We start from the raw sequence: 57,390 nt of genomic DNA on the forward strand, positions 1-57,390 counted from the left end.
GCGGGAGAGTGCGGTCGGGTGTCTGGTGGTTGGGTGCGGTTAGTCACGGGCTACCTCCAAGCTCTCATTTGTGAATAAATATTCACCTATGAATACTGACTCGTCAACTAAGTGAGGATTTCCTCACACCTAAAGAAATGTGCCGGCACGTGCGACTCGGGAAGACATAGCCCGGCCCAAACGCGGCTCGCGGGGGCTACCACATGCCCGCGGAGTGCGGCGCAGACGAAGTGGCCACTTGGTTCAGTCGCACAGCCGGCCTTCAGTGCTTCGCATGCCTGGGCAGGTCGAGGCCAAAGCGGGCCCCGCCTACGTATGGATCTTCATAGCTCCATGTGCGCAACGCCATCCACAATCAGTTGTGAAGAAAACATCACAGAAGAGGGATCTGGCTTGGTAGCGTGCTGAAGAATTATTCAGCGGTCCGTCTGCCGGCCGGTTCACCGGTGGCACGTGTCAGGAGGTCAACCATGGCGAATTTTGCGGCGCTGCCGCCGGAAATCAACTCATCGCTGCTGTTCAGCGGCGCGGGTTCGGCGCCGCTGTTGGAAGCGGCCACTGCCTGGGAAGGGTTGGGGCGCGAGTTGGGTGCGGCCACGTCGTCGTTCTCGTCAGTGACAAAGGCGTTAGTCGCCGAGTCATGGCAGGGCGCGGCGGCGGAGGCGATGACAGGCGCGGCCATTCCCTACGCGAGATTCTTGAGCGCCGCCGCCGCTCATGCGGAGAAAGCGGCTATCCAACTCAGCACGATGGTCCGGGTGTTTGAGTCCGCCAAGGCTGCCACTGTGCATCCGCTGGCAGTGGCGGCTAACCGCGCCGCCTTTGGCCAACTGGTGCGGTCAAACTGGTTGGGTCTGAACGCGCCCGCGATCATGGCCGCCGAAAGCGGCTATGAGCAGATGTGGGCACAAGATGTGTCGGCGATGTTCAGTTATCACGCGGCGGCGACCGCGGCAGCGGCTCCGTTAGCGGCAGGGGATCTGCTTGACAGCGTCTCAGGTCTGCCGGGCATCGGCAATTTTCTGACTCAGAATCCTACAAATTCGGGAATCGCCAACTTGGGCTGCGGGAACATAGGTAACGTCAATATCGGTGACGGCAACTTCGGCAACGTCAATTTCGGCAGCGGCAACATCGGAAATCTGAACTTGGGTAGCGGAAACTCGGGTTTGGCCACGGTGCTCAGTCATCTGAATCTTGGCAGTGGCAATCTTGGCGACGGGAATATCGGTTCTGGAAATGGAGGAGCCTTCAACATTGGGGGCGGTAATCTCGGCGACCAAAATATAGGTAGCGGTAACAAGGGAACCGACGGAATTAGCGGTTCGCAAAATGTCGGTAGCGGAAACATTGGGTATGCGAATCAGGGCAGCGGCAACATCGGCGATACCAACTGGGGCAATGGTAACCATGGTGAATCAAATTACGGCAACGGAAATCTTGGGAGCTTCAATCTTGGTAGCGGGAATATCGGCGATGCGAACATAGGATTCGGTAACGGCGGGAGTGTCGAAGGCTCCCTCGGCCGTAATCTGGGCGCCGGAAATCTTGGCAGCAATAATTTCGGTGGCGGCAACCGTGGCAACGGTAATATAGGATGGGGAAACTTCGGCTTCAACAATATCGGTATCGGAAATCACGGCAATAACAATGTTGGATTCGGCCTGACCGGCGATAATCAGGTCGGTATCGGCACGCTGAATTCCGGAGGCGGCAACATCGGCCTCGGTAACTCGGGCGATAACAACGTTGGGTTCTTTAATTCCGGTAACGGCAACGTGGGCGTACTCAACTCTGGCAACCAGAATACAGGCCTATCTAATTCGGGAGATATTAACACCGGATTATGGAACTCTGGCACGGTAAATACCGGTTTAACAATTTCTGGCTCGACGAACGCTGGTTGGGGCAGTGCGGGTGATCACAACGTCGGCCTTTACAACGTCGGCAGTAACAATGTGGGTGGGTTCAACGCGGGTAACGCAAATGTCGGGTTCTTTGATTCGGGGGACTTTAACATGGGCAGCTTCAATTCGGGGGACAGTAACTTTGCCAGCTTCAATTCCGGCCGCGCGAATCTCGGTTATTTCAACGCGGGAAGTTCCAATGTAGGTGCTTTCAATTCGGGCGATTTAAACACTGGTATTTTTAACTCAGGCGATGTCAACACGGGCTTGTTCAACTCCGGAAGTATCAATACCGGTCTCTTCAACTCCGGCGATGTCAATACGGGTCTTTTTTACGTGAATAATTCCGCTGCAGCCAGCTCGGGATTTGGCAACTCCGGCACCGGAAGCTCGGGATTCTTCAACTCCGGGAATGGTAGCTCCGGCTACCGGAACGCGGGCGCTTTGAGTGCTGGCTTCAGCAATGCTCAGCAGGCCAGTGTGGGCTTCTCTAATTCCGGCCTTTTGGCCACTGGAATTGGAAATACCGGTGACGCCGACGTGGGATTATTCAACAGGGGTTTCGATAGCGTTGGCGTCGGAAACTCGGGCGGTGGGTTCAACGTGGGATTTTTTAATAGTGGAGTATTCAACACCGGCATCGTGAACTCGGTTTCTAACAACGCCGGCATTTTCAACGCCGGCAGCGGGCTTACGGCGGGAGGCAATTCCGGCTTCGGGAATACGGGCGGCGGCAATTCGGGTGGCTGGAACTCGGGCAATGGAATCTCTGGCTTCTTCGGTGGATAGTCTCCGGCATCGCAGATTGGATTCGACTGGTCGGCGCAACTCCACCAAAGTGTCGAAGTTCTTTGCCTATGGTGCCAGTCGGTTTAGACGCATGGCGGCGGTAAAAAGGCCGAGTATGTTCCGGGTGGCCCTGGCGGCGATCGCGATGGTGTTGCCGGTGACGTCTACACACCTCGCCTTCGCAACACCTGATCGCGGAATAGCGGCGGCCGTTTTGTCGCAGACCACAGTTAGCGGTCAAGAACTCGACTACATTCTGCGTGAGATCACTATCTCCCCGGGCGGTAGCACAGGCTGGCACTGGCACCAGGGCAACTTGTTCGGCGTCATCAGGCAGGGCACACTTACCCACAATCTCGCTGACTGCAGCACTGACGGGATCTACGGCGCCGGCGATGCCATCACCGAGTTCAGCGGCTCCGACCACGCTCATATCGGTCGCAACCTAGGGTTAACGCCGGTCGTGATGCAGGTCGTTTACATCGACCCACACGGCAGCCCGTTATCCAACGACGCCCCCGATCCTGGGTGTGGATATGCGTGACGCATCACATCTCATCGCCATTGAGGATTGGAGGGGCACCCGAGTCTTTCGGTAGAGACGGAGTCAAGACCAACGGTGATGCTCGAACGGAGCCAACGGACTGACCGTCGACAACGTTGAACAGGGCTGGGCCAGCTGCCTGTCCGAAGCTGTGACACGCTGCGCGAGGAGGTCAGTCGGAGCCTGCTCCCGCGGGGCCTGTAATCGCGGCACACGATCCCTGGAAGGATGTCAGGGTGTCGCAAGGACTATGGATCGCCATCGCGGTCGCCGCCGCCCTGGTCATCGTCGCCGCGCTCGTCTTCGGCCTGGCGCGCTACCGCAAGCGCCAGATCAGGCTGGCGCCCAAGGCCACCCCCGACGCCGTCGACCGCTCCGGTGGCTATACCGCGTCGTCGGGGATCACGTTCAGCCAGACACCGACGCTGCAACCACGAGAACGGATCGACGCGACCGGGCTGCCCGCAGTCGGCGACGACGCCACCATCCCGCGCGACGCTCCCAAGCGTCCCATCGCCGAGGTTCACCTCCCTGAACCGGAGGTCGAACCGGAGCCGATACCTGAATCAGCCGAGCCAGAAACGGCGCCCGAGCCCGAGGCGCCGCAGATCGAGGCCATCGAGCCGCCGGAAGGGCGGTTGGAGCGACTGCGCGGGCGGCTGGCCCGGTCACAGAACGCGCTCGGCCGCAGCATGCTGGGCCTGCTCGGTGGCGGCGACCTGGACGAGGACTCGTGGCAGGACGTCGAGGACACCCTGCTGATCGCGGATCTGGGCCCGGTGGTCACCGAAGCGGTGGTGTCGCAGCTGCGGACGCGGCTGGCGACCAGCACCGTCCGTACCGAAGCCGACGCCCGGGTGGTACTGCGCGACGTGCTGATCAAGGAGTTGCATCCGGAGATGGACCGTTCGATCCGGGCGCTGCCGCACGCCGACCATCCATCGGTGCTGCTCGTCGTCGGTGTCAACGGCACCGGCAAGACCACCACGGTCGGCAAGCTGGCGCGGGTGCTGGTGGCCGACGGACGTCGGGTCGTGCTCGGCGCGGCCGATACCTTCCGGGCGGCAGCGGCCGACCAACTGGAGACCTGGGCGTCGCGGGTGGGCGCGGAGGTGGTGCGCGGCGCCGAGGGCGCCGATCCGGCGTCGGTGGCGTTCGACGCCGTGGACAAGGGGATCCAAGCCGGTGCCGACGTCGTCCTCATCGACACGGCCGGCCGGTTGCACACCAAGGTGGGCCTGATGGACGAACTGGGCAAGGTCAAACGAGTGGTCGGCCGACGTGCCGCTGTTGATGAGGTGCTGCTGGTTCTGGATGCCACCATCGGGCAGAACGGCCTGGCTCAGGCCAAGGTGTTTGCGGAGGTCGTCGAGATCACCGGCGCGGTGCTGACCAAACTGGACGGAACGGCCAAGGGCGGCATCGTTTTCCGCGTCCAGCAGGAACTGGGCGTGCCGGTGAAGCTGGTCGGGCTGGGCGAGGGGGCCGACGACCTCGCGCCGTTCGAGCCGGCGGCCTTTGTCGACGCGCTGCTGGGCTGAAAGCACTTACACAGCAACTTTTACGTTAATCCTGACGAAACACGGCGGCTCCATTGCTGCAACAACTTATGCGCATGGTTCTCGTCAGGTCACCAGTCATCATTCTGGGGCCCTCCCAACGCTGACTGGAGGTGATAGCGAGTGAGCGATTTCCCGACCATGGGTGTGCCGAATACCGGCGATACGGCCTGGATGTTGGCTAGTTCCGCGCTCGTGCTGTTGATGACGCCGGGCCTGGCGTTCTTCTACGGCGGCATGGTTCGTGCCAAGAGCGTGCTCAACATGATCATGATGAGCATCAGCGCGATGGGCGTCGTGACGGTGCTCTGGGTGCTCTATGGCTACTCGATGGCATTCGGTAACGACACCGCGAACGTCGTGGGCAGCCCGACCGAATTCCTGGGATTGAAGGGACTGATCGGCGGCAACGGTGTCGCGGCGGACGCGAGCACCGGGGTAGCGGCGACCAACATCCCGCTGGTGGGCACCCTGCCGGCCACCGTGTTCGTGGCGTTCCAGCTGATGTTCGCGATCATCACCGTCGCGCTGGTCTCGGGCGCGGTGGCGGACCGGATGAAGTTCAGCGCCTGGCTGGTGTTCTCCGGTCTGTGGGCGACGCTGGTGTACTTCCCGGTCGCGCACTGGGTGTTCTCCTTCGACAAGATCGCTGCCGAGAAGGGCGGCTGGATCGCCAACAAGCTGCACGCGATCGACTTCGCAGGTGGAACCGCCGTGCACATCAACGCCGGTGTGGCCGGCCTGGTGCTGGCGCTCGTGCTGGGCAAGCGCAAGGGCTGGCCGACGACCCTGTTCCGTCCGCACAACCTGCCGTTCGTGATGCTCGGCGCCGGATTGCTGTGGTTCGGGTGGTATGGGTTCAACGCCGGTTCGGCTACCAGTTCGAACGGCGCCGCGGGGTCGACGTTCATCACCACCACTATCGCCACAGCCGCGGCGATGCTGGCCTGGCTGCTCACCGAGCGCATCCGCGACGGCCACGCCACCACCCTGGGTGCGGCCTCGGGCATTGTCGCCGGGCTGGTCGCGATCACGCCGTCCTGCTCGTCGGTGAACGTGCTGGGCGCGCTGGTCATCGGTGCGGTCGCCGGCGTGCTGTGCGCGCTGGCCGTCGGACTGAAGTTCAAGCTCGGCTTCGACGACTCGCTGGACGTGGTCGGCGTGCACCTGGTCGGCGGGCTGGCCGGCACCCTGATGGTCGGCCTGGTGGCCGCGCCCGAGAGTGTCGCGATCAACGGCGTGGCCGGTGTGTCCAAGGGGCTGTTCTACGGCGGCGGCATCGACCAGCTGGAACGCCAGGCGGTCGGCGCGTTCGCCGTACTGGCCTACTCCGGCGTCGTCACGCTGATCCTGGCGCTTATCCTGAAGTACACCATTGGGCTGCGGCTGGGAGCAGAGCAGGAAGCGGCGGGCATCGATGAGTCGGAGCACGCCGAGAGCGGCTACGATTTCGCGGTGGCCAGCGGTTCGGTTCTTCCCCGCGCCAGCCTGCCGGACACACCGAACGGCCTGCAGGCGCGAGTGGCCGAGAAAGTTGAGGCGGAATAGAAATGAAGCTGATCACCGCGATCGTCAAGCCGTTCACCCTCGACGACGTCAAGACCAGCCTGGAGGACGCCGGCGTCCTGGGCATGACGGTCAGCGAGATCCAGGGCTATGGACGGCAGAAGGGCCACACCGAGGTCTACCGCGGCGCTGAGTACTCCGTCGACTTCGTGCCCAAGGTCCGGATCGAGGTCGTTGTCGACGACTCCATCGTCGACAAGGTCGTGGACAGCATCGTCCGGGCGGCACGCACTGGCAAGATCGGCGACGGCAAGGTGTGGGTCAGCCCCGTGGACACCATCGTGCGGGTGCGCACCGGTGAGCGCGGTTCTGACGCCCTCTAGCACGTTGCCCCACCAGGGCAGATGGGCCGGCCGGGTGTGACACAAGACCCACTGGACCCCTCTGAATCGCCGGAATCGGAACGAAGGCAAACAGGAAGCGCCGTTGCGGCAGTCGATTTGGCTGCCGCGCGGCGCGAACTGTTGTCTGACGGACTTCGCGGCCTCGAACCTGCCGAGATGCGGCAGGTGGTGCTGGACTTGCACGAATCCTGGCTGAGGGCCAAGGCTTCCGAGATCGGCATCACCGACGCCAGCGGCTTCGCGATCGTTGCCGTCGGCGGCCTTGGCCGGCGTGAGTTGCTGCCGTACTCGGACCTCGACCTGGTGCTGCTGCATGACGGAAAGCCGCCCGAGATCCTGGCGCCGATCGCCGACAAACTGTGGTACCCGTTGTGGGACGCCAACATCCGGCTCGACCACAGCGTCCGCACGGTCAGCGAGGCGCTGGGCACCGCCGGTGCCGATCTGACCGCTGCCCTGGGCATGCTGGAAGCCCGGCACATCGCCGGCACCGAGGCCCTGTCGGCCGAACTGATCGACGGGATACGGCGGCAGTGGCGCACCGGAATCCGTTCGCGCATGGACGAACTCGTCGAGATGACGCACGCCCGGTGGCTGCGGCTGGGGCGCATCGCCCACCGTGCGGAGCCCGACCTCAAGTCCGGGCGCGGCGGCCTGCGCGATGTCCAGCTACTCAATGCCCTGGCTTTGGCACAACTCATCGACCGGCACGGCATGGCCCGTGCGGATACCGCCGTCGGCTCGCTGGACGATGCGTATCTGACGTTGCTCGATGTGCGCACCGAATTGCACGTGGTCTCCCGCCGCGGGCGTGACCAGTTGCTGGCCCAATTCGCCGATGAGATCAGCGAGGCGCTGGGGGTCGGTGACCGGTTCGATCTGGCGCGCATGCTGTCCAGCGCCGGCCGGACCATCAGCTTCCACGCCGTGACGGGGTTGCGTACCGCCGCCAACGCGCTGCCCAAACGCGGCATCACCGCCTTGATGCGACGGCCGAAGCGGCGGCCGCTGGACGAGGGCGTCGTCGAATACGCCGGGGAGATCGTGCTCGCCCGCGAGGCCCACCCGGAAACCGACCCCGGTCTGGTGCTGCGGGTGGCCGCCGCGTCGGCCGACACCGGCATCCCCATCGGCGCCGCCACCCTGAGCCGGTTGGACAGCGCACCTCCGCTACCGACGCCTTGGCCCCGCGAGGCCCTGGACGACCTGTTGGTGGTGCTGCTGGCCGGGCCCACCGCGGTACCGACCATCGAGGCGCTGGACCGCACCGGCTTGTGGGGTCAGTTGCTGCCCGAGTGGGACGCGATCCGTGACCTGCCGCCGCGCGATGTCTCGCACAAGTGGACCGTGGACCGTCATTCCGTCGAGTGCGCCGTGCACGCGGCGCCGCTGACCACCAACGTGGCCCGACCGGACCTGCTGGCCCTGGGCGCGCTGCTGCACGACATCGGCAAGGGCCGCGGCACCGACCACTGCGTGTTCGGGGCCGATCTGGTGACCCCGATCGCCCAGCGGCTGGGGCTGGCGCCCGCCGACGTCGACACCGTGTCGAAAATGGTCCGTCACCACCTGCTGCTACCCATCACGGCTACCCGAAGCGACCTGAACGACCACAAGACCATCGAGGCCGTGTCCGAGGCCCTGGGCGGCGACCCCCAGCTGCTGGAACTCATGCATGCCCTGTCGCAGGCGGACTCCAAGGCGACCGGACCGGGCGTGTGGAGCGACTGGAAGGCGTCTCTGGTCGAGGACCTGGTACGTCGCTGCCGGCTTGCGATGGCCGGGGAGGCGCTGCCGCAAGCGGAACCGACTGCGCCGCATTATCTTTCGTTGGCGGCGCGACGAGGCGTGCATGTCGAGGTCAACGCCGGCGCCGGCGAGCGGTTGTCTGCGGTGATGGTGGCCCCCGACCAGCGGGGCTTGGTATCGAAGGCCGCCGCGGTGCTGGCGCTGAATTCGCTGCGGGTGCATTCGGCTTCGGTGAACATCCACGAGGGCGTGGTGATCACCGAATTCGTGGTGTCGCCGCTGTTCGGTTCGCCGCCCGCCGCGGAGTTGCTGCGTCAGCAATTCGTCGGTGCGCTGCACGGCGACATCGACGTGTGCGGCACGCTGGAAAAGCGGGACATCGAGGCCACCAGTTCGGCCACCGCCCGGGCCGGCGAGGTGCAGGTCGGAGTTCCGGTTACCCGGTCGACCGCACCGCCCCGCATCCTTTGGCTCGAGACCGACACCCCGGGCCAGTTGCTACTGGAGGTCCGAGCGATGGACCGGGTGGGTCTGCTCGCCTTGCTGGCACGGGCGCTGGAGCGGGCCGAAACCGACATCGTGTGGGCGAAAGTCAACACATTCGGGTCGACGGCGGCCGATGTGTTCTGCGTGGCGGTGCCGCCGGAACACGATGCGCGTGCCGCGGTGGAAAAGCACCTGCTCGCCGTGCTGGGTGCGCCCGCCGTCGTTCTCGAGGACGAGCCGGTCGGCGATTAAGACTGCTCGGCGTTGAGCTGCCGCACCGCGTCGATGCGGGCCTTGAGCTGGTCGCGGGTGGCTGCGGCGATCGGCGGCCCGCCGCAGCGGCGCCTGAGCTCGTTGTGGATCCAGCCGTGTGGCTTGCCGGTGCGGTGGTGGGCGACCGATACCAGGGCGTTGAGTTCGCGGCGCAGTTCGCGCAGTTGCCCGTGGGTGGTCGCCGGCGCCGCCGGTGTTCCGGCCTGCGCCCGTTTCTGCAGCTGTTCGTCCTGGCGCCGGTGCAGCAGTGCGCGCATCTGCTCGGCGTCGAGGAGACCGGGGATGCCGAGGTAGTCGGCCTCCTCGTCGCTGCCGGCGGGGGTGGCGGTGCCGAACGAGGAGCCGTCGAAGATGACCTGATCCAATTCGGCGTCGGCGCCCAGGGCGGTGAAGCTCTTGTCCTCGCCTGGTTCGTTCTGCGTCCTGGTGGCCGGGTCGCCGTCGAGCGGATCGCCCTCGGATTCCCGGTGCGGCTTGCCCAGGACGTGGTTGCGCTGTGCCTCCAGCTCGCTGGCCAGCTGCAGCAGGTTGGGCACCGACGGCAGGAAGATGCTGGCTGTCTCGCCCGGACGGCGGGACCGCACGAACCGCCCGATGGCCTGCGCGAAAAACAGCGGTGTCGAGGCGCTGGTGGCGTAGATCCCGACCGACAGCCGCGGCACGTCGACACCCTCGGAAACCATCCGCACCGCCACCAGCCACCTGGTGGTGCTCGCCGCGAACTCGGAGATGCGGGCCGACGATCCGGGGTCGTCGGACAGCACGACGGTGGGCGCCTCGCCCGTCGACCTGGTTAGCAGGCTCGCGTAGGCACGGGCCGCGGTTCGGTCGGAGGCGATGATCATGCCGCCGGCATCGGGGACGTGCTCGCGCAGCTGGCGCAGCCGCTGGTCGGCCGCGGCGATCACCGCGGGCATCCACTCGCCGGCCGGGTCCAGCGCGGTGCGCCAGGCCCGCGCGGTCTGCTCGGCCGACAACGGCTCGCCCAGGCGCGCCTCATGCTCCTCGCCGGCGCTGTCCCGCCAGCGTGCCTGCCCGGAATACGCCATGAACACCACCGGTCGGACCACGCCGTCGGCCAGGGCCTCGGCATACCCGTAGGTGTGGTCGGCCCTGGACCGCATCAAGCCGTCCGGGTCCGGTTCGTAGGTGACGAACGGGATGGGGCTGTCGTCGCTGCGGAACGGCGTGCCGGTCAGCGCGAGCCGGCGGGTGGCGTCGCCGAAGGCTTCCCGGATGGCGTCACCCCAGGTCTTGGCGTCCCCGCCGTGGTGAATCTCGTCGAAGACCACCAATGTCTTGCGTTGCTCGGTGCGTACCCGGTGCAGCGTCGGATGTGCGGCCACCTGGGCGTAGGTGACCACCACGCCGTGATACTCAGGCGAGGTCTGCGGGTTGGAGTTGGAGAACTTCGGGTCCAGGGAGAGTCCCTGGCGTCCGGCGGCCTGCGCCCACTGGATCTTGAGGTGCTCGGTGGGCACCACCACGGTCAGCTGCTCGACGGCCCGGTGGGCGATCAGCTCGCCCGCGATCCGCAGGGCGAACGCGGTCTTGCCGCTGCCGGGTGTGGCGACGGCCAGGAAGTCGCGGGGCTCGCTGCCCAGGTACTTCACCAAGGCGCGGCGCTGCCAGCCGCGCAACGTCCGGGTGGTGTCGGCGGGGAAGTGGCTGACTGGCTGCAGCGACACGATCCCCCCGTAGCAACTCGGCCGCGTGACGCGGTCTCTGCGCCGATCAGCCCGACGACGTAGTGGCTGTGAAATCTAGCACGCCAACGCTTTTGGGTGCAGTTGCGACATGATTCGCCCTGTTCACCCGTTGTCATCCGCTGCGGCGAGCCGCACGCCGCGACCGGCCCAGTGTTTACCAGTTCGTCAAGACGAGGTGATTGAGCACCAGAGCGCCGACGACGTTTACTGCCAGCCACCAGCGATGTGATCGACACGGCAACAGCGCCGCCGCGGCCGGCAGCCACATCGTGAAAGGCAACCAGATGCGCTCCACCTCGGCCTTGCTCAGCTGGCTCGCGTCGGCCAGCACTATCGCCACCGACATGGCCACGATGACGAGGTGCAGGCCTGAGCGCTGCCGGAGCGCAGACATGTCGAGCGCCCGGCTGATGCCGGCCACGCTGCCCAGCCCGATCGCACACACCACTGACGCCAAGTTGCCCCACCACCAGTACTGGAACGGCCGGTCGTTGGCAATTCCCTGCCAGTACCGTTGCTGCACCAGCTCGTAGCCGTCGAACCACCAGAATCCGGCAAGCGCGAAGATCAGCACGACCGACACAGCGGCAAGCACCGCCGGTACCAGCGTCTGAAATGCGGCACGCCGGTCGATCGCGGCGACCACGACCGCGATTGCGGGCAGCGCCAGCAGCGCCAGGCCGTAGCTGAGGAAGATGCCCCAGCCCAGCAACAGACCCGCACCGGTGGCGGCCAGCACCGGCATCCGCACTGTCCGGCGCGCGGCCAGTGCCAACAACGCGATGCCCCAGGCCGCCACACCGGCGAAGTAGCCGTCCGCCGCTACCGCGACCCAGATCGCCGTCGGTGACACGGCGACGAATGGGGCCGCCAGCCGGGCCGTTCGCTCGTCGGTCAACGCCCGCATCGTGACGATGATCGCGACTGCGGCACTCGATCCCGCCAGTAGGCAAAGTAACCCGGCCCAGGCGCCGCCGGTCAGACCGATTCGATCCAGCCACACGAAGGTCAGGAGCGCACCGGGCGGATGCCCGGACACGTGAGTGATCCAGGAATCAGGACGAAAGTCGAGGATCCTGTCGGCGAAGTGCTGCACCGCCTCGGGGATATCGGTGACGGTGGGCACCTGTTGTAGGTATTCGTGGCGTGCCGTGAGCCGGCCGGCGAAGCCCAGCTGCCAGCCGTCGATCATCGCGAGCGAGAAGGCCCATGCGCTTGCCGTCGCCCATGTCGTCATGATCAACGCGCGCCACGACAAGCGCACAGCGACCGCCGGCGCCCACAGCACGGCGGCAACGCCGATGACGATGGCCGGTCCGGTGCCCCACCCGATGTGCGGCAGCCACCAGCCGAAGATGGGCGCCATTCCCGCAAACGCGGCGAATCGCTCGGGAGGGGCATTGATCAGCGGCGTCACACTCAGCTTCAGGTGCGGCACCACGAAAGCGACAGCCAATAGCACGACCCCGGCCGCGACCGCGAACGTCTCTGGCAGCGGGAGTGTGAGCATCCAACGAGCCGACGAGTTGGCGTCGTGCTCGGACCCATTCTGGTCGGAGCTTCGGTCCCGTTTCAGACGCATCGTGCGCGACTACCGGGTCGGATCCAGTACTGGGTCAAGCACTCCACCGATGCCATGCCCGCTACGAACATACTCAGCGGTCTGCTTTTACCGGGGGCTCGCCGGTCAGAATTGCGATCACCCTGCCGTGGATGTCGACAACGCTTCGGATCAGCAAGCCGGCGGCGTCGGCGATCTCACCGAGTGCGACTGCGCCAACCCGTGCCCACGGAAACCATTGTGAGACATGATCGCCGGTTTCCCAGCGCACCATCTCGCGACTCAGCGGCGTCGGTGGGGCGTCAATTTCGGCGATCACAATTCCTTGCGGGGCCAGCAATTTCGCGACGCGCCGCAACATCGTGGCCGGAGCACCGCCGACGCCGATGTTGCCGTCGATCAGCAACACCTGCTGCCAGCATCTCTCGGCGGGCAGCGGCGCGAAAACGTCGCGTCGGATCGCGGCTCCACCCCGTGACCGCGTCAACTCCACGGCGGTGGCGCAACTATCCACTCCCAGCGCGGGCAAACTGCGGTTTTGCAGCGCCGCGGTGAAACGACCTGGCCCGCACCCCACATCCAGGGTTGGCCCACTCGTACAGTGAGCCAGCACGTATTGGTCGGCCAGACGGTCATGCGGGGTGATGTCGGGGCCGCCGATCCAGCGCGTCATCGGCAGTTCTCGTCGCTGTCCCCGATGGTTACGCACCCAACACGGCGCGCCGATAGCCCCGGCGCGGTAGATGTGATCGATCGTCGCGCACGCGGGCGTGGCGCGGCTGCCGAGCGGCGTTGCGGTTGTCATGCGATCAAGCGGCCTGCGACTACCGTGCGGTCTTCGACGTTGAAGTGCCGATCTGTGCGCTCGAAGTGCCGAGCGTCTGCCGTTCAGGAGCGGTCATCGTGGCACCTTTCGTCGTATTGACCCTATGTCGATAGAGCGCATTAGCCATCCAGCTACCCGCGGTCACCCCGAACAAACTTCGTGTGGTGGATTTTCGGGGCGGACACTTCGCGTCGTGTTCCGACGAAGAAGGCTCTGAAGGCCACAGATGCTGGTGTAACGGGCCGCACGGGCGAGTGAGTGGTTGCATCCGGATCGCTTCGCGCTGCGCCCGAGTACGTCGAGCCGGTACTCACCACTAGGCTGGCGGTCGTGTTTGAATCGCTGTCCGATCGCTTGACCGGTGCCCTTCAGGGGCTGCGCGGCAAGGGCCGTCTGACCGACGCCGATATCGAGGCCACCACCCGCGAAATCCGGCTCGCGCTGCTGGAAGCCGACGTGTCGCTGCCCGTCGTCCGGGCATTCGTCCACCGGATCAAGGAACGGGCCCGCGGCCACGAGGTCTCCGGCGCCCTGAACCCGGCGCAGCAGGTCGTCAAGATCGTCAACGAGGAACTGGTCGGCATCCTCGGCGGCGAGACCCGTGAGATCGCCTACGCCAAGAACCCCCCCACGGTGATCATGCTCGCCGGCCTGCAGGGTTCGGGTAAGACGACGCTGGCCGGCAAGTTGGCGTTCCGGCTGAAGAACCAGGGGCACACGCCGCTGCTGGTGGCGTGCGACCTGCAGCGCCCGGCGGCGGTCAACCAGCTTCAAGTCGTCGGCCAGCGCGCCGGCGTCCCGGTGTTCGCGCCGCACCCCGGCGCCTCACCGGAGTCGGGCCCGGGTGACCCCGTCGCCGTCGCTGCGGCCGGTATCGCCGAGGCCAAGGCCAAGCACTTCGACTTCGTCATCGTCGACACGGCCGGCCGGCTCGGCATCGACGAGGAACTGATGGCCCAGGCCGCGGCCATCCGCGACGCCGTCGAGCCCGACGAGGTGCTGTTCGTCCTGGACGCGATGATCGGCCAGGACGCTGTGGCCACCGCCCAGGCCTTCGGCGAGGGCGTCGGATTCACCGGCGTGGTGCTGACCAAGCTGGACGGCGACGCCCGCGGTGGCGCGGCCCTGTCGGTCCGCGAAGTGACCGGCGTGCCAATCCTCTTCGCCTCCACCGGTGAGAAGTTCGAGGACTTCGAGGTCTTCCACCCGGACCGGATGGCCGGCCGCATCCTGGGGATGGGCGATGTGCTGAGCCTGATCGAGCAGGCCGAGCAGGTGTTCGACGCCCAGCAGGCCGAGGATGCCGCCGCCAAGATCGGCGCCGGTGAGCTGACGCTGGAAGACTTCCTCGAGCAGATGCTGGCGGTGCGAAAGATGGGCCCGATCGGCAACCTGCTGGGCATGCTGCCCGGCGGGGCGCAGATGAAGGACGCACTGGCCGAGGTCGACGACAAGAGCCTCGACCGGATCCAGGCGATCATCCGCGGCATGACGCCGCAGGAGCGGGCCGATCCGAAGATCATCAACGCCTCCCGCCGGCTGCGGATCGCCAACGGCTCCGGCGTCACCGTCTCCGAGGTCAACCAGCTGGTGGACCGGTTCTTCGAAGCCCGCAAGATGATGTCGTCGATGCTCGGCGGCATGGGCATACCAGGGCTGGGCCGTAAGTCGGCGACGCGCAAGTCCAAGAGCGCCAAGGGCAAGAAGGGCAAGAAGGGCGCGCGCGGCCCGACTCCGCCGAAGACGCGCAGCCCGTTCGGCGCTGGGATGCCCGGCATGCCGGCGGGCTTTCCCGACCTTTCGCAGATGCCGGAGGGACTCAACGAGTTGCCGCCGGGCCTGGCCGACTTCGACCTGTCCAAGCTGAAGTTCCCCGGCCAGAAGTAGCCGCGCGGTGCGCCTGCACGTGCGAGGGCTGGGCCTGCCCGGCGGTATCGCGACCGAACTCTGGATCGTGGACGGCCACATCAGCTCCGAACCGGTGTCCGACGCGGACACCGTCTTCGACGGTGGCTGGATCCTGCCGGGCCTGGTAGACGCCCATTGTCACGTCGGGCTGGGCGACCACGGCGAAGTGGAACTCGATGAGGCCATCGCCCAGGCCGAAGCGGAACGGGACGTGGGCGCGCTGCTGTTGCGCGACTGTGGGTCACCGACCGACACGCGCAGCCTCGACGACCACGACGACCTGCCGCGCATCATCCGGGCCGGACGTCACCTGGCCAGACCCAAGCGCTACATCCCCGGATTCGCCGTCGAAATGGAAGACGAATCCCAGCTGCCGGAGGCGGTGGCGGAGCAGGCCCGGCGCGGCGACGGCTGGATCAAACTGGTCGGTGACTGGATCGACCGGCGGATCGGCGATCTCGCGCCGCTGTGGTCCGACGACGTCCTGCGGGCCGCGATCGACACCGCACACGCGCACGGGGCCCGCGTCACCGCCCACGTCTTCGGCGAGGATGCCCTACCCGGCCTGATCACGGCCGGAATCGATTGCATCGAGCACGGCACGGGCCTCACCGACGACACGATCGGGCTGATGGTCGAACGCGGCACTGCGCTGGTGCCCACCCTGATCAACCTGGAGAACTTCCCAGGCATCGCCGACGCCGCCGTGCGCTATCCGACCTACGCCGCGCACATGCGTGACCTGTACGAACGCGGGTACCAGCGGGTGGCCGCCGCGCGCGACGCCGGCGTGCCGGTCTATGCCGGCAGCGACGCCGGCAGCACCATCAAACACGGGCGCATTGCCGACGAGGTGGACGCGCTGCGCCGGATCGGTATGACGGCCGAGGAGGCGCTGGGCGCCGCCTGCTGGGATGCCCGGCGCTGGCTGGGCCGGCCCGTGCTGGACCACGGCGCGCCGGCGGACCTGCTGTGCTACGCCGAGGATCCCCGCCGGGGACCCGGGGTGCTGAACCGGCCCGACCTGGTGATTCTGCGCGGCGCGGTCGTCGCGCCGGGCTGACGCGACCCGATGTTCGCCCGGTGTCGGCCGGGCGCTGCCGCGTCGGGCGGCGCCGACGCGGATACGATCGCTGAATGGCGTTGGCCAGCGGCACGGACTTCGCCGGCTACACCGTCGTGCGGATGCTCAGGGCGTCGGCGACGGGCGAGCTGTACCTGGTCCAGCGGCCGAATCTGCCCGGTTGGCAGGCGCTGAAGACCCTTTCGCCGGCGCTGTGCCGAGACGACGCGTTCCGCGCGCGGTTTCACCGGGAGACCCGGAGCGTGTCGAGCCTGTATCACCCCAACATCGTCGAGGTGCACGACCGTGGCGAGTTCGACGGACAACTGTGGGTGGCGATGGAGTACGTCGACGCCGGCGACGTGGCCGCGGCGATGGCCGAACGCTTTCCCGCGGTGCTGCCGGTCGGTGAAGTGCTCGCGATCATCGCCGCGGCGGCGGCCGGCCTTGACTTCGCCCATCAGCGCGGCGTGCTCCATCGCGACGTCCGGCCTGCCACCGTCCTGCTGACCGCACCGGGTGAGCCGCGAACCCTCTTGTCCGACTTCGGACTGCAGCGTCCGCCGGGTGAAGCCGCGTACGCGGCCCCGGAGGAACCGGCCGGCGTGGCCATCGACGGGCGGGCCGACCAGTACGCACTGGCGGCCACCACGATGCACCTGTTCACCGGGACGCCGCCCGCCGGTGCGACCCCGCCCAGACTCAGCGACCTGCGCCCGGACCTGGCGCGGCTGGACGAGGTGCTCACCAGGTCGCTTGCCCACGACCCGGGGGATCGGTTCGGCAGTTGCGGCGAGTTCGCCGCAGCGCTTATCGAGCGGGCCGGACGCGCCGACCGCAGCCCGCAGGCCGCCGGTGTGGCCGGTGAGACGGCGCAACCGGCATACGTCGTCGACTACCCCGCCTATGGGGGGCCGGCAGCGACCGGTCCGGTTCCACAACCCGTCCGAGAACCGGCCGCCGACCAGCCGATAGTCGCCGCGACAGGCAGGAGGTTCGGACCGCGCCGGATACTGATCGGTGCCGTTGCGCTGGTCTTGTTGGCCGGCTTGTTCGCGGCCGGCCTCGCGGTCGGGCGCAACACCGAGACCCCGCAGGCCGGCGGCCCGGTGACCAGCGCGTCGCCGTCTTCGGGCAGCAGCACCCCCGCGTCGCCGCCGCCACTCGAAGGCACGTACCGCATCGAGGTGCAACGCTCCCAGCAGACCTTCAACAACCGGTTCACCCCGCAGCCGCCGGACGTCGAAACCTGGTGGGCGATCCGATCGTCTTGCACGCCTACCCGCTGCCTGGCCACGGCGACCCTGCTCGACGACGACCGCGCGCGGGAGAAATCTCCGGACGTGCATCCGCTGCTGCTGGAATTCATCGACGGGCAGTGGCGATCCCGGGCCGAGACCACGAAGTTCCCGTGCATCGGCCCCACCGGGCAGACGAGCGCGCAGACCACCGTGCAGGTGCTGAACCTGCAACCCCAGCCCGGGGGCCGGCTGCTAGGCGAGATGGACATCACGGTCAAGAGCGATGAATGTGGCCAGCGGGGCGGCCTCATCCGAATCCCGGCCGAAGCGACCCGCAGCGGGGACATACCGCCGGGGGTGCAGTTGCCTGACCCGGTCCTCACCCCGACGACAACCCGCGCCACGACGGTGACACCAGAGACGCCGACCACCAGGCCCTCAGGGCCCGGACGCTGACCGCGTGAAAGATTGCGAGTGATCGCTATCTATGTTAGCTTCGGGTCAGCCCATCGACTTGGAGGAACTGTGACTTACGTCGTGATCATCCGTGACGCCCTGTGGTTCGACGGGACTGGCGCCAAGCCGCAGATCCGGACGTTGGGCATTCGCGACGGCGTGGTGGCCACGGTTTCGGCCGGTCAGCTGGACGAGACCGGCTGCCCGGAGGTGATCGACGCCGCCGGCAAGTGGGTTGCGCCCGGTTTCATCGACGTGCACACCCATTACGACGCCGAGATCCTGCTCGACCCGGGCCTGCGAGAGTCGGTACGCCACGGGGTGACCACGTTGTTGCTGGGCAACTGCTCGCTGTCGACCGTTTACGCCAACTCGCAAGACGCCGCCGACCTGTTCAGCCGGGTCGAGGCGGTGCCGCGCGACTTCGTCCTGGGCGCGCTGGAGAACAACAAGACCTGGTCGTCGCCCGCGGAGTACGTCGACGCCATCGACGCGCTGCCGCTGGGACCGAATGTCAGTTCCATGCTCGGTCACTCCGACCTGCGGACCGCGGTGCTGGGCCTCGAGCGCGCCACCGACGACACCGTGCGCCCTACCGAGGCTGAGCTGACCAAGATGTCCAGGCTGCTCGACGAGGCGCTGGAGGCCGGCATGCTCGGCATGTCCGGCATGGACGCGCCGATCGACAAACTCGACGGCGACCGCTTCCGGTCGCGCGCGCTGCCGTCCACCTTCGCGACCTGGCGTGAGCGGCGCCGGCTGATCAAGGTACTGCGCAAGCGCGGCCGGATCCTGCAGAGCGCCCCCAACGTCAACAGCACGGTGTCCCCGCTGATGTTCTTCCTCACCAGCAGCCGGCTCCTCAACCGGCGCAAGGGGGTTCGAATGAGCATGCTGGTGTCGGCGGATGCCAAGTCGATGCCGCTGGCGGTGCACGTGTTCGGGCGGGGCACCCGCATCCTGAACAAGCTGCTGGGCGCGAGCGTGCGCTTCCAGCACCTACCGGTGCCGTTCGAATTGTATTCGGACGGAATCGATCTGCCGGTGTTCGAAGAGTTCGGCGCGGGCACCGCCGCCCTGCACCTGCGGGATCAGCTGCAGCGCAACGAGTTGCTGTCCGACGAGTCCTACCGCCGTGAGTTCCGCCGCCAGTTCGACCGGCGCAAGCTCGGACCGTCGCTCTGGCACCGCGATTTCCACGACGCGGTGATCGTCGAGTGCCCCGATAAGTCCCTGATCGGCAAGAGCTTTGGCGCAATCGCCGACGAGCGGGGACTGCATCCGCTTGACGCCTTCCTGGATATCCTCGTCGAGAACGGTGAGCGCAACGTGCGGTGGACCACCACCGTCGCCAACCACCGTCCCAGGCAGCTCGACAAGCTGGCCGCTGACCCGAGCATCCACATGGGCTTCTCCGACGCCGGCGCGCACCTGCGCAACATGGCGTTCTACAACTTCCCGCTGCGACTACTGAAGCGAATTCAGGACGCTCAGCGGGCGGGGACGCCGTTCATGACGGCGGAGCGGGCGATATACCGCTTGACTGCCGAAGTCGCCGAGTGGTTCGGCCTGAACGCGGGCACGTTGCGCGAGGGCGACCGCGCCGATTTCGTCGTGATCGACCCTGCCCACCTGGACGACTCGGTGGACGGCTACCACGAGGAGGCGGTGCCGTTCTACGGCGGCCTGCGACGCATGGTCAACCGCAACGACGCCACCGTGGTGGCCACGGGCGTGGGTGGTGCCGTCGTCTTCCGCAACGGTGAGTTCCGCGAGGGCTACGGCCGGACGGTGAAGTCGGGCCGGTACCTGCGCGCGGGCGAACGCCGGCTGGCGCCCATGAGCCTGTCCGCCTGACATGGCCAGGACTCAGCGGCAACGCCGCGAGGAAACTGTCGGCCGGCTGTTGCAGGCCTGCATCGACAGCATCATCGAGGTCGGCTACGCCCGCACGTCGGCCGCGGTGATCACCAAGCGAGCCGGGGTGTCGGTGGGCGCCCTGTTCCGCCATTTCGAGACCATGGGCGATTTCATGGCGGTCACCGCGTCGGAGGTGTTGCGCCGGCAACTGGAATCGTTTACCAAGCAGGTCGCCGAGATCCCGGCCGACCGGCCGGCCCTGGAGTCGGCGCTGGCAATCCTGCGCGACATCACCAGCGGACCGATCAACGCGGTGCTCTATGAGCTGTTGATCGCCGCCCGCACCGACGAAAAGCTCAAGGCGACGCTGCAGCATGAGCTTTGGCAGTACCGGGCGAAGATATACGACGCGGCGCGGGCGATGCCGGGGACGGAGAACATCCCGGAGGACATCTTGCCGGTGCTGGTGGCGTTGCTGACCAACGTCTTCGACGGGGCCGCGGTGGTGGAGGGTGTGCTGCCGCAGCCCGAGATCGCCGAGCGCAGGATTCCGGTGCTCAGCACGCTGCTCACATCGGCTTGGCCGAACCCGACCCCTTGATGCCGAGCAGACGCAAAGTCGCACTGGCGCAAGCTTTCCCGTGCGACTTTGCGTCTGCTCGCGGAAGGAGAGACGCGGTGCCCTACTTCTGCAGGGTGAACTGATTGACGTCGATGTAGCCCTCGCGGAACAGCTTGGCGCAGCCGGTCAGGTAGTGCAGGTAGCGGTCGTAGACCTCTTCGGACTGGACCGCGATGGCCTGATCCCGGTGCGCTTGCAGGGCTTCGGCCCACAGGTCGAGGGTTCTGGCGTAGTGCAGCTGAAGTGACTGGTTGCGGGTCAAGGTGAATCCGGCGGCAGCGGAATGCTCCTCGACCATCTCGATGGTCGGCGGAGCGCCGCCCGGGAAGATCTGCGTCTTGATGAAGTGGAAGAAACGAATCACCCGCAAAGTGAGGGGCAAGCCGCGGTCGGTCATCTGCTGTTTGGTGAAGCCGGTGATCGTGTGCAGCATCAGCACGCCGTCGGCGGGCAGGATCTGGTAAGCGCGGGCGAAGAAATCGGCGTGCCGGTCGTGACCGAAGTGCTCGAAGGCGCCGATCGACACGATGCGGTCGACGGGCTCGTCGAACTGCTCCCAGCCCTGTAACAGCACGCGTCTCGAGCGCGGGCTGTCCATCTGGTCGAACGACTTCTGCACATGAGCCGCTTGATTTTTCGACAGCGTCAAGCCGACGACGTTCACGTCGTGCCGCTCGATCGCCCGGCGCATGGTGGCGCCCCAGCCACAGCCGACGTCCAGCAAAGTCATGCCCGGTTGCAGACCCAATTTGCCCAGCGACAGGTCGATCTTGGCGATCTGCGCCTGCTCGAGCGTCATATCCTCGCGCTCGAAGTAGGCACAGCTGTAAGTCTGAGTCGGGTCCAGGAAGAGCCGGAAGAACTCGTCGGACAAGTCGTAGTGCGCTTGTACGTCATCGAAATGCGGCTGCAGGCTGTCAACCATAAGAAGGGTTACCCTACCCGTCGGGATGAGCAGCAGCGCCGTGGCGTCACAGCGTGCCGATGCCCGTCTGCGGGCCGAGGGCGAAGCCCCAGTCGAACAGGCTGGCCGCCTGGTCCCAGTACGTCGGCCCGCCCTCCTTGACCAGGCCGTACATCATCGCGACGACCAGCCGGCGGCCGCCGCGGGAGGCCGCGCCCACGAACGTCTTGCGGGCGGCATTGGTGAACCCGGTCTTGCCGCCGATGGCGCCCGGATACCGGGAGAGCAGCTCGTCCTGGTTCAGGATCGGTTGGTCGCCGTTGTCGCCGGGGAACATGGCCGACGGCTCGGCGGTGATGGCGGCGAAGGTGGGGTTGGCCATGGCCGCGCGGAAGATCACCGCAAGGTCATGGGCCGTCGACCACCCGGGGCCGTCGGGCCCGTCCAGCCCGGACGGCGTCACCGCGTGAGTGTTCGACGCCCCCAGCGACGCGGCCTTGGCGTTCATCTTGGCCACCGCGACATCGTGACCGCCCAGCATGTCGGCGAGGGTGTTGGCGGCGTCGTTGCCCGATACCAGCAGCAGGCCGTCGAGCAGTTGGCGTGCGGTGTAGCTGTGGCCCACTTTCACCCCGACGCAGTTGCACTCCACGGCGGTGTCCGCGAGGTCGGCGACGACGGTGGAGTTCAGCGGCAGCTCGTCGAGCACCACCAGCGCCAGCAGCACCTTGATGGTGCTGGCAGGAGGATGGGCGACGTTCTGCTCCCGACCGGCCAGCACCTGACCGCTGTCCATGTCGGCGACGATCCAGGTCTGTGCGGGGCCGTCGGGGATCGGCACCGAGCCCGCTGCCTGCTGGACATCGGTGTCAGCGGTCGAGACCGGAGCCTGCGCGCCGAGGAACGTGACCGTGAGCAGCGCAGCGGCTGCAGCGATGAGCTTGCGCATGGGCGCAGATTCTAACTTCTTGGGTTTGCCGAACTCCACCGCGCGACTCGCCCCTCGGCGGGTGCGGTGTTAAATCGGTCCATGTTGAGCCTGGAAGAGATTTCCGACCGCCTGGAGATCCAGCAGCTGCTGGTGGATTACTCCACCGCGATCGACCGACGGCGATTCGATGACCTGGACGACGTCTTCACCGGCGACGCTTATATCGACTACACGGCGCTCGGCGGTATCGCCGGCCACTATCCCGAGGTGAAGAAGTGGCTGTCGGAGGTGCTGCCGAACTTCCCGGTGTATGCACACATGCTGGGCAACTTCTCGGTCCGCGTGGACGGTGACACGGCGTCGTCGCGGGTCATCTGCTTCAACCCGATGGTGCTGGGCGGCGAAAAGGAACAGATCCTGTTCTGCGGGCTCTGGTACGACGACGAGTTCGTGCGTACGCCGCAGGGCTGGCGGATGACCCGCCGCGTGGAGACCAAGACGTTCCAGAAGGTCATGTAGCGATTTCCGGCGGGGGACACCGTTCTGGCACAATGGGCCGCTGTCGGCTCCGCGATCACGATCGCCGGGCGGTCACACACGCGAGGCGAAACCGGACCCGGGCATCCCGCCCCGGTCGCTGAATCGCAGCGTGACACTTACAGGAGAATCGCTCAACCATGGCTGTGAAGATCAAGCTCACCCGGCTTGGCAAAATCCGCAATCCCCAGTACCGCATCGCCGTCGCCGACGCGCGCACCCGCCGCGACGGCCGCGCCATCGAGGTCATCGGCCGTTACCACCCGAAGGAAGAGCCGAGCCTGATCGAGATCGACTCCGAGCGCGCCCAGTACTGGCTCGGAGTCGGCGCCCAGCCCACCGATCCCGTCCTCAAGCTGCTGAAGATCACCGGTGACTGGCAGAAGTTCAAGGGCCTGCCGGGGGCCGAGGGCCGGCTGAAGGTGAAGCCGCCCAAGCCCAGCAAGCTGGAGCTGTTCAACGCCGCGCTGGCCGCTGCCGACGGCGCACCCACCACCGAGGCCACCAAGCCGAAGAAGAAGGCCGCGCCGAAGAAGGCCGCCAAGGGCGACTCGGAAGCCGCCGCGGCTCCGGCCTCCGAGGCCGCGGCGGAGGCGCCGGCTGAGGCCGCCGGCGAGCCGTCCGAAGCCACCGAAAGCTGATCGGCGCCGTGAGTACCGTTGTGGTCGACGCAGTCGAACACCTGGTCCGTGGCATCGTCGACAACCCCGACGACGTCCGGGTGGATCTGGTGACCAGCCGTCGTGGACGCACCGTCGAGGTCCACGTCCATCCCGAAGACCTGGGCAAGGTGATCGGCCGGGGCGGACGCACCGCGACCGCGCTGCGCACGCTGGTCGCCGGCATCGGTGGCCGCGGCATCCGCGTCGACGTGGTGGACACCGACCAGTAGCAGCGCTCACATGGAGCTGATCGTCGGGCGCGTGGCGAAAGCGCACGGCGTCACCGGCGAACTCGTCGTCGACGTCCGTACCGACGATCCCGACGTCCGGTTCGCGCCGGGTGCCACGTTGCGCGCCAAGAAACCCCGTGAGCCGGGCCCGGCGCGCAGCTACGTCGTCGAGAGCGCGCGTCCGCACGGGGCCCGACTGTTGGTGCGCCTGGCCGGCGTCGCCGACCGGGACGGCGCCGATGCGCTGCGCGGCAGTCTGTTCGTCATCGACTCCGACGAGCTGCCACCGATCGACGAGCCGGACACCTACTACGACCACCAGCTGGAGGGCCTTCGGGTCCGCACCGGCTCGGGTCAGGAGGTCGGCGTCGTCGCCGAGGTCCTGCACACCACCGGCGGCGAGTTGCTCTCGGTCAAGAGCGAATCCGGTGAAGTGCTGGTGCCGTTCGTCAGCGCGATCGTCACCTCGGTGTCGCTGGACGACGGCACGCTCGAGATCGAGCCGCCAGACGGTCTGCTGGATCTGGGATGAGAATCGACGTCGTCACGATCTTCCCGGCGTACCTGGATCCCTTGCGGGAATCATTGCCGGGCAAGGCAATCGCGTCGGGTCTCGTCGACCTGCAGGTGCACGATCTGCGGCGGTGGACGCACGACGTGCACCACTCGGTGGACGATTCACCCTACGGCGGGGGACCGGGCATGGTCATGAAGGCGCCGGTGTGGGGCGAGGCGCTGGACGAAATCTGCTCGGGTGACACGCTGTTGGTGGTTCCCAGCCCGGCCGGTGTGCTGTTCACCCAGGCCACCGCGCAGCGGTGGAGCGCCGAGCGGCACCTGGTTTTCGCCTGCGGCCGCTACGAAGGCATCGACCAGCGGGTTGTCGAGGACTCCGCGCGCCGGATGCGCGTCGAAGAGGTGTCGATCGGGGATTACGTGCTGCCCGGTGGTGAGTCGGCGGCGTTGGTGATGATCGAGGCCACGCTGCGGCTGGTGGCCGGAGTCCTCGGCAATCCCGCATCGGTACAACATGATTCGCATTCTCCGGCGCTGGACCGGCTGCTGGAGGGACCCAGCTATACGCGGCCGCCCAGCTGGCGCGGCCTGGACGTGCCGGATGTGCTGTTGTCCGGTGACCACGCGCGGATCGCGGCCTGGCGACGGGAAGTGTCGCTGCAGCGCACCCGCGACCGTCGCCCCGAGCTACTGGACTGACCCCGCCGAGCAGACACAAACTCCCATGAATTGCGCCGGTTCAGTGGGACTTCGCGTCTGCTCGCGAGGAAGGGTCCCGCTAGCAGTGGCTAACTAGTCGCCGGTACGCACAAATTCTTCTTCGCGGTCACCACCGACGCAGCTGGTTCCGGTCTCTTCCTGGTGACCGCGCCCGGCGAGCCGCAAGATCGGATCCTGCGGCGGGGCCGGTAGCGGAAAATGCGTGATGCCCTTCACGTGCGACGTGCCGCCTTGCGGGCACTGTCCGTCGGTCTCGAAGTCGAAGCTCCAGCTCCCTTTGTCGAATACCAGCGGCAATGCGCCTTCGGGTGAGTGGAAATAGCTCATACACCGATCGCCGGTGCGAAGACAGTCCGTGTGGACCGCGAAGTCGTTCCCTGGTGCACCGGAAGTCTCGTCGCCGAGCAAGGCATGACGGTAGCGCCCGTGCAGTGCTTCGGCCGGCGACACCACCCGCGGTCCCTGGGTGGTCGGGTCGGGAAGACTGGTCACGTCAACGTCTGCGGTGCGGGTGAAAGTAACGTCCCGCTTGCTCACGCAGGCATTGCTGGCGGTCGAGCTGTATTCGCCGACAAGGGTGCCATCGGAGCGTGGTTGCAACGTGAACACCTGCCAGCGTTGGGCGGGAGCACCCTTGCACGTTCCTGGGCCGACGCCGACGGCAAACCAGCGTCCGCCGACTTCGTCGAACACCAACGCCGACACCAGCGTGGTGTCGCCGCCCCGGCGTGATGCTGTGGCCACGCACCCGTTGGAGCCACACGCAGAGCGGATGCCCCACGTTTCGGTCACCGGCTTCCCATTCGCAAACGGCTTACCGTCGAAAGTGGTGTCCGGGGTGAAGTCGGCCTTGTAGGTGCCGGTGAAGGGACCTGCCGCGGCGGTCGGCTGGGGGCGCGGCGCGACGTTCGCGGTCGCCAACAGAACGCCCCCGATCAATAACGCGATGGCCAGCATGGCGGGAATCACGACGCGAGGGCGTCGCCACAGCGGCCGCTGCGGGGTGGGTTTGGCTTCCCATTGTGATGGTCCCGCTGGTGGTTGCGAGACCAGCGCGGCGCGGGTAGCGGCGAACTGGTCGTGCCCTTGGCTGTCGATGGGGCCCGCGGTGAACCGGTCGGGCTGGATCGGCTGGTACGCAGGCACCGCCGGCCCAGGGTGCGTTAGGGGCATTGTCGTCGCATCGCGAGCCGCGCGCGCCAACTCCAGCGTGTTGGCATACCGTTGCTCAGGGTTTTTGGCCATGCCGGTCGCGATGACCGGATCGAATTCCGCCGGCGCCCCGGTGTCGGAGGGCCGTGGCGGCGGGGCTGCAACGTGACCGGCGTACTGCTGCTCCAGACTGTCCCCGGGGTAGGGATGTTGCCCGGTCAAGCACTCCGACAGCACGCATGCCAGCGCATAAACATCCGAGCGTTGGTCCACCTCGCCTGCTCCGAACCGCTCCGGCGCCATGTAATGCCAGGAGCCGATGACACCGCTTGTGCCGGTCAAACCCGTCTCACCGGCGGCGCGTGCAATCCCGAAATCGATCAAATAAGCGAAGTCGTTTTCATCGAGCACAATGTTGGACGGTTTGACATCGCGGTGTACCAGTCCGACCTGATGCGCGGCATTCAGCGCCTCAGCGACCTGTTCGATGATCCGCACCGCCCGGGTAGGCGACAGCGGGCCGGCGGCCAGGATGGCTTGTAAGTCGCGGCCCTCGATCAACCGCATGTCCACATACAGGCGCCCGTCGATCTCCCCGTAGGTGTGAATCGGAATCACGTGCGGATTGTTCAACCGCGCCGCCGCGTGGGCTTCGCGACGAAATCGGTGCTGAAACACGGCGTCTTGAGAAAAGTGTGCTGGTAAGACTTTTAGCGCGACGATGCGATCTATGACGGTGTCGTGGGCCCGCCAGACTTCTCCCATGCCGCCGCGGCCAAGCAACTCGATCAGCCGGTACTGCCCGAATGGCGCTTCATCCATATGAGCCTCCCGACAAGCGCAGCTCAGCACACCATAAGCCGCGGCAGCTGGCCCGCAATGGGCTGGAGTTCGAAAGCATTACTTCGGCGATCATCACAGTCTCAGTCCGCCGGCCATCCCTGCGATGCTGGCGGGTGGGCACCAAGACTCAGCAAGCTTCCACGGCGCAGCCCCCTATCCTGTTACGGGCCATCGCGGGGAGCGCCACGTCTCATACGCCACCACGCGCCGCTTTTCCGGGAATCAGTCCGCGAGTATGGGGAGCAATAGCAGTAGCTAGATGCGGCCGTTGGGGAAGATCGTCTTGACCGCTTGGGTGATCGTCTCGCGCGCGGTGGCGTCGTCGGAGGGCTGCAGCGACTCGATCACCATGATGTAGCGCCGGTCCGGGCCGATCACGCCGGTCGACAAATGCATCCAGTCCGCGCCGATACAACACATCCAGCCCTGCTTGACCGCAACGGGCTCGGCATACAGTCCATCGGGAATGCCGAACCGCTGCGGGTAGCCGTCCACGCCCGTCGGGGTGGACCGGGCCAGGTCGTTGACCATCGTCCGGGCGCGGTCCATGGGCAGCCCGCCGGAGCCGTCAAGCAGCATTTCGTAGTAGCGGATCAGGTCGGGTGCCGAACTGATGGTGTTCCACCACCGCCCGTCGCTGGGCGGCGCGGTCGACGTCAGCCCATACCGGCTCGCCACCTGCGTGATGATGGCGTCGCCGCCGTCCTGTCCCCAGAAGCGCTCGGCAGCGCCGTCGTCGGAGGACTGCAGCATCACGTCCAGCGACTGGCGGTCCTCGGCGGACAGCACGGAACGGCCCTCGGATTCCCGCAGCAGCAGGTCATCGGCGATGAACAGCTTGGCCACCGACGCCGTGGCGATGATCTGGGTGTGCCCGTTGGAGACCAGCTGGTGCGTGGCCCGATCCAGGATGGCCACCGACAGGGTGGCGCCCCGGGCGGCCGCCTGGTCGGTGGCCTGCTGGATGCGGGCCTGCACGCCGGCCAGCCCGCTCGTTGCCAGGGTGGGCAGCGCTATCGGCGCATTGGTCGGGGTGATGGTCCGCAGCAGCAGTTCGACCAGCTGCTGCTGCGGCTGGGGTGGCGGCTGCGCCACCGATTGATCGGTCGAGTTGAACGCCTTGGCATGAACCGTCGCCTCGCAGCCGGCGACCACCAGCAACGTCGCCGCCACTACGGCGAAAAGCAACGTCAGCGGCCGGGCTCGCATTGCACTCCTTCGGCATACTCGGGCGTCTCAAGGCATCATGCAGCGTTGGGGGCGGCCGCGTCGCCTTTTCCCCTGGGGGCACCCGGCTGGACGGGTCCTGCAAGGGTCCGGATCCATGCGGTCTGACCCCAGCTATATGTACCACTTGCAGGCGGTTCGGGGCGGGCGCGAACCACCACAGTTTCCTGTGATTTTCACTGCATGCGCCCTGTCTGGCACAATTGGCCAGTTGTCTTTCAGCGGTTGTCGGCGGGCCCGTGCCTACCGCCTGCTGCGAGATGCACCCAAGGAGCCCTAACCATCGGCTTGGTAACCGACGCACGCCTGCGTGCGGGTGGTCGGCCAGGCCGCGACCCTGAGGAAGTTTTCAATGAACAGGCTGGACTTCGTCGACCAGGCGTCGCTGCGCGACGACATCCCCGCCTTCAGCCCCGGCGACACCGTCAACGTGCACGTCAAGGTGATCGAGGGTGCCAAGGAGCGTATCCAGGTCTTCAAGGGTGTGGTGATCCGTCGCCAGGGTGGCGGTATCCGCGAGACCTTCACGGTGCGCAAGGAGAGCTACGGCGTCGGCGTCGAGCGGACTTTTCCGGTCCACTCGCCGAACATCGACCATATCGAGGTGGTTACCCGTGGCGACGTACGCCGCGCCAAGCTGTACTACCTGCGGGAGCTTCGGGGCAAGAAGGCCAAGATCAAGGAAAAGCGCTGACCGCGAAAGGGGACCGGTGTCCACAGCCGCACGCCCCGTGCTGGCTACGCTGATCTCGTGACCGACACTGAGGATTCTCCTTCGGAGGACTCAACCGCGCCGGACGGCGGCAAATCGGAGTCGTCCGCGCGCGAGACCGATACGTCAGGCGAGCCCGCCGCGGGTACGAAGGCGAAGCGCAAGAAGGAAGAGCCCGCAAAGCGGTCGACGCTGCGGGAGCTGACCACACTCGCGGTCGTCGCGATAGTCCTGTACTACGTGATGTTGACCTTCGTCGCGCGCCCGTACCTGATTCCGTCCGAGTCGATGGAGCCCACCCTGCACGGCTGCTCCACCTGCGTTGGCGACCGCATCATGGTCGACAAGATCACCTACCGCTTCAGCTCGCCCAAACCCGGTGACGTCATCGTCTTCAAGGGACCGCCCTCGTGGAACATCGGCTACAAGTCGATCCGCTCCTCCAACACCCTGGTGCGCTGGGTGCAGAACGCGCTGTCGTTCATCGGGTTCGTGCCGCCCGACGAGAACGACCTGGTGAAACGTGTGATCGCGGTCGGCGGGCAGACGGTGCAATGCCGCGCGGACACCGGCCTGACGGTCAACGGGAAGCCATTGAAGGAGCCGTACCTGGATCCGAACACCATGATGGCCGACCCGTCGGTGTACCCGTGCCTGGGCAGCGAGTTCGGTCCGGTCACCGTGCCGGCCGGGCGACTGTGGGTGATGGGCGACAACCGGACCCATTCGGCGGATTCACGCGCCCATTGCCCGATGCTGTGCACGGGTGACCCGACGGCGGGCACGGTACCGGTCGCCAATGTCATCGGCAAGGCCAGGTTCATCGTGTGGCCGCCGAAGCGATGGGGTGGTGTGGGATCTATTGACCCCCAGCAGGGTCAGTAGCCATGGCCACCACCTGGCCACCTCGGACGGTGATTCGCAAATCCTCCGGCTTGCGCACCCTGGAATCCGCCCTCTACCGCAGTGGCCTGGGACCGGTCGCCGGGGTGGACGAAGTGGGGCGCGGAGCCTGCGCCGGCCCGCTGGTGGTGGCGGCCTGCGTGCTCGGGCCTGGACGGCTCGAAAGCCTTGCCGCCCTTGATGATTCGAAAAAGTTGACGGAGAAGGCGCGGGAGCGTCTGTTTCCGGTGATCCGTCGCTACGCCCTGGCCTACCACGTGGTGTTCATCCCGTCGGTCGAGGTGGACCGGCGCGGTGTGCACGTGGCGAACATCGAAGGCATGCGACGGGCGGTGGCCGGCCTGTCGGTGCGGCCCGGGTACGTCCTGAGCGACGGGTTTCGCGTGCCGGGTCTGTCGGTCCCGTCACTGCCGGTGATGGGCGGCGATGCGGCGGCCGCGTGCATCGCCGCGGCCAGTGTGCTGGCCAAGGTCAGCCGGGACCGGTTGATGGTGGCGATGGATGCCGAGCACCCGGGGTACGGGTTCGCCGACCACAAGGGCTACAGCACCGCGGCGCACGGCCGCGCGCTGGCGCAGCTTGGTCCGTGCCCGCAGCACCGCCGTTCGTTCATCAACGTGCGGCGCGTGGCCGGCGGCGGGACGACCGAGCTGGTAGCCGAGTGCCCTCCGGGCGAGACCGACGATTTCCGTTGAGAGAAGATGGGGCAGCAGCTCCGGGAGAGAGACGCCTGAACAGATGAGTGGCAGATGAGTGCAGAGGATCTCGAAAAGTACGAAACCGAGATGGAGCTCTCGCTGTACCGCGAATACAAGGACATCGTCGGTCAGTTCAGCTATGTCGTGGAAACCGAACGTCGCTTCTATCTCGCCAACAGCGTGGAGATGGTGCCGCGCAACGCCGACGGGGAAGTGTACTTCGAACTGCGGCTCGCCGACGCGTGGGTATGGGACATGTACCGGCCGGCCCGCTTCGTCAAGCAGGTGCGGGTGGTCACGTTCAAGGACGTCAACATCGAAGAAGTCGAGAAACCCGAACTGCGACTGCCCGAGTAGCCGGCGGGCTAGGCACTCTCGTCGGAGTGATCCGGCAGGTTGCCCCGGGACTCGATGACCTTGCGCGCCACGTCGGCGAGCTTGATGTTGAGGCCCTGCGAGTGGCGCCGCAGCAGGTCGAAGGCGTCGTCCTCGTTCATGTCGTTCAGCATCATCAGCATGCCGACCGCCTTGCCGATCTCGCGGTTGCTCAGCAGTCCGCGCCGCAGGCTGGTGGCGTCCTCGCCGTGTGCGATGGCGTTGATGGCGACGCTGGCGAACGAGGCCAGCACCGCCGCCCGGCCCGCGGCCTCGGTGTCGAACAGATTGGGAGTCTCGCTGAACAGGTTCAGCGCGGCGGCTTTTCGTTTGTCGATCAGCAACCGAAAACCCATGGCGCCGCGCACCGGCGTCTCCGCGACCAGCCGGGCGGCGAAGTGCGGCCACTGGTTGGGCTTGGTCAGATCCGGTTCGATCTGCGGGGTTTCCTCTTCGATCGCATCGATGCAGGGGCCGTCACCGGAACTACGTTCGAGGTCGTCGATGCGGTGCGCGAGCCGGGAGCTGGCACCCACCGTCACGTAGTGATCACCGCGCTTCACCAGCAGGCTGGCGTGGTCGCAGCCGGGGACCACCAGGGTGGCCGCCACGCAGATCGCGGCATACATCTGAGTCGCGTCCGAGCCCTGGTAGATGATCTCGGCAAGGGCGGCGAACACCGTGGCCGGGTCGGCCGTGAGTGCACCGGGTGTCGAACTCTCCACTTCGGGTTCGTCGGGCACGTCACTTCCTCCCACCGGCGCTATGCGTACCGCCGTAGAGTAGCCGTACCGTTGCGCCAGTCACACGCCGACGGCGCGCTCCAGGTCCTTCAGCGATGTCTCCAGGTGGCTCAGCATCCGCTGAAGGTGCGGAACGCTGCCTCTGGCGCCCACCAAACCGAAGTCCAGGTTCTCGGCATTGTTGGTCACGGTGATGTTCATGGCCTGGCCGTCCAGGGCGATCGACAAGGGGTAGTTGCCGACCATCTGCGCCCCTCGCCAGTACAACGGCTCTTTGGAGCCCGGGACGTTGGAGATCACGATGTTGAACGGCGGCGGGGCGGTGCGGATGAAGCCCGGGATGAGTCCGAGGAACAGGCCGCCGGTCATGAAGGCCGACAGCGCGAGTTGCTGGACTTTGGGCAGTTGATTGAAAACCTGCTTCTGCTCGCTCATCGAGGAGCTGATGCCCTCGATGCGCCTGCCCGCGTCCTCGAGGTGGGTGTTCAGGTTGCACAGCACGGTGCCTACCGCGTTGCCGCCGCTTTCGGCGTCGGTTTCCTTGCGCAGGCTAACCGGAACCATCGCCACTAGCGGGGCGTCGGGGAGGGCGTTCTGTTCGATCAGATAGGCGCGAAGCGCGCCCGCGGACATCGCCAGCACGACATCGTTGAAGGATGCGTCGGCGGCGGTCTTCACCGCCCGGATGCGTTCCAGTGGCCACGACTGCGCGGCAATGCGTCGGGCTCCGCCGATCCGGACGTTGAACATGGTCTTGGGGGCCCGGAACGGGAAGGTCAGTTGCTGTTCGAGCAACGCCGCACGCGCCAGTGCCAACGTCGACGGCGCGAGGGCGGCCGTCGACCGCATACCGTCGGTGAGGGTCTGCAGCGGTGACGGTTTGTGGCCGCCGGAACGCTTGCGCGGCTTCAGCTCCCAGGGCACCCGGGTTTCGTCGTCATCGGGATCTCCGGTGAAGGCGCGCTGCATCAATTTCAGCGCGGACACCCCATCCATCAGCGAATGGTGGAACTTCGTATAGACCGCATAGCGGCCGTCGTTGAGCCCCTCCACCAGATGCGCCTCCCACAAGGGCCGGTGCCGGTCGAGCAGGCTGCCATGCAGCCGCGAGGCCAGCTCCAGCAGTTCACGCACCCGACCCGGGCGGGGCAGCGCGGACCGCCGGAAGTGATAGTCGAGCTCGATGTCGCGGTCCTGGGACCAGGCCAGGTTGGTCACCGGACCGAAAAAAGCCGGGTGCTTGCGGAAGGTGGGTTGTACATCGGTGCAATTGAGCATCGACTCGTAGGCCTCGGTCACGAAGTCCCCGTCGGCGCCCTCCGGTGGCTTGAAGAGTTGCAGGGCGCCGACATGCATGGGGTGTTCGCGAGATTCGCCGACCAGGAACATCGAGTCGGCGGGTGCTATCAGCTGCATGGTCCCTCTTTCGCCGTCGTGCCCGATCTGAACTCGCTATGAGTAACCATCTGCCGCGCTTCGCACACCTTTGTGAGCTACGACGTGAAGAGTTTGGCCGTCGCCGCCCGGGGGAAGTTTCGTTCAAATGGGACTCACTGTTGCCGTAACCGGTCCGACCGGGGAAATCGGCAAGTCGGCCGTCACGGCCTTGGAACGCGAACCCGCGGTCAGCAGGATCATCGGAATGGCGCGCCGGCCGTTCGACCCGCTGTCGCGCGACTGGACGAAAACCACGTATCTGCAGGGCGACATCCTCGACCGGGAGGCGGTCGACGCGCTGGTCGCCGGCGCTGACGTCGTGGTGCACCTGGCGTTCATCATCATGGGGTCCCGGGCCGAGAGCGAGCAGGTCAATCTGCAGGGCACCCGCAATGTCTTCGAGGCGACTGTCGCGGCGCAGAACGCGTCCGGAAAGCCGCGCCGCCTGGTCTACACGTCGTCGGTGGCCGCCTACGGTTACTACGCCGACAACCCGGTACCGCTGACCGAGGAGGTGCCGACGCGCGGCTCTGCCGAGCATTACTACTCCCGGCAGAAAGCGGCGTGCGAAGCGATGCTCGCCGAAGTCACGGCGAACTCGCCGCTGGAGGTCTTCGTGCTGCGGCCCTGCATCGTCACCGGGCCCGAGGCTCCCGCCCTGGCCGACGCGATGCCGTGGAACCAGCTGCCCGCACCGATGCGGGCCGTGTCGAAGGTGCTGCAGAAGCTGAAGCCGGTAATTCCGGATCCGGGATTCCCGCTGCAATTGGTCCACCACGACGACGTCGCGGCGGCGATCGCGCTGGCGGCTGTCGCTCCGGCGCCGCCAGGGGCCTACAACATCGCCGGCAACGGTGTGGTGACGATCAGCGACGTGGCCAGGGCTTTGGGCGGGCGCCCGGTACGGGTCCCCGCCGCGGCGGCGTCGGCGGCGTCGGCGGCGATCTCGCACCTGCCGTTCCTGCCCTCGTTGATGGAATGGCTGCACGTGGCAAGGGCGTCGGTGGTCATGGACACCAGCCGCGCCCAACGCGACCTCGGTTGGCACCCGACCCACACCTCGGCCGAGGCGCTGGAGGCGCTGGCGTCAGCGGTGTGACGACGGTCGAGGTACGTTGAGGCCGTGACAGCCGAGACTGCGGTGGCGGCCGGGAACACCCAGTGGGATACGTAACCGCGCGCCGGCAGGCCCAGCATGTGGCCGGCGGTCAGGCGATCACCCGTCAGGAGACCCTGGCCGTCGAAGAACCGCTGGAGATACGCCTCAATGGCACGCCCAGCTCCGTGACCATGCGCACGCCGGGCTCGGATTTCGAACTGACACAAGGGTTTTTATTCACCGAGGGGATCATCGCGCAGCGCGCAGACATCCAGGCGATGCGCTACTGCGAGGGGCGCGGCGACGACGGCGCCAACAGCTACAACGTGCTGGACGTGACCCTGGCGCCCGGTGTGCGACCGCCGGATCTGAATGTCACCCGCAACTTCTACACCACCTCGTCGTGTGGGGTGTGCGGCAAGGCCGCACTGGAAGCGGTGCGACTGATCAGCCGGCATGCGCCCGCCGGCGATCCCGCGACAGTCGACGCGGCAGCGCTGCGGGCGATGCCGGGTCGCCTCCGCGCCGCACAGAAAGTCTTCGCCGCCACCGGCGGGTTGCACGCGGCGGCGCTGTTCGCGGTGGACGGCACCATGCTGGCCGTTCGCGAAGATATCGGCCGGCACAATGCGGTCGACAAGGTCATCGGCTGGGCGCTGGAGGCCGGGCGGGTGCCGCTGACGGCGTCGGTGTTGTTGGTCAGCGGACGGGCGTCGTTCGAATTGACCCAGAAAGCGCTGATGGCCGGGATCCCGGTGCTGGCCGCGGTGTCCGCCCCCTCCTCGCTCGCCGTTTCGCTGGCCGAGGACTCCGGGATCACGCTGGTGGCTTTCCTGCGGGAGGACTCGATGAACGTCTACACCAGGGCCGATCGGGTTACTCCCTAGCGGCAGGTCGAAGACCCGGTGGAACGGGGTATCCCCCGGCTAACCTGTCTGCGGACCCATCGCGACAGTCCGCCGGGGGAGGCGCCGTGGAAGGGACATCTTTTGGTCGCTACCGCCTGATCGAATTGATCGGGCGCGGCGGCATGGGCGAGGTGTGGCGCGCATTCGACACCGAGACCGAGCGGGTGGTCGCGGTGAAGGTGCTGCCGCCGAATCTGGCCAGTGATCCGGCGTTCGAGCAGCGGTTCCGCCGGGAGGCTCTCGCGGCGGCGCGGCTCAGCGACCCGCACGTGGTACCGATTCACCATTTCGGGGAGATCGAGGGCCGGCTCTACGTCGACATGCGCCTGATCGAGGGCCGCGACCTGCAGTCTGTCATTGCCGATGGCCCCCTGGACCCGCCGCGGGCGATCGGCATCATCGCGCAGGTGGCCTCGGCGCTGCGCGCCGCGCATCGGGTCGGCCTGGTGCACCGCGACGTCAAACCGTCCAACATCCTGGTCGCCGAGCAGGACTTCGCTTACCTCATCGATTTCGGGATCGCCCGCGCGGCCGGGCAGACGCAGATGACGGGAACCGGGAATGTGATCGGAACCTGGGCGTACCTGGCCCCCGAACGGGTGACCAGCGGGCAGTCGGACTCGCGGGCCGACACCTATGCCCTGGCCTGTGTGCTGCACGAATGCCTGACCGGCAGTCAGCCGTTCCCGGGCAACAGCATCGAGCAACAGATCGGCGGCCACCTCGCCCTGCCGCCACCCCGGCCGTCGGCACTGCGCGCGGACCTGCCGGTCGAACTCGACACGGTCATCGCCACCGGGATGGCCAAGAGTCCGGACGACCGCTATGCGGCGGCGACAGACCTGGCTGCGGCCGCCCGCGCGGCGATCACCGCGCCGGCCGGCCGGCAGCATCCCGAAATGAGTTCCGGTGCAGCCTATTACGGTGATGCGGTGGAGGGTGATACGCGGCACGCGACGCCGGGGCCCGCTCGAGCCGACAACCAGCGGGTCGGCTTCCCGGGCCCGCCTCGAGCGGCCGAGCCCCGGAGCTTTCCGGTCAAGACGGTCGCGGCGATCGGCGCCGCCACGATGCTCGCGGTCGTGGCCACGGTGATCGCTCTTGACGTCGGTTCAACCGGCAAGAAGACGCCGGCCCCGTCGTCGGGCCGCCCGACCCCGGCCGCGGTCGCCGACAGCGGGCCCTTCACCGGTGTTTTCGCGGTCGAATTCGGACCGGCATCGACGTATCTGGGCGAGTCGTTCGCCGACTCGTCGAGTAAGCGGCGGTGGGCGGTGCGATCGAAATGTGGGCCGGGCGGGGGCTGTGTGGCGACGGCTGTCCGGCAAGCCACCGCTAATCAGCCGGCCATCTCAGCGATTTTCGACGACATCGGCGGCCGGTGGATCGCCGTGTTCGCCGCACCGGCCAAGTGTTCGGGCCGCGATGTCGACGGTTTCACCGCGATCACCCTGCAGCCCCGTCCGGACGGCGCCCTGTCCGGAGAACAACGAACCCAAGACGCCGGCGGGTGTACCAGCAAGCGGTCCATCACGTTGACGCGAACCGGCGACGTCCGGGAGGCCGACGGTGTCGCCGACCCGAGTACGGTTGCCGCGCAAGTGAATTCGCCGGCCAGGGGCCTGCGGGGCCGCTACCACGAGACGATGGTGTTCAAGACCAAGACCTATGAACACGACCTCACCTCCGCCACGGACTGCCTGCGCGATGCGACACGGTGCATCACCATCCTCTTCAACCCCGAGACCGTCATCCCCCTGGTGTTCGTGAACGGCAAATGGAGCCAGGACAGTACCTACTCGAAAGAGTGCCGCAAGGGCGGGACGTCAACGGTGCGGAATACCTCCGACTTCCCGCTGCCGCAACCTCCGCAGGACCCGATCGGGCAACTGTCCGGGCGCGGGCACCAGGAAATGTCGGGGTCGCCGTGCGCAGCCAGCAACGACTACCAGGACACCTTCGTCCGGACCGGCGACTGACCGGTCGCGCTCAGCAGGCTGAACCTTGTGGGTCAGCGGATAACTGTGGATAACCGTCCGGTCCGGCTGCGGTAACGCGGGACACGGTCCCGCCGATGTCGCCGATCGGGTGCAGGTTGGGCGGCATGACGAGCCAAAGAACGATGACGCGAGCCCAGCTCGGAGCATGGGGCGAACAGCTGGCTGTAGATCATCTGACCCGCAGCGGGCTGCGGATACTCGGCCGCAACTGGCGCTGCCGGTACGGCGAACTCGATCTGATCGCCTGCGACAACACCGGCGGCACATTGGTTTTCGTCGAGGTCAAGACCCGCAGCGGGGACGGATACGGCGGTGTGGCCCAGGCGGTGACCGAAGCCAAAGTGCGTCGGCTGCGCCGGCTGGCCGGGCTGTGGCTGGCCGGGCAGGACGGGCGCTGGGCGGCGATCCGCATCGACGTGATCGGGGTGCGGATCGGTCGTCGGCCCGGGCCGGAGCTCACTCATCTCAAAGGCATCGGCTGATGGCCCTGGGGCGTGCCTTCTCCGTCGCGGTGCGCGGCCTGGACGGGCAGATCGTGGAAATCGAAGCCGACATCACCTCCGGCCTGCCGGGCGTCCACCTGGTGGGTCTGCCGGACGCGGCGTTGCAGGAGTCGCGTGATCGGGTGCGGGCGGCGGTGACCAACTGCGGCAACGACTGGCCGCAGGCCCGGCTGACGCTGGCCCTGTCGCCGGCCACGCTGCCGAAGATGGGTTCGGTCTACGACATCGCGCTGGCTGCAGCGGTGCTGTCGGCGCAACGGAAAAAGCCCTGGGACCGATTGGAGAAGACGGTGTTGCTGGGGGAGTTGTCGCTGGACGGCCGGGTGCGGCCGGTGCGCGGGATATTGCCCGCGGTGCTGGCCGCCAAGCACGACGGATGGCCGGCCGTCGTGGTTCCGGCCGACAACCTCGCCGAAGCCGGCCTGATCGACGGTATCGACGTCTGGGGTGTGCATACGCTGCGCCAGCTGCAACGCTGGCTCAGCGGATCGGGCGACCTGGACAACCGGATCACCGCGCCGGCCCCCGCCGAAGAGCCGCCGGCGGATCTGGCCGACGTGGTCGGCCAGTCGCAGGCCCGGTTCGCCGTCGAGGTGGCCGCGGCCGGTTCGCATCACCTGATGCTGACCGGTCCACCCGGTGTGGGCAAAACGATGCTGGCCCAACGGCTTCCGGGCTTGTTGCCGCCGCTGTCACACAGCGAGGCGCTGGAGGTGACCGCAATTCACTCCGTTGCGGGACTGCTGAGCGCCGAGACACCGCTGCTGAGCAGGCCGCCGTTCGTGGCACCACATCACAGTTCAACTGTCGCGGCGCTGGTCGGCGGCGGCTCGGGAATGGCCCGCCCGGGTGCGGTCAGCCGCGCACACCGGGGCGTTCTGTTTCTCGACGAGTGCGCCGAGATTAGCGTCAGCGCGTTGGAAGCGCTGCGGACACCGTTGGAGGACGGGGAGATTCGCCTGGCGCGGCGGGACGGCGTGGCCTGCTATCCGGCGCGGTTCCAACTGGTGCTGGCCGCCAACCCGTGCCCGTGCGCACCGGCCGACCCGCGGGACTGCATCTGCGCCGCGGCGGTCAAACGCCGCTACCTGGGCAAACTCTCGGGGCCGCTGCTCGACCGGGTGGACCTGCGAGTGCAGATGAACCCGGTGCGGGCCGGCGCGTTCACGATCACCGACGGGGAGTCGACGGCGCTGGTGCGCCGGCGGGTGACGGCGGCTCGGGAAGCGGCCGCCGAACGGTGGCGCCCGCACGGTTTCAGCACCAATGCCGAGGTCAGCGGTCCGTTGCTGCGCCGCAAATTCCGTCCCGGCAGCGCCGCGATGGCACCGCTGCGCAAGGCTTTGGACGACGGACTGCTCAGCATCCGGGGCGTAGACAGGACGCTGCGGGTCGCGTGGAGTCTGGCCGATCTGGCCGGTCTCACCTCGCCCGGTTTGTCCGAGGTCGCCACCGCGCTGAGCTTCCGGCAGGCGGGAGCGCATCGATGAGCAACGCGGACAAGGACCTGCGCGCCTGGGCCTACCTGTCGCGAGTGGCCGAACCGCCTTGTGCGGAACTGGCCGCCCTGGTCAAGAGCGTCGGTCCCCGGGAGGCGGCCGAGCGGGTCCGGTGCGGGCTGGTCGACGACGCCCTGTCGCGTCTCACGGCGGCGAGACGTGATATCGATCGGGCGGCGACGGATCTCGAGATGACTGCCCGGCGCGGTGGCCGCCTGGTAACGCCGGACGACGACGAGTGGCCGGTGCTCGCGTTCGCCGCCTTCGGCGGCGTCCAATCCAGGGCCACGATGCCGTTGGTGTTGTGGGCGATGGGCCCCGCGCGCCTCGACGAGATAACCGAGCGGGCGGCAGCTCTGGTCGGGACCCGTGCTTCGACGGCCTACGGCGAGCACGTCACCGGCGACCTGGTCGCCGGGCTGGCGCAGCGCGACGTCGCGGTGGTCTCGGGTGGCGCCTACGGCATCGACGGGGCGGCTCACCGGGCCGCGCTCGCCGCGGATGGGATCACCGTCGCAGTTCTGGCCGGCGGGCTCGACGTCCTGTACCCGGCCGGGCATTCCGCGCTGCTGCACCGCATCGCCCAGCACGGCTTGCTGTGCACCGAATACCCGCCGGGAGTCCGTCCGGCCCGATTCCGCTTCCTGAACCGCAACCGCCTGGTGGCCGCTTTGTCGGGGGCGGCGGTCGTGGTCGAGGCGGGCCTCCGCAGCGGCGCCGCCAACACCGCCGCCTGGGCGCGGTCGCTGGGCCGGGTGGTGGCCGCGGTACCCGGGCCGGTGACGTCGTCGGCGTCGGCGGGTTGTCACCTGTTGCTGCGCAACGGCGCGCAGCTGGTCACCCGAGCCGAGGACATCGTCGAGCTGGTCGGGCACATCGGTGAGCTTGCGGATGAAGAGCCACGGCCCGGCACGGCCCTGGACGGGCTGGGTGAGGCGGAGCGGCAGGTGTATGAGGCGCTGCCGGGCCGGGGCGCGGCCACGGTCGACGAGATCGCCATCGCCGCCGGGCTGGTCCCCGAACACGTGCTGGGGCCGCTGACGCTGCTGGAATTGATGGGTTTAGCCCAGAGCCGCGACGGCTACTGGCGCATCGTGCGTCAGCGTCGTGGCCGGGCCCGGCTCGTATAGTCGGGTAGGGGTCAGATCGTGACAGGAGGACAAGTGGCAGGCCGGCCTCTGCAGGCTTTCGAAGTGGTCAGCACCGAACTGCTGACTCCGCACATGGTCAGAGTGGTGCTGGGAACCAGCAACTTCGACACGTTCGTCCCCAGCAAGTTCACCGACTCCTACGTCAAGTTGGTGTTCGTCGACGACGGCATCGACATGAGCGCGCTGCCCAGACCGCTGACGCTGGACAGCTTCGCCGAGGTGCCGCCCGAGAAGCGCCCACCGGTGCGCACCCTCACCGTGCGACGTGTCGACGAGGAAGCACGTCAGATCACGGTGGATGTCGCCGTGCACGGCGAGCACGGGGTGGCAGGTCAGTGGGCCGCCGGCGCCCGACCGGGCCAGCGGATCTATCTGATGGGCCCCGGCGGCGCCTACACGCCGGACCCGGCCGCCGACTGGCACCTGCTGGCCGGCGACGAGTCCGCGCTGCCGGCCATCGCCGTCGCGCTCGAAGCGCTGCCCGACTCCGCGGTTGGTATGGCATTCATCGAGGTGGCAGGTCCGGACGACGAGATTGCGCTGACCGCGCCAGAGGGCGTCGAGATCAACTGGGTGTATCGCGGCGGCCGTGCGGACCTGGTGCCCGAGGACCGCGCCGGTGATCACGCGCCGCTGATCGAGGCGGTCAGAACGGCGCGCTGGCTGCCCGGCCGGGTGCACGTCTTCATCCACGGCGAGGCGCAGGCGGTCATGCACAACCTGCGGCCCTACATTCGCAAAGAGCACGGCGTCGACGCGCAGGCGGCGTCCATCTCGGGCTACTGGCGGCGCGGGCGCACCGAGGAGTCGTTCCGGCAGTGGAAGAAGGAGCTGGCCGCGGCGGAAGCGTCGGAGCGGTAGATTCCGCGCGCGCCGTCGGCTGGCATTCTCTAGGGCATGGCATTCGGCGACTATCAGCTCGAAATCTATTTCAAAGGTCTGGCCGGGGTAGCGCCCTCGCTCCCGATGGCGTTCGCCGAACTGGAGGCCAGGGCCGAGATGGCGATGTCGCCATCGGTGTGGTCCTACGTCGCCGGCGGCGCCGGCGACGAGCGCACGCAGCGCGCCAACCGCCAGGCGTTCGACCGGTGGGGCCTGATGCCGCGCATGTTCGTCGGCGCCGCCGAACGCGACCTGTCGGTGCAGATGTTCGGCCTGACGTTGCCGTCGCCGCTGTTCATGGCGCCGATCGGGGTCATCGGCCTGTGCGCCCAGGACGGCCACGGCGACCTGGCGACCGCACGCGCGGCAGCCCGCACCGGCGTGCCGATGGCCGTCTCCACCCTGACCGCCGATCCGCTGGAAGACGTCGCCGCGTTGTTCGGCGACACCCCCGGCTTCTTCCAGCTCTACACCCCCAAGAACCGGGATCTGGCCGCCAGCCTGGTGCAGCGCGCCGAAGCCGCGGGCTACAAGGCCATCATCGTCACTCTCGACACCTGGATCCCCGGCTGGCGGCCCCGGGACCTGAGCACCGCCAATTTCCCGCAACTGCGCGGGCACTGCCTGAGCAACTACACCAGCGACCCGGTCTTCCGCGCCGGCCTGCCGCGGCCGCCCGAGGAAGACCCACAGGGCACGGTGCTGGCCTGGGCGCAGACCTTCGGCAATCCGCTGACCTGGAACGACCTCGGCTGGCTGCGGTCGCTGACCGACCTGCCGCTGATCATCAAGGGCATCTGTCATCCCGACGACGCCCGGCGCGCCATCGACGGCGGCGTGGACGGCATCTACTGCTCGACCCACGGCGGCCGGCAGGCCAACGGCGGGCTGCCGGCACTGGATTGCCTGCCCGGCGTCGTAGAGGCAGCTGACGGGGTGCCGGTGCTCTTCGACTCGGGCATCCGCAGCGGCGCCGACGTGGTCAAGGCACTGGCGATGGGTGCCACGGCGGTCGGCGTGGGCCGCCCCTACGCCTACGGACTGGCGCTGGGCGGCATCGACGGGCTCGTTCACGTGCTGCGCATGCTGCTCGCCGAGGCCGACCTGACGATGGCCGTCGACGGGTATCCGGCGCTCAAAGATCTCACCCCGGACACACTGCGGCGAGTCCGGTAGGAACATCGCGCCGCGTCTGCCAGCGTGCGGGGATGCCGGATCAAACGGTCCTCGAAGAGTTCGACGAGTATCTGGCGCTGCAGTGCGGCCGGTCGGCGCACACCCGCCGCGCCTATCTCGGGGACCTGCGGTCACTGTTCGACTTCCTCGCCGCGCGTGGCGCGGACCTGCAGGCCCTGAGCCTGCCGCTGCTGCGATCCTGGCTGGCCGGCGCCGCAGGGGCGGGCGCGGCCCGTACCACGCTGGCTCGCCGCACCTCCTCGGTCAAGGCCTTCACCGCCTGGGCGGTCCGGCGTGGCCTGCTGTCCTGCGACCCCGCCGCCCGACTGCAGGTGCCCAAGGCCCACCGCACCCTGCCGGCGGTGCTGCGACAGGATCAGGCGCTGGCGGCCATGACGGCCGCGAAGTCCGGGGCCGAGCAGGGGGATCCGCTGGCACTGCGCGACCGGCTGATCGTCGAACTGCTGTATGCCACCGGGATCCGGGTGAGCGAGCTGTGCGGCCTGGACGTCGACGACGTCGACACCGCCCACCGGCTGGTGCGGGTGCTGGGTAAAGGCAACAAACAGCGCACCGCGCCGTTCGGCCAACCCGCCGCCGAGGCACTGGGAGCCTGGCTGTCCGACGGACGTCCGGCGCTGGCCACGGCCGAGTCCGGGCCCGCGCTGCTGCTGGGCGCCCGCGGCCGCCGTCTGGACGTGCGGCAGGCGCGGACCGTCGTACACCAGACCGTCGCGACGGTGGACGGAGCGCCCGACATGGGGCCGCACGGGCTGCGGCACAGCGCTGCCACCCACCTGCTGGAGGGAGGCGCGGACCTGCGGGTCGTGCAGGAGTTGCTCGGCCACTCGAGCCTGGCCACCACCCAGCTCTACACCCACGTCGCGGTGTCCCGGTTGCGGGCGGTGCACGACCAGGCACACCCGCGGGCCTAACCGGCCAGCGGTTTGAGCCGCACCGGTGTCGACGCCAACAGGCCCAGCGGGTCGAGGTAGTCGGCGCGCGACGCCGGACCCCACATCGCGCCCCAGTGCAGGCACGCCGCCGCGGGGCAGCCGGGGTGGCCGGCCAGCAGCTCTCCGATCAGCGCACCGGAGGCCACCGACTGGCCCGCTCGGACCCGGGCGCGCACCGGTTCGTAGCTGGTGTGCAGGCCACCGGAGTGGGCCAGCGATACCACCGGCCGGCCCGCCAGCAGTCCGGCGTACACCACCGTGGCATCACCCGCGGCGTACACCGGCTGGCCCGGATCACCCGTCAGATCCACGCCGCGGTGCCCGGCGTGCCAGTCCGGCGACGGCGCGTCGAAGACCCGCACGACCGCCGGCGGGGGATGCAGCGGCCACAGCAACCTGCCGCCGCCGGCGTCGGCGGGCGGAGCGTTGAGCAGCACCCAGGTCACGGCCAGGATCAGCAGCAGCCATCGCACCCGCTCAGTCCACTGCGAGCGGGGACGGTCAGCCAGTCACCTGCGAGGTGCTGTGGACAACCAGCCGCTGGGAAAAACCACCCGCTACAGCGGTGTAAACTCCTCTACGCAGCTCGTGAAAGCGGGCTGACTTCGCGCGTCTGCACGCGGCCCAGCGATCCAGGGACCCGCACCAGCATGCCGAGCGGTCCCGCAGCCCGGATTCCCGGACTCGGGTTCGGCAACGCAGCAGACGCCAGGGCCCGGCTTCAACCGATGCCGGGCGACAACCGACATTGAAAGCTGGGCGTAGCCATGGCTGTTGTGACCATGAAACAGCTGCTTGACAGCGGCACCCATTTCGGGCATCAGACCCGTCGCTGGAATCCCAAGATGAAGCGGTTCATCTTCACCGACCGCAACGGCATCTACATCATCGACCTGCAGCAGACGCTGACCTACATCGACAAGGCGTACGAGTTCGTCAAGGAGACCGTCGCCCACGGCGGCAGCGTCATGTTCGTCGGCACCAAGAAGCAGGCGCAGGAGTCCGTCGCCGCCGAGGCGACCCGCGTCGGTATGCCGTACGTGAACCAGCGCTGGCTGGGCGGCATGCTGACCAACTTCTCCACCGTGCACAAGCGCCTGCAGCGCCTCAAGGAACTCGAGGCGATGGAGCAGACCGGGGGCTTCGAGGGCCGCACCAAGAAAGAAATCCTGATGCTGACCCGCGAGAAGAACAAGCTGGAGCGCAGCCTCGGCGGTATCCGGGACATGGCCAAGGTGCCCTCGGCGATCTGGGTCGTCGACACCAACAAGGAGCACATCGCCGTCGGCGAGGCTCGCAAGCTCGGCATCCCGGTCATCGCGATCCTGGACACCAACTGCGACCCCGACGAGGTCGACTACCCGATCCCGGGCAACGACGACGCGATCCGTTCGGCCGCCCTGCTGACCAAGGTGATCGCCTCCGCGGTCGCCGAGGGCCTGCAGGCCCGCGCCGGCCTGGGCCGCGGCGACGGCAAGCCCGAGGCTTCAGACTCGCTGGCGGCAGAGCCGCTGCCCGAGTGGGAGCAGGAACTGCTCGCCGGTGCCGCCGCAACCGCCGCCACCGACGCGGCGGGCACCCCCGAAACAACCCCAGACGCATCCTAGGAAAGGCTGAGCATTGGCGAACTTCACCGCTGCCGACGTCAAGCGACTTCGGGAGCTGACCGGCGCTGGAATGCTGGACTGCAAGAACGCTTTGGCCGACTCGGACGGCGACTTCGACAAGGCGGTCGAGGCGCTGCGGATCAAGGGCGCCAAGGACGTCGGCAAGCGCGCCGAGCGTGCGACGGCCGAAGGTCTGGTCGCCGCCAGGCAGGGCGCACTGATCGAGCTGAACTCCGAGACCGACTTCGTCGCCAAGAACGCGGAGTTCCAGGCGCTGGCCGACCAGGTCGTCAACGCCGCCCTGGAGGCCAAGGCCAGCGACGTGGAGAGCCTCAAGGCGGCCAGCATCGGTGACAAGACGGTCGAGCAGGCCATCGCCGAGCTGTCGGCCAAGATCGGCGAGAAGCTGGAGCTGCGCCGCGTGCAGTACTTCGACGGCAACGTCGAAACCTACCTGCACAAGCGGGCGGCGGACCTGCCGCCGGCCGTGGGTGTGCTCGTCGAGTTCGAGGGTGAGAACAACGACGCGGCGCACTCGGTCGCCCTGCAGATCGCCGCGCTCAAGGCGCGGTACCTGTCGCGTGACGACGTCCCCGAGGACGTGGTGGCCAGCGAGCGCCGCATCGCCGAGGAGACCGCCAAGGCCGAGGGCAAGCCGGAGCAGGCGCTGCCCAAGATCGTCGAGGGCCGCCTCAACGGCTTCTTCAAGGACGCCGTGCTGCTCGAGCAACCCTCGGTGTCCGACAACAAGAAGTCCGTCAAGGCGCTGCTCGACGAGGCGGGCGTGACGGTGACCCGCTTCGTGCGCTTCGAGGTGGGGCAGGCGTAGCAGGGTCAGGCCCGACACATGGTCCGCGTACACGCTTTCGGTGACGACGCCCTGGGCGATCTCGATGCGGTGGCCCTCGCCGAGGCGATCCGGACCGGTCGGGTGGACCGAGCCGAGGTTGTCGAGGCGGCCATCGCTCGCGCGCAGGCCGTCAACCCGGAATTGAACGCCCTGGCCTACCGGGCGTTCGACTCGGCCAGGGCTGCCGCCCGACAGGCCAACAGCGGCTACTTCGCCGGTGTGCCGACGTTCATCAAGGACAACATCGACGTGGTCGGGCAGCCGACCATGAACGGCACCGACGCCTGGCACCCGTATCCGGCCAGCGCCGACAGCGCGGTGACTCGCGTGGTGCTCGACACCGGGCTGATCTCGCTGGGCAAGACGCAGTTGTCGGAGTTCGGGTTCAGCGCGGCCGCCGAGCATCCCCGGCTGGGTCCCGTGCGTAACCCGTGGAACACCGACCACACCGCCGGCGCGTCGTCGTCGGGCTCCGGGTCGTTCGTCGCCGCCGGCGTGGTGCCAATCGCGCACGCCAACGACGGCGGTGGCTCGATCAGGATCCCGGCGGCCTGCAACGGACTGGTGGGGCTCAAACCGTCGCGCGGTCGGATGCCGCTGGACCCGCAGTATCGGCGATTGCCGGTGGGCATCGTGGCCAACGGGGTGCTGACGCGCTCGGTACGCGATACCGCGGCGTTCTACCGGGAGGCCGAGCGGCTGTGGCGCAACCCCAAACTTCCACCGATCGGCGACGTGACGGGGCCGGGGAAGCGGCGGCTGAGGATTGCGGCAGTGACCAACTCGGTCCGGCGGGCGGCGAGCCCGGAGATCAGGGACCTGACGCTGAAGTCGGCCGCGTTGCTCGAGGAGCTCGGGCACCACGTCGCGTACGTCGACAACGATTGGGTGCCGTCCAGTTTCGTCGACGATTTCGTGCTGTACTGGGGTTTTCTCGCATTCGCCCAGGTCGGTACCGGGCAGCGCCTGTTCGGCGAAACCTTTGACCGCACCAGGCTGGACAACCTGACACTGGGACTTGCCCGCCACACCCGCCGCAACATCCACCGGCTGCCGCTGGCCATTGCGCGGCTGCGCGGGCTGAGGCGGCGCAGTGCCCGCTTCTTCGACAGCTACGACGTGCTGCTCACCCCCACCCTCGCCGACCCGACACCGTCGGTGGGATACCTGGCGCCGACCGACTTCCGCCAGGTCATCGACCGATTGATCGACTGGGTCGCGTACACGCCGCTGCAGAATGTCAGCGGTGACCCGGCGATCTCGCTGCCGCTGGCACAGACGGCGGACGGTCTGCCGGTGGGCATGATGTTTGCAGCCGATATCGGGCACGAGGCGCGGCTGTTGGAGCTGGCATACGAACTCGAGGAAGCCCGGCCGTGGGTACGGATTGACGCGTAGTCGATCCGACGTCAGTCCGCCCCGAGCCGCTCCAGCATGTTCTTGAACTCGCGCTGTTGGGTCTCGGTCAATCTGGCCAGAATCCGTGCGTCGGCCGCGCGCACGACCGCCTCGGCCCGGTGCAGCAGCTGGTGACCCTGGCCGGTCAGCGACGCCGGCAGCGCGCGCCCAGATGACACCGATGCGGGTCGGGTCACCGCGCCGAGGTCTTCGAGCTTGCGCAATACCGTGTTCATGGCCTGGGGGGTGACGCTGGCGTGCCGGGCCAGCTCGGCACTGGACGCTCCGGGCGTCAGGGAGAGACTGCGCAAGCACACGAACTCGGGCAGCGTCAGGCCCAGTGGGCCCAGCGCCGCAGACACCTCGGGCCGGAGCACGGCCGTGACCCGGTACAACAGATATCCCAGCGGCGCGTCCCCGACCGTTTCCATATCAGGGATATTGACATATCCCGCGCCCTGGACCGAGCCCTAGTGGTGAAAATGTCGCCGAACAATTCTCGATATCCGTTTTGCCGGCACCCGTTAATTGCCAGAAAGTATCCGAAACAACTCTCGAGTTTCGTAATCCTGCGGCACGGCTCGGCACGGCACAATTCGACGGAATGGACAATTTGCGCAGTGACAACCGATACCAGTGTTACGCAAGTGGGCCTGCGAACAATTTGTGGCCGAGATCAAATTTGGGGTTGTCTGCGCTGGTAGGGAGGCTAGCGGGGTAATTTTCAGCGGCGTGGGTGTTTTGGGCCCGTGCGGCGAGGGTAATGCGAACAGGATGCGGTCGCGTGCCCAACGAAGGGTGCGTACCGCTTCGAACGACACCAACGGAGAGGATTCAGCGTGAAGTTCACAACCACCACCGCTAAAACTGCCATCGCTGCCGCAGGAATTGCCGCGGCAGGCCTGTTCGGTGCGGCGGCCGCCTCGGCCACACCCGGCGTCCCCGAAGGACTCGGCACGCCGCAGACCCTGGTCGACGGCCAGCGGATCACCGACTACACCGTCAGCAGCCTGCAACCCGCCACGGTGACCATTCCCGGTTACACCCCGGCCGGGCAGCTGTGGCAGGCCGACGTCAACGTTCGGGCCAACAGCGGCGTGGTGACGCCCGTCGTGACCAACTTCAACGCCCGCACCGGTGACCAGACCTACCGGGTGATCAGCGTTCCGGCTACCCCGCAGGGCCTCAGCCCCGCTCCGCTCACTCAGGGCGCCAGCGCGACCGGCAAGCTCTACTTCGATGTGACCGGTGCCGCCCCGACCGAGGTCGTCTACAACGACGGCATCCAGGACGTGCTGGTGTGGTCCACTAACCCGGCGAACGCCCCGGGCCCGAACACGATTCCGGGCCAGCAGCCGAACACCGTGCCCGGCCAGCCGAACACCATGCCTGGCCAGCAACCGAACACCATGCCCGGCCAGCCCAACCCGGCGCCCGGCATGGCGGTTAACGAGCCGGTTCAGCAGAGCTAACGCAGCACCGCCAACCCCTCCCCGCGCCGCGGCCAAGGCGCGGGGAGGTTGCTGTCCGGACCCCGCGAGGCGAATGCGATATGAGTCGGCGCTGCCCGATCTGGGTATGCCGACGCTATGACCCATACCGACCACCGGCCCAGCGAAATTGTCGAGCAGGCGCAGCGATACGCCGACGAAGCGCGTGCCTCGATGCAGCAGAAACGCGATCGACAAGACGGCGGCGTGAGCGGCTGGGTGGCCGAACGTGCCGGTCAGTGGGACCTCGACGGCCAGGATGAGGCCACCATGCACAGGCAGAAGTTCCTATGGAACCTGTTGGTGGACTACTGGTTTCGCATGGAGATCGACGGCTGGGAAAACGTCGGACCGGCACCGGTGCTGTTGATCGGGATCCACTCGGGGGCGCCTTTCGTGTGGGACGCGTGGACCGTGGGCCTGCAATGGTGGCGACGGTTCGGCCCCGAACGCCCATTGCACGGCACCGCGCACGACGCACTGATGGCCGTTCCGGGAATCGGGCGGTACTTCCGCGCGATGGGGGTGCTGCCGGCGGCGCCCGACGCGATCGCGACGGCGCTGGCCGAAGGCCGCGACGTGGCCCTGTGGCCCGGGGGAGAGGTGGACTCGCTGCGGCCGTGGCGCGAGCGCGACTGCGCCAACCTGGCCGGACGCAAGGGCTTTGTGCGGATGGCGATCCGCGCCGGGGTCCCCATCGTGCCGATCGCCACTGTCGGGGGCGCCGACGCCATGCCGGTGCTGATCCGTGGCGATCGGCTGTCGCGGCTGCTGCGGTTGGACAAGCTGCTGCGGCTCAAGGTTTTCCCGGTGGCCATCTCGCTGCCGTGGGGTATCGCGCCGGCGGCTCTTCCGCAGTTCCCGCTACCGGCCAAGATCAGGACGCGGTTCATGCCACCGGTCGAGTTGGATCAGGACCCGGAACGCGCCGAGGACGAGGACTACGTTGCCGCTAAATACCAAGAGGTCCAGGACAGCATCCAACACGGCATGGATGCGTTGACCCGCAAACGAGCCCTGCCGGTGTTCGGCTGACTCATTGGGCGACGGAGTCGCGGTCGAGCTCGGTCCACACCGGATTCAGCATCGGCTCGCCGACGATCCATCGCGGCTGCGGTGGCGACACCGCCATGTATCCCACTCCGCGCACCGTTTCCACCATCGCCTCGTGGGCGGTGCCGAGCTTGGCTCGCAGGCGCCGCACGTGGACGTCGACGGTACGCACCCTGCCATTGCTCTCATAGCCCCACACCTCATGCATCAGGCGGGTTCGACTGAACGCCCGGCCGGCATGCTGCACAAGGAAATTCAGCAGTTTGAACTCGGTGAGGGTGAGGGCGAGATCTTTGCCGTCCAGGGACGCGGTGTAGCTGGCCGGGTGCAGGATCAGTTCGCCGAACTGCAGCGTGCCGCCGATCGTCTTGCGCCGGCGGGTGACGGCCAGGCGCAGCCGGGCCTGCAGTTCGACGGCCCCGGCCGCGGCCGGCAGCACGTCGTCGAAGTTCCAGTCGACATCAATTTGCACGAAGTCAGCCGGCGCGACCACGGCGACCACGGCCAGCGCCGGTCTGTTCGCGGTCAGATGCCGACACGCCCGCCGGGCGGCCACCAGGTCGGTTCGCGCATCGATGATCGCGACATCCGCGCCGTCTGTGGGCCCGACGTCGCCGTCGCCCAGGGCCGCGACGCGCACGGTGAGGGCGAATGTCTCCAGCGTGGGCAATGCGGACTCGAAGTCGGCCTCGTTGGTAAGCAGAAGAACGTCCAACTGCCATCTCCACGTTTCTGACGATGGTTGCTTCACCGTCCCGCCGACATCCCCCGGCCACCGGCCCGGTAGTCACCTCCACCTGGAGATGGCGCGCCGAAAGCCGAATACCCCGTTCGGCATGCGATTATTCCATTTTTGTTACTGCGGGTACTGCGAAACCGGCACTTGGACGAGAAAGTTCGATGGGCCCGGTCCGTATGCACAGACCGGGCCCATCCTTGAAACAAGTCTTACTGGTTGGACTTCTGGCGCTCCTCGGCGACCTCAGCCGCCCCGCGGGCAGCCTCGGCCTGGGCCTCCTTCTTGGCGGCGTCGCGCTGGGCCTCCGCCTTGTCCTGCTGCGCTTCGCCCTCGTTCACCAGGTCGCCTCGACCGGTTACCGTCCCGACGGCCTCCTTGGCCTTGCCCTTGACGTCCTCGACGATTCCCTTGACTGCTTCAGCCGGGCCCGAGTTGCTGTCCGCCATGGTGTTCCTTTCATCGCCCGTCGCATCGGCGACGGCACAAGTGCTGAGTTCCGGTCGAAGACAATGACTGGCTAATGACCGGCTTGCCACATGGCGATGCGGGTCCTTTTTCTCAAGACCTCGCTCATCGCCGCGTGCAGCGAATTCCCAGCTCGTCTGTCGGTCAAACATGTGCGGCGGATTGTGCACCCCGCCCACGCCAAAGCGGGACAATGAGGCAGGATGAAAGGCGCCGTCCCGGGGTGGTGACCGGGATGGCACTCTCATGCGAGGAGACTGATGACGGAGTCCAGGGAGCCCCAAGCCGCCGGCTCAGTGACCCCACCGACCAGCGCCAACGGCTCGTCGTCGAAGTTCTCCCGGGTGCTGCTGAAGCTCGGTGGTGAGATGTTCGGCGGCGGGCAGGTCGGGTTGGATCCCGACGTCGTCGCGTTGGTGGCCCGGCAGATCGCCGAGGTGGTCCGCGGTGGCGTGCAGGTCGCGGTGGTGATCGGTGGCGGCAACTTCTTCCGCGGCGCACAACTGCAGCAGCGCGGCATGGAACGCACCCGGTCGGACTACATGGGCATGCTCGGCACCGTGATGAACAGCCTTGCACTGCAAGACTTCCTGGAGAAGGAAGGCATCGTGACCCGCGTCCAGACCGCGATCACCATGGGTCAGGTGGCCGAGCCCTACCTTCCGCTGCGCGCGGTGCGCCATCTCGAGAAGGGGCGGGTGGTGATCTTCGGCGCCGGTATGGGCCTGCCGTACTTCTCCACCGACACCACGGCGGCGCAGCGGGCGCTGGAGATCGGCGCCGACGTGGTGCTGATGGCCAAGGCGGTCGACGGGGTGTTCGCCGAGGACCCGCGCGAGAATCCCGAGGCCGAGCTGCTCACCGCGATCAGCCATCGCGAAGTCATCGACCGTGGCCTGCGGGTGGCCGATGCCACCGCATTCAGTCTGTGTATGGACAATGGCATGCCGATCCTGGTGTTCAACCTGCTGACCGACGGCAATATCGCGCGGGCGGTGGCAGGTGAGAAGATCGGGACGCTTGTCACCACCTGACCGGAAGACGTAATAATGATCCGCGCTTGCGACGATGCAGCTGGCAGCGATGTGGGGGCACCACCCGCTTGCGGGGGAAGGAGCGGCGCACGTGATTGACGAGGCTCTCTTCGATGCCGAGGAGAAAATGGAGAAGGCCGTATCGGTGGCGCGCGACGACCTGTCCACCATCCGCACCGGACGCGCCAACCCGGGCATGTTCTCCCGGATCGTCATCGACTACTACGGCGCGATGACGCCGATCACCCAGTTGGCCAGCATCAACGTCCCCGAGGCGCGGATGGTGGTGATCAAGCCGTACGAGGCCAGTCAGCTGAATGCCATCGAGAACGCGATCCGTAACTCCGACCTGGGGGTGAACCCCACCAACGACGGCACCATCATCCGGGTGGCGATACCCCAGCTCACCGAGGAGCGCCGCCGCGAGCTGGTCAAGCAGGCGAAAGCCAAGGGCGAGGACGCCCGCGTCTCGGTGCGCAACATTCGCCGCAAGGCGATGGAGGAGCTGCACCGCATCCGCAAGGACGGCGAGGCCGGCGAAGACGAGGTCGGGCGCGCGGAGAAGGATCTGGAGAAGTCCACCCACCAGTACGTCGCGCAGATCGACGAACTGGTCAAACACAAAGAAGGCGAGCTGCTGGAGGTCTAGCGACCACTCCGCAGCTCTGTCCATTGATGTCCGTGGCACCCCCCGATGCCGGCGCCGGCAGCCCGTCCGATGAACCGCTCGACGTGCCGGCACAGCCGGCCAAGAAGACATCCAGAGCGGGGCGGGATCTGCCCGCGGCCATCGCGGTAGGCGCCAGCATCGGGGCCGTCCTGATCGCAACCATGGTGTGGTTCCCGCATTTCTGGGTGGTGTACTGCGCCTTGGCGACCGTGGTGGCCAGCCACGAGGTGGTGCGGCGGCTGCGTGAGGGCGGCTACCTGATCCCGGTCATTCCGTTGTTGATCGGCGGGCAGGTCACCGTATGGCTGACATGGCCGTATCGGGCCGTGGGCGCACTGGCCGGCTTCGGCGGCATGGTGGTGGTCTGCATGATCTGGCGGTTATTCATGCGGGACAAGCCGACCGCGGACGACCAGGGGACACGCGCCGACGGGGCGCCGCCGCCCCGAAATTACCTGCGTGATGTGTCGGCCACCGTTTTCCTGTGCGCCTGGGTCCCGTTGTTCGCGTCGTTCGCCGCGATGCTGGTCTATGACCCGAAGCACGGCCCGGGCTGGGTGTTTTGCATGATGCTCGCCGTGGTCAGCTCGGACACCGGCGGATACGCCGTCGGGGCCCTGTTCGGCAAACACCCGATGGTGCCGATGATCAGCCCGAAGAAGTCCTGGGAAGGCTTCGCCGGCTCGATGGTGTGCGGCATCACGGCGACGATCCTGACCGCCACTTTCCTGGCCGGCAAGGCTTGGTGGGTCGGTGCGCTGCTGGGTGTGCTCTTCGTGCTCACCACCACCCTGGGCGACCTGATCGAGTCACAGGTCAAGCGAGATCTGGGCATCAAGGACATGGGCCGGTTGCTGCCCGGCCACGGCGGTCTGATGGACCGGCTCGACGGCATCCTGCCGTCGGCGGTAGCCGCCTGGACCATGCTCACGTTGTTGCCCTGATACTGGACTGGTCATGGTTCAACAATTGGTATTCGAGGCGCCCCGCCGCGGTAAGCCGCCGCGGCACCTGGCCGATCTGGACGCGGCCGGCCGCGCGGACGCCGTCGCCGAACTGGGCCTGCCCGCGTTCCGGGCCAGGCAACTGGCCAACCAGTACTACGGACGGCTGATCGCCGATCCGCATCAGATGACCGATCTGCCGGCGGCGGTGCGCGACGCGGTTGCCACCAACATGTTTCCCGTGCTGCTCACCGCTGCACGCGAGCTCAGCTGCGACGCCGGCCAGACGCGAAAGACGTTGTGGCGGGCCAACGACGGCGCCACCATCGAGTCGGTGCTGATGCGCTACCCGCAACGCAACACGGTGTGCATCTCCTCGCAGGCCGGTTGCGGCATGGCGTGCCCGTTCTGCGCGACCGGCCAGGGCGGGCTGACCCGCAACCTGTCGACCGCCGAGATCCTCGAGCAGGTGCGGGCCGCGGCGGTCGCGCTGCGCGACGACTTCGGTCCCGATCCGCAACGGCTGTCGAACGTGGTCTTCATGGGTATGGGGGAGCCGCTGGCCAACTACGCCCGGGTGGTGGCCGCGGTACGCCGGATCACCGAACCGCCCCCGTCCGGCTTCGGCATCTCGGCCCGCTCGGTGACGGTGTCGACGGTGGGGCTGGCCCCGGCGATCCGCAAGCTGGCTGACGAGCGGCTCGGGGTCACGCTGGCCGTGTCGCTGCACACGCCCGACGACGAATTGCGCGACACACTGGTGCCGGTGAACAACCGGTGGAAGGTCAGCGAGGTGTTGGAGGCTGCCCGCTACTACGCCGACGTCACCGGTCGGCGGGTGTCGATCGAGTACGCGCTCATCCGTGGCGTCAACGATCAGGTGTGGCGCGCCGACCTGCTGGGCAGGCGGCTACACCGTGCGCTCGGTGCGCTGGCGCACGTGAACGTGATCCCGCTGAACCCGACCCCGGGCAGCGACTGGGATGCCAGCCCCAAGCCGGTAGAGCGTGAGTTCGTCAAACACGTTCGTGCCCAAGGTGTTTCGTGTACGGTGCGGGATACCCGCGGGCGTGAGATCGCAGCGGCTTGTGGACAGCTGGCCGCCGGGGGCGGGTAGCTGGAGCACAGGCCGTTCGGCCCGAGCTTGTGGACAGCTGGCCGCCGGGGGCGGGTAGCTGGAGCACAGGCCGTTCGGCCCGAGCTTGTGGACAGCTGGCCGCCGGGGGCGGGTAGCTGGAGCACAGGCCATAGCAGCAGATCCTCGAGCCTGTAAATCTGGTGCGGATGTGCGAGTAGCGGCCTGCAATTCTGCAGGCTCGGTGACACGCCCGGGCGAGGTGTTGAACCTTTCCCGGCGGGCAATACGTCCTCAAGACAAAAGCCGGCGAACGAGGTGGGTCATGAAGATGTTGTCCGCGTTGAGAATATCGGTCGCCGTGGTCGCGGCCGCTGTGTTGTTCGGGCTGGCCACCGCTCCGCGCGCGGTCGCCGCCGACGATCGCCTCAATTTCACCGGCACCACCCTCAGCGGTGCCCCGTTCAATGGCGCCACACTGCAAGGCAAGCCGGCCGTGCTGTGGTTCTGGACGCCGTTCTGCCCGTTCTGCAACGCCGAAGCTCCCGCCCTCGGCCAGGTGGCGGCGGCCAACCCGGGCGTCACCTTCGTCGGTATCGGGGCCCATTCGGACGTCGGCCAGATGCAGGGCTTCGTCTCCAAGTACGGCTTGAACTTCACCAACCTCAACGACGCCGACGGTGCCATCTGGGCGCGCTACAACGTGCCCTGGCAACCGGCCTGGGTGTTTTATCGCGCCGACGGTTCCTCGACGTCGGTCAACAACACGACCTCGGCGATGACGCAGCAGGAGTTGCAGAGCCGGGTCGCCGCGCTTACCGCAGGGTGAACCACACCCTGATCGGGTTGGCTTTTGCCGCCGGTTTGGTGGCTGCGCTGAATCCGTGCGGCTTTGCGATGCTGCCCGCCTACCTCCTGCTGGCCGCGCGCGGGCAGCAGGCCGGTGAGCCGGTGAGCCCGACGGCCGCGGTCGCCCGGGCGCTGGTCGCCACGCTGGGGATGGCGCTCGGATTCATGACCGTCTTCGGGATATTCGGCGTGCTCACCATTTCGGCCGCCACCACGGTGCAGCGGTACCTCCCATACGTGACGGTGGCGATCGGCGTCGTCCTGGTCGGCCTCGGTGCATGGCTGCTGGCCGGCCGGGAGCTGGCAGCGCTGGCGCCCTTCGGTCCACGCTGGGCCCCCACCGCGCGATTGGGGTCCCTCTACGGCTATGGCGTCAGCTATGCGCTGGCCTCGCTTTCGTGCACCGTCGGGCCGTTCCTGGCGGTCACCGGCGCCGCTCTGCGCAGCGGCTCACTGCTCGACGGCGTGGCGGTCTACGGTGCCTACATCGCGGGCCTGACGCTGATCGTCGGCGTGCTGGCGGTCGCGGCCGCCACCGCACGGTCGACGCTGGTTGACCGGATGCGAGCCGTCCTGCCCTTCGTCAACCGGATCAGCGGGGTGCTGCTGGTCCTGGTCGGGACGTATGTCGGCTACTACGGCGTCTACGAAGTGCGTCTGTTCGGTGCGAACGGCAATCCAGAGGATGCGGTGATCTCCGCCGCCGGCCGGGTCCAGGGCACGCTCGCCGGGTGGGTGCACGAGCACGGTGCCTGGCCTTGGGTGGTGTTGCTGACCATCGCTCTGGCCGGCGCAGTGGTCGTCGCCCGGTATCGGAGGCGGCACGGATCTGACATCACGCCGGCACCATGAAGGTTGTCAATGACACCATGATGGTGTCACTATGACACCGTGGATTTGCAGCCGTACATCGACGCCGTCCGTCACGAGCTGAAGCTGACCGCCTCAGCCGTCGGGCCGGATGCGCAGGAACTGGCCGAGCGGCTGACGGCTCCGCTGGAATCGGCGCTGCGGCTGGCGCTGCTGGAAGCGTTGTCGGCCGCCGCCGAAGAGATCACCGGCGAGCTGGCACCCGGGTCGGCCGAGCTTCGGCTGCGCGGCCGCGATCCGGAGTTCGTCGTCACCGCACCGCCCGACGAGCCCACCTTCGACGACCCCGACGAGAAGCCGTTCACCCCGGCATTCGACGACGGGGGCACCTGGCGGGTCACCCTGCGGTTGCCGGAGGGCTTACGCGCCGCCGTCGAATCGTCCGCCCGCCGCGACGGTGCCTCGCTGAACAGCTGGCTGGTACGGGCCGCGGCTACAGCGGCGGCCGTCGAGCCGGGCTCGGGGCACTCCACCCGCCGCAATGCGCACCGCCACACCGGCTGGGCGCGCTGAACACCCGCACGCGCTGAAATCCCCACGCGCTGAACATCCTCAGAGGAGACACGATGTCCTTGTTCACCACCCCCGACCCGATCAGCATGCGAATCGAAGTCGGCGCGGGTTCGGTCCGGCTCGTCGCGACCGATCGTGCCGACACCGTCGTGCAGGTGCGGCCCCGCGACCCAACCTGCGACGCCGACGTGTGGGCAGCCGAGCACGTCCGCGTCGACTTTCGCGACGGCAGGTTGACGGTCGCCGGCCCCAGGCGCGCTGTCGCCCGGCATCGGGGCGGTGCCGCTCATCTCGAGATCGGACTGCCCTCCCGCTCGCGGCTGCATGCCGCGCTGGGATCGGCCGAGTTATGCGCCGACGGCGAATACGGCGACGTGCGGCTCGCCGTGGGCAGTGGCGACGTCGAAATCGGCACGGTGACGGGAAAAATGAAGGTCGACAACGCTTCCGGATCGATCACCGTGGCGACCGTGCAGGGTTACGCGTCGATCGCCACGTCCTGCGGTCCGGTGCGCATCGAGAACCTCGACGGCGAGCTGAAATTCATTGCGTCCAGCGCATCGCTGTCCATCGACACCCTGCGCGGCACGGTGAAGTCGCGCACTT

General features: G+C 67.4%; 54 protein-coding genes and 1 pseudogene (1 of these 55 only partly in view). 42 read left to right on the top strand and 13 right to left on the bottom strand.

The annotated features are described in order from the left end of the window. The first annotated feature begins 470 nt into the window (after positions 1–470). From AC5Y7D_RS24275 to AC5Y7D_RS24300, 6 genes are all read left to right on the top strand, one after another. Positions 471–2,696, top strand: a complete 2,226-nt coding sequence (locus AC5Y7D_RS24275; RefSeq protein WP_499928388.1) for a PPE family protein — start codon at positions 471–473, stop codon at positions 2,694–2,696. Between the two features lie 49 nt (positions 2,697–2,745). After that, positions 2,746–3,240, top strand: coding sequence for a cupin domain-containing protein (locus AC5Y7D_RS24280; RefSeq protein WP_499928389.1), 495 nt, complete (start codon positions 2,746–2,748; stop codon positions 3,238–3,240). A 236-nt stretch (positions 3,241–3,476) separates the two neighbouring features. Beyond that, positions 3,477–4,781: a signal recognition particle-docking protein FtsY gene (ftsY, locus tag AC5Y7D_RS24285; protein ID WP_499928390.1), complete on the top strand. Its 1,305-nt coding sequence runs from the start codon at positions 3,477–3,479 to the stop codon at positions 4,779–4,781. Positions 4,782–4,922: 141 nt separating this feature from the next. Beyond that, complete coding sequence (locus AC5Y7D_RS24290) at positions 4,923–6,347, top strand: ammonium transporter (RefSeq protein WP_499928391.1); 1,425 nt, start codon at positions 4,923–4,925, stop codon at positions 6,345–6,347. 2 nt (positions 6,348–6,349) lie between these two features. After that, positions 6,350–6,688, top strand: a complete 339-nt coding sequence (gene glnB / locus AC5Y7D_RS24295) for a nitrogen regulatory protein P-II (protein WP_055577570.1) — start codon at positions 6,350–6,352, stop codon at positions 6,686–6,688. Between the two features lie 21 nt (positions 6,689–6,709). Next, positions 6,710–9,196: a [protein-PII] uridylyltransferase gene (locus tag AC5Y7D_RS24300; RefSeq protein ID WP_499928392.1), complete on the top strand. Its 2,487-nt coding sequence runs from the start codon at positions 6,710–6,712 to the stop codon at positions 9,194–9,196. Here the strand turns inward: AC5Y7D_RS24300 and AC5Y7D_RS24305 are convergent. From AC5Y7D_RS24305 to AC5Y7D_RS24315, 3 genes are all read right to left on the bottom strand, one after another. Next, positions 9,193–10,899 carry a DEAD/DEAH box helicase gene (locus AC5Y7D_RS24305; protein ID WP_499928451.1) on the bottom strand — a complete coding sequence of 569 codons (1,707 nt, stop codon included), beginning with the start codon at positions 10,897–10,899 and terminating at the stop codon, positions 9,193–9,195. The genes AC5Y7D_RS24300 and AC5Y7D_RS24305 overlap by 4 nt on opposite strands. A gap of 181 nt (positions 10,900–11,080) precedes the next feature. Beyond that, positions 11,081–12,436: a hypothetical protein gene (locus AC5Y7D_RS24310; protein WP_499928393.1), complete on the bottom strand. Its 1,356-nt coding sequence runs from the start codon at positions 12,434–12,436 to the stop codon at positions 11,081–11,083. 145 nt (positions 12,437–12,581) lie between these two features. Then, the gene (locus tag AC5Y7D_RS24315) at positions 12,582–13,292 is read right to left on the bottom strand and encodes a methyltransferase domain-containing protein (RefSeq protein ID WP_499928394.1); all 711 of its coding nucleotides are present in this window, start codon (positions 13,290–13,292) and stop codon (positions 12,582–12,584) included. A gap of 351 nt (positions 13,293–13,643) precedes the next feature. Between AC5Y7D_RS24315 and ffh the strand changes: the two genes are divergently transcribed. The 5 genes and pseudogenes from ffh (at position 13,644) to AC5Y7D_RS24340 (ending at position 20,442) form a co-directional block, all read left to right on the top strand. Continuing rightward, positions 13,644–15,200 carry a signal recognition particle protein gene (gene ffh / locus AC5Y7D_RS24320; RefSeq protein ID WP_499928395.1) on the top strand — a complete coding sequence of 519 codons (1,557 nt, stop codon included), beginning with the start codon at positions 13,644–13,646 and terminating at the stop codon, positions 15,198–15,200. 7 nt (positions 15,201–15,207) lie between these two features. Beyond that, positions 15,208–16,284 carry a metal-dependent hydrolase family protein gene (locus AC5Y7D_RS24325; protein ID WP_499928396.1) on the top strand — a complete coding sequence of 359 codons (1,077 nt, stop codon included), beginning with the start codon at positions 15,208–15,210 and terminating at the stop codon, positions 16,282–16,284. Between the two features lie 74 nt (positions 16,285–16,358). Beyond that, the gene (locus AC5Y7D_RS24330; protein WP_499928397.1) at positions 16,359–17,981 is read left to right on the top strand and encodes a serine/threonine protein kinase; all 1,623 of its coding nucleotides are present in this window, start codon (positions 16,359–16,361) and stop codon (positions 17,979–17,981) included. A gap of 31 nt (positions 17,982–18,012) precedes the next feature. Continuing rightward, a pseudogene (locus tag AC5Y7D_RS24335) lies at positions 18,013–19,838 on the top strand (N-acyl-D-amino-acid deacylase family protein). A gap of 1 nt (position 19,839) precedes the next feature. Beyond that, positions 19,840–20,442 (top strand): TetR/AcrR family transcriptional regulator, encoded by a 603-nt coding sequence (locus AC5Y7D_RS24340; protein ID WP_499928398.1) that lies wholly within the window; start codon positions 19,840–19,842, stop codon positions 20,440–20,442. Between the two features lie 82 nt (positions 20,443–20,524). Here the strand turns inward: AC5Y7D_RS24340 and mmaA2 are convergent, their stop codons facing one another. Both mmaA2 and AC5Y7D_RS24350 read right to left on the bottom strand, forming a co-directional pair. Further along, a complete protein-coding gene (gene mmaA2 / locus AC5Y7D_RS24345; protein ID WP_499928399.1) occupies positions 20,525–21,388 on the bottom strand; it encodes a cyclopropane mycolic acid synthase MmaA2 in 864 nt (287 codons plus the stop codon). 46 nt (positions 21,389–21,434) lie between these two features. Next, complete coding sequence (locus tag AC5Y7D_RS24350; protein WP_499928400.1) at positions 21,435–22,316, bottom strand: D-alanyl-D-alanine carboxypeptidase family protein; 882 nt, start codon at positions 22,314–22,316, stop codon at positions 21,435–21,437. An 81-nt stretch (positions 22,317–22,397) separates the two neighbouring features. Between AC5Y7D_RS24350 and AC5Y7D_RS24355 the strand changes: the two genes are divergently transcribed. From AC5Y7D_RS24355 to trmD, 5 genes are all read left to right on the top strand, one after another. Further along, entirely contained in the window at positions 22,398–22,817 is a 420-nt protein-coding gene (locus tag AC5Y7D_RS24355; RefSeq protein WP_499928401.1) for a nuclear transport factor 2 family protein, read from the top strand. A gap of 158 nt (positions 22,818–22,975) precedes the next feature. Continuing rightward, complete coding sequence (rpsP, locus tag AC5Y7D_RS24360) at positions 22,976–23,476, top strand: 30S ribosomal protein S16 (RefSeq protein WP_499928402.1); 501 nt, start codon at positions 22,976–22,978, stop codon at positions 23,474–23,476. An 8-nt stretch (positions 23,477–23,484) separates the two neighbouring features. Beyond that, positions 23,485–23,727: an RNA-binding protein gene (locus tag AC5Y7D_RS24365; protein ID WP_025736282.1), complete on the top strand. Its 243-nt coding sequence runs from the start codon at positions 23,485–23,487 to the stop codon at positions 23,725–23,727. Positions 23,728–23,737: 10 nt separating this feature from the next. Beyond that, the gene (rimM, locus tag AC5Y7D_RS24370) at positions 23,738–24,259 is read left to right on the top strand and encodes a ribosome maturation factor RimM (RefSeq protein ID WP_499928403.1); all 522 of its coding nucleotides are present in this window, start codon (positions 23,738–23,740) and stop codon (positions 24,257–24,259) included. Next, positions 24,256–24,942 carry a tRNA (guanosine(37)-N1)-methyltransferase TrmD gene (trmD, locus tag AC5Y7D_RS24375; RefSeq protein ID WP_499928404.1) on the top strand — a complete coding sequence of 229 codons (687 nt, stop codon included), beginning with the start codon at positions 24,256–24,258 and terminating at the stop codon, positions 24,940–24,942. The genes rimM and trmD overlap by 4 nt, the downstream gene beginning before the upstream one ends. A gap of 93 nt (positions 24,943–25,035) precedes the next feature. Here the strand turns inward: trmD and AC5Y7D_RS24380 are convergent, their stop codons facing one another. Next, positions 25,036–26,937: a serine/threonine-protein kinase gene (locus AC5Y7D_RS24380; RefSeq protein ID WP_499928405.1), complete on the bottom strand. Its 1,902-nt coding sequence runs from the start codon at positions 26,935–26,937 to the stop codon at positions 25,036–25,038. A gap of 276 nt (positions 26,938–27,213) precedes the next feature. Beyond that, positions 27,214–28,167, bottom strand: coding sequence for a serine hydrolase (locus AC5Y7D_RS24385; RefSeq protein ID WP_499928406.1), 954 nt, complete (start codon positions 28,165–28,167; stop codon positions 27,214–27,216). Between the two features lie 370 nt (positions 28,168–28,537). Here AC5Y7D_RS24385 and rplS point away from each other — a divergent pair, with 370 nt between their 5' ends. Genes rplS through AC5Y7D_RS24405 form a run of 4 tightly spaced genes read left to right on the top strand, consistent with a single transcriptional unit; the run spans position 28,538 to position 30,855 of the window. Further along, positions 28,538–28,879, top strand: coding sequence for a 50S ribosomal protein L19 (gene rplS / locus AC5Y7D_RS24390; protein ID WP_499928407.1), 342 nt, complete (start codon positions 28,538–28,540; stop codon positions 28,877–28,879). A 57-nt stretch (positions 28,880–28,936) separates the two neighbouring features. After that, positions 28,937–29,782 (top strand): signal peptidase I, encoded by an 846-nt coding sequence (gene lepB, locus AC5Y7D_RS24395; RefSeq protein WP_499928408.1) that lies wholly within the window; start codon positions 28,937–28,939, stop codon positions 29,780–29,782. A gap of 2 nt (positions 29,783–29,784) precedes the next feature. Next, the gene (locus AC5Y7D_RS24400; RefSeq protein ID WP_499928409.1) at positions 29,785–30,495 is read left to right on the top strand and encodes a ribonuclease HII; all 711 of its coding nucleotides are present in this window, start codon (positions 29,785–29,787) and stop codon (positions 30,493–30,495) included. A 54-nt stretch (positions 30,496–30,549) separates the two neighbouring features. Then, the gene (locus tag AC5Y7D_RS24405) at positions 30,550–30,855 is read left to right on the top strand and encodes a DUF2469 domain-containing protein (RefSeq protein WP_012393608.1); all 306 of its coding nucleotides are present in this window, start codon (positions 30,550–30,552) and stop codon (positions 30,853–30,855) included. An 8-nt stretch (positions 30,856–30,863) separates the two neighbouring features. Here AC5Y7D_RS24405 and AC5Y7D_RS24410 read toward each other — a convergent pair whose 3' ends face one another. Next, positions 30,864–31,616, bottom strand: a complete 753-nt coding sequence (locus AC5Y7D_RS24410) for a GAF and ANTAR domain-containing protein (RefSeq protein WP_499928410.1) — start codon at positions 31,614–31,616, stop codon at positions 30,864–30,866. Positions 31,617–31,676: 60 nt separating this feature from the next. Further along, positions 31,677–33,032, bottom strand: coding sequence for a WS/DGAT/MGAT family O-acyltransferase (locus AC5Y7D_RS24415; protein ID WP_499928411.1), 1,356 nt, complete (start codon positions 33,030–33,032; stop codon positions 31,677–31,679). 127 nt (positions 33,033–33,159) lie between these two features. On the opposite strand from AC5Y7D_RS24415, the gene AC5Y7D_RS24420 reads away from it, so the two are divergent. The 9 genes from AC5Y7D_RS24420 (at position 33,160) to AC5Y7D_RS24460 (ending at position 43,206) form a co-directional block, all read left to right on the top strand. Then, positions 33,160–34,152: an NAD-dependent epimerase/dehydratase family protein gene (locus AC5Y7D_RS24420; protein WP_499928412.1), complete on the top strand. Its 993-nt coding sequence runs from the start codon at positions 33,160–33,162 to the stop codon at positions 34,150–34,152. Between the two features lie 62 nt (positions 34,153–34,214). Continuing rightward, on the top strand, positions 34,215–35,039 hold the full coding sequence (fdhD, locus tag AC5Y7D_RS24425; protein ID WP_499928413.1) for a formate dehydrogenase accessory sulfurtransferase FdhD: 825 nt from the start codon (positions 34,215–34,217) through the stop codon (positions 35,037–35,039). Between the two features lie 86 nt (positions 35,040–35,125). Next, the gene (locus tag AC5Y7D_RS24430; RefSeq protein ID WP_499928414.1) at positions 35,126–37,039 is read left to right on the top strand and encodes a serine/threonine-protein kinase; all 1,914 of its coding nucleotides are present in this window, start codon (positions 35,126–35,128) and stop codon (positions 37,037–37,039) included. Positions 37,040–37,164: 125 nt separating this feature from the next. Then, positions 37,165–37,542 carry a YraN family protein gene (locus AC5Y7D_RS24435; RefSeq protein WP_499928415.1) on the top strand — a complete coding sequence of 126 codons (378 nt, stop codon included), beginning with the start codon at positions 37,165–37,167 and terminating at the stop codon, positions 37,540–37,542. Beyond that, a complete protein-coding gene (locus AC5Y7D_RS24440) occupies positions 37,542–39,053 on the top strand; it encodes a YifB family Mg chelatase-like AAA ATPase (protein WP_499928416.1) in 1,512 nt (503 codons plus the stop codon). Before AC5Y7D_RS24435 ends, AC5Y7D_RS24440 begins: the two co-directional genes overlap by 1 nt. Further along, the gene (gene dprA / locus AC5Y7D_RS24445) at positions 39,050–40,192 is read left to right on the top strand and encodes a DNA-processing protein DprA (protein WP_499928417.1); all 1,143 of its coding nucleotides are present in this window, start codon (positions 39,050–39,052) and stop codon (positions 40,190–40,192) included. The genes AC5Y7D_RS24440 and dprA overlap by 4 nt, the downstream gene beginning before the upstream one ends. A gap of 33 nt (positions 40,193–40,225) precedes the next feature. Continuing rightward, the gene (locus AC5Y7D_RS24450) at positions 40,226–41,074 is read left to right on the top strand and encodes a siderophore-interacting protein (protein ID WP_499928418.1); all 849 of its coding nucleotides are present in this window, start codon (positions 40,226–40,228) and stop codon (positions 41,072–41,074) included. 36 nt (positions 41,075–41,110) lie between these two features. Further along, the gene (locus tag AC5Y7D_RS24455; RefSeq protein ID WP_499928419.1) at positions 41,111–42,271 is read left to right on the top strand and encodes an alpha-hydroxy-acid oxidizing protein; all 1,161 of its coding nucleotides are present in this window, start codon (positions 41,111–41,113) and stop codon (positions 42,269–42,271) included. Positions 42,272–42,303: 32 nt separating this feature from the next. Continuing rightward, positions 42,304–43,206, top strand: coding sequence for a tyrosine recombinase XerC (locus AC5Y7D_RS24460; RefSeq protein WP_499928420.1), 903 nt, complete (start codon positions 42,304–42,306; stop codon positions 43,204–43,206). Here the strand turns inward: AC5Y7D_RS24460 and AC5Y7D_RS24465 are convergent. Further along, the gene (locus tag AC5Y7D_RS24465; RefSeq protein WP_499928421.1) at positions 43,203–43,700 is read right to left on the bottom strand and encodes a M23 family metallopeptidase; all 498 of its coding nucleotides are present in this window, start codon (positions 43,698–43,700) and stop codon (positions 43,203–43,205) included. The genes AC5Y7D_RS24460 and AC5Y7D_RS24465 overlap by 4 nt on opposite strands. A 294-nt stretch (positions 43,701–43,994) precedes the next feature. Between AC5Y7D_RS24465 and rpsB the strand changes: the two genes are divergently transcribed. The 3 genes from rpsB to AC5Y7D_RS24480 are packed head-to-tail and all read left to right on the top strand — an operon-like array spanning position 43,995 to position 47,082. Beyond that, positions 43,995–44,834, top strand: coding sequence for a 30S ribosomal protein S2 (gene rpsB, locus AC5Y7D_RS24470; RefSeq protein WP_499928422.1), 840 nt, complete (start codon positions 43,995–43,997; stop codon positions 44,832–44,834). 13 nt (positions 44,835–44,847) lie between these two features. Continuing rightward, positions 44,848–45,663 (top strand): translation elongation factor Ts, encoded by an 816-nt coding sequence (tsf, locus tag AC5Y7D_RS24475; protein ID WP_499928423.1) that lies wholly within the window; start codon positions 44,848–44,850, stop codon positions 45,661–45,663. Positions 45,664–45,681: 18 nt separating this feature from the next. After that, a complete protein-coding gene (locus tag AC5Y7D_RS24480) occupies positions 45,682–47,082 on the top strand; it encodes an amidase (RefSeq protein ID WP_499928424.1) in 1,401 nt (466 codons plus the stop codon). Between the two features lie 11 nt (positions 47,083–47,093). On the opposite strand, the gene AC5Y7D_RS24485 is transcribed toward AC5Y7D_RS24480, so the two are convergent. After that, positions 47,094–47,513 (bottom strand): MarR family winged helix-turn-helix transcriptional regulator, encoded by a 420-nt coding sequence (locus tag AC5Y7D_RS24485; protein ID WP_499928425.1) that lies wholly within the window; start codon positions 47,511–47,513, stop codon positions 47,094–47,096. Positions 47,514–47,921: 408 nt separating this feature from the next. On the opposite strand from AC5Y7D_RS24485, the gene AC5Y7D_RS24490 reads away from it, so the two are divergent. Both AC5Y7D_RS24490 and AC5Y7D_RS24495 read left to right on the top strand, forming a co-directional pair. After that, positions 47,922–48,554, top strand: a complete 633-nt coding sequence (locus AC5Y7D_RS24490; RefSeq protein WP_499928426.1) for an MPT63 family protein — start codon at positions 47,922–47,924, stop codon at positions 48,552–48,554. A gap of 117 nt (positions 48,555–48,671) precedes the next feature. Next, the gene (locus AC5Y7D_RS24495; RefSeq protein ID WP_499928427.1) at positions 48,672–49,607 is read left to right on the top strand and encodes a lysophospholipid acyltransferase family protein; all 936 of its coding nucleotides are present in this window, start codon (positions 48,672–48,674) and stop codon (positions 49,605–49,607) included. Between the two features lies 1 nt (position 49,608). Here AC5Y7D_RS24495 and AC5Y7D_RS24500 read toward each other — a convergent pair whose 3' ends face one another. Together AC5Y7D_RS24500 and mbp1 are read right to left on the bottom strand one after the other, a co-directional pair. Then, positions 49,609–50,340: a winged helix-turn-helix domain-containing protein gene (locus AC5Y7D_RS24500; protein WP_499928428.1), complete on the bottom strand. Its 732-nt coding sequence runs from the start codon at positions 50,338–50,340 to the stop codon at positions 49,609–49,611. Between the two features lie 233 nt (positions 50,341–50,573). Further along, entirely contained in the window at positions 50,574–50,810 is a 237-nt protein-coding gene (mbp1, locus tag AC5Y7D_RS24505) for a microaggregate-binding protein 1 (protein WP_499928429.1), read from the bottom strand. 279 nt (positions 50,811–51,089) lie between these two features. On the opposite strand from mbp1, the gene pyrH reads away from it, so the two are divergent. The 8 genes from pyrH to AC5Y7D_RS24545 form a co-directional block, all read left to right on the top strand. Further along, positions 51,090–51,863: a UMP kinase gene (pyrH, locus tag AC5Y7D_RS24510; protein ID WP_499928430.1), complete on the top strand. Its 774-nt coding sequence runs from the start codon at positions 51,090–51,092 to the stop codon at positions 51,861–51,863. Positions 51,864–51,954: 91 nt separating this feature from the next. Next, complete coding sequence (gene frr / locus AC5Y7D_RS24515; protein ID WP_499928431.1) at positions 51,955–52,512, top strand: ribosome recycling factor; 558 nt, start codon at positions 51,955–51,957, stop codon at positions 52,510–52,512. 32 nt (positions 52,513–52,544) lie between these two features. Further along, the gene (locus AC5Y7D_RS24520) at positions 52,545–53,477 is read left to right on the top strand and encodes a phosphatidate cytidylyltransferase (RefSeq protein WP_499928452.1); all 933 of its coding nucleotides are present in this window, start codon (positions 52,545–52,547) and stop codon (positions 53,475–53,477) included. 13 nt (positions 53,478–53,490) lie between these two features. Beyond that, on the top strand, positions 53,491–54,594 hold the full coding sequence (gene rlmN / locus AC5Y7D_RS24525; protein WP_499928432.1) for a dual-specificity RNA methyltransferase RlmN: 1,104 nt from the start codon (positions 53,491–53,493) through the stop codon (positions 54,592–54,594). Positions 54,595–54,877: 283 nt separating this feature from the next. Further along, on the top strand, positions 54,878–55,381 hold the full coding sequence (gene dsbE, locus AC5Y7D_RS24530) for a disulfide bond-forming protein DsbE (RefSeq protein WP_499928433.1): 504 nt from the start codon (positions 54,878–54,880) through the stop codon (positions 55,379–55,381). Beyond that, the gene (locus tag AC5Y7D_RS24535; RefSeq protein ID WP_499928434.1) at positions 55,378–56,253 is read left to right on the top strand and encodes a cytochrome c biogenesis CcdA family protein; all 876 of its coding nucleotides are present in this window, start codon (positions 55,378–55,380) and stop codon (positions 56,251–56,253) included. Before dsbE ends, AC5Y7D_RS24535 begins: the two co-directional genes overlap by 4 nt. Before the next feature lie 39 nt (positions 56,254–56,292). Further along, on the top strand, positions 56,293–56,784 hold the full coding sequence (locus AC5Y7D_RS24540) for a histidine kinase (protein ID WP_499928435.1): 492 nt from the start codon (positions 56,293–56,295) through the stop codon (positions 56,782–56,784). Between the two features lie 53 nt (positions 56,785–56,837). Next, on the top strand, positions 56,838–57,390 hold the 5' portion of the coding sequence (locus AC5Y7D_RS24545) for a DUF4097 family beta strand repeat-containing protein (protein WP_499928436.1). It continues 257 nt past the right edge of the window; 553 of the gene's 810 nt are visible here — the first part of the coding sequence; its start codon is at positions 56,838–56,840; the stop codon falls past the right edge of the window.

This window comes from Mycobacterium sp. NGS49, from assembly GCF_059812565.1.

Coding starts and splice junctions, on each gene's coding strand:
- AC5Y7D_RS24385 (WP_499928406.1), bottom strand. CDS start 28,167: ATGCGAGCCCGGCCGCTGACGTTGCTTTTCGCCGTAGTGGCGGCGACG.
- AC5Y7D_RS24460 (WP_499928420.1), top strand. CDS start 42,304: ATGCCGGATCAAACGGTCCTCGAAGAGTTCGACGAGTATCTGGCGCTG.
- AC5Y7D_RS24415 (WP_499928411.1), bottom strand. CDS start 33,032: ATGCAGCTGATAGCACCCGCCGACTCGATGTTCCTGGTCGGCGAATCT.
- AC5Y7D_RS24495 (WP_499928427.1), top strand. CDS start 48,672: ATGACCCATACCGACCACCGGCCCAGCGAAATTGTCGAGCAGGCGCAG.
- rpsP (WP_499928402.1), top strand. CDS start 22,976: ATGGCTGTGAAGATCAAGCTCACCCGGCTTGGCAAAATCCGCAATCCC.
- AC5Y7D_RS24355 (WP_499928401.1), top strand. CDS start 22,398: ATGTTGAGCCTGGAAGAGATTTCCGACCGCCTGGAGATCCAGCAGCTG.
- pyrH (WP_499928430.1), top strand. CDS start 51,090: ATGACGGAGTCCAGGGAGCCCCAAGCCGCCGGCTCAGTGACCCCACCG.
- AC5Y7D_RS24455 (WP_499928419.1), top strand. CDS start 41,111: ATGGCATTCGGCGACTATCAGCTCGAAATCTATTTCAAAGGTCTGGCC.
- AC5Y7D_RS24440 (WP_499928416.1), top strand. CDS start 37,542: ATGGCCCTGGGGCGTGCCTTCTCCGTCGCGGTGCGCGGCCTGGACGGG.
- trmD (WP_499928404.1), top strand. CDS start 24,256: ATGAGAATCGACGTCGTCACGATCTTCCCGGCGTACCTGGATCCCTTG.
- AC5Y7D_RS24420 (WP_499928412.1), top strand. CDS start 33,160: ATGGGACTCACTGTTGCCGTAACCGGTCCGACCGGGGAAATCGGCAAG.
- dprA (WP_499928417.1), top strand. CDS start 39,050: ATGAGCAACGCGGACAAGGACCTGCGCGCCTGGGCCTACCTGTCGCGA.
- rlmN (WP_499928432.1), top strand. CDS start 53,491: ATGGTTCAACAATTGGTATTCGAGGCGCCCCGCCGCGGTAAGCCGCCG.
- glnB (WP_055577570.1), top strand. CDS start 6,350: ATGAAGCTGATCACCGCGATCGTCAAGCCGTTCACCCTCGACGACGTC.
- AC5Y7D_RS24485 (WP_499928425.1), bottom strand. CDS start 47,513: ATGGAAACGGTCGGGGACGCGCCGCTGGGATATCTGTTGTACCGGGTC.
- AC5Y7D_RS24330 (WP_499928397.1), top strand. CDS start 16,359: ATGGCGTTGGCCAGCGGCACGGACTTCGCCGGCTACACCGTCGTGCGG.
- AC5Y7D_RS24310 (WP_499928393.1), bottom strand. CDS start 12,436: ATGCTCACACTCCCGCTGCCAGAGACGTTCGCGGTCGCGGCCGGGGTC.
- rpsB (WP_499928422.1), top strand. CDS start 43,995: ATGGCTGTTGTGACCATGAAACAGCTGCTTGACAGCGGCACCCATTTC.
- AC5Y7D_RS24340 (WP_499928398.1), top strand. CDS start 19,840: ATGGCCAGGACTCAGCGGCAACGCCGCGAGGAAACTGTCGGCCGGCTG.
- AC5Y7D_RS24315 (WP_499928394.1), bottom strand. CDS start 13,292: ATGACAACCGCAACGCCGCTCGGCAGCCGCGCCACGCCCGCGTGCGCG.
- mbp1 (WP_499928429.1), bottom strand. CDS start 50,810: ATGGCGGACAGCAACTCGGGCCCGGCTGAAGCAGTCAAGGGAATCGTC.
- AC5Y7D_RS24400 (WP_499928409.1), top strand. CDS start 29,785: ATGGCCACCACCTGGCCACCTCGGACGGTGATTCGCAAATCCTCCGGC.
- AC5Y7D_RS24275 (WP_499928388.1), top strand. CDS start 471: ATGGCGAATTTTGCGGCGCTGCCGCCGGAAATCAACTCATCGCTGCTG.
- AC5Y7D_RS24480 (WP_499928424.1), top strand. CDS start 45,682: ATGGTCCGCGTACACGCTTTCGGTGACGACGCCCTGGGCGATCTCGAT.
- AC5Y7D_RS24350 (WP_499928400.1), bottom strand. CDS start 22,316: ATGCGCAAGCTCATCGCTGCAGCCGCTGCGCTGCTCACGGTCACGTTC.
- dsbE (WP_499928433.1), top strand. CDS start 54,878: ATGAAGATGTTGTCCGCGTTGAGAATATCGGTCGCCGTGGTCGCGGCC.
- mmaA2 (WP_499928399.1), bottom strand. CDS start 21,388: ATGGTTGACAGCCTGCAGCCGCATTTCGATGACGTACAAGCGCACTAC.
- rimM (WP_499928403.1), top strand. CDS start 23,738: ATGGAGCTGATCGTCGGGCGCGTGGCGAAAGCGCACGGCGTCACCGGC.
- AC5Y7D_RS24405 (WP_012393608.1), top strand. CDS start 30,550: ATGAGTGCAGAGGATCTCGAAAAGTACGAAACCGAGATGGAGCTCTCG.
- AC5Y7D_RS24300 (WP_499928392.1), top strand. CDS start 6,710: ATGGGCCGGCCGGGTGTGACACAAGACCCACTGGACCCCTCTGAATCG.
- AC5Y7D_RS24435 (WP_499928415.1), top strand. CDS start 37,165: ATGACGAGCCAAAGAACGATGACGCGAGCCCAGCTCGGAGCATGGGGC.
- AC5Y7D_RS24380 (WP_499928405.1), bottom strand. CDS start 26,937: ATGGATGAAGCGCCATTCGGGCAGTACCGGCTGATCGAGTTGCTTGGC.
- rplS (WP_499928407.1), top strand. CDS start 28,538: ATGAACAGGCTGGACTTCGTCGACCAGGCGTCGCTGCGCGACGACATC.